Annotated in this window: 43 protein-coding genes and 2 tRNA genes (2 of these 45 running past the window's edge); 21 read left to right on the top strand and 24 right to left on the bottom strand. The window is 40.0% G+C overall.

Annotated features, from left to right (window positions below):
• Positions 1–33: the 5' end (the start) of a hypothetical protein gene (locus HXT39_RS01860; RefSeq protein WP_004108325.1), read on the bottom strand. 486 nt of this gene lie to the left of the window's left edge; only the first 33 of its 519 coding nucleotides appear in the window; the start codon lies at positions 31–33; its stop codon lies off the left edge, out of view.
• Between the two features lie 38 nt (positions 34–71).
• On the bottom strand, positions 72–1,349 hold the full coding sequence (locus tag HXT39_RS01855; protein ID WP_103013846.1) for a glutamate-5-semialdehyde dehydrogenase: 1,278 nt from the start codon (positions 1,347–1,349) through the stop codon (positions 72–74).
• Positions 1,350–1,550: 201 nt separating this feature from the next.
• On the opposite strand from HXT39_RS01855, the gene thrC reads away from it, so the two are divergent.
• Positions 1,551–3,077, top strand: a complete 1,527-nt coding sequence (thrC, locus tag HXT39_RS01850) for a threonine synthase (protein WP_102703179.1) — start codon at positions 1,551–1,553, stop codon at positions 3,075–3,077.
• A gap of 59 nt (positions 3,078–3,136) precedes the next feature.
• Here the strand turns inward: thrC and HXT39_RS01845 are convergent, their stop codons facing one another.
• The 6 genes from HXT39_RS01845 to HXT39_RS01820 all read right to left on the bottom strand — a co-directional run bounded on the left by HXT39_RS01845 (position 3,137) and on the right by HXT39_RS01820 (position 9,667).
• Positions 3,137–3,805 carry a regulatory protein RecX gene (locus tag HXT39_RS01845; protein WP_064621599.1) on the bottom strand — a complete coding sequence of 223 codons (669 nt, stop codon included), beginning with the start codon at positions 3,803–3,805 and terminating at the stop codon, positions 3,137–3,139.
• A 31-nt stretch (positions 3,806–3,836) separates the two neighbouring features.
• Positions 3,837–4,976 carry a recombinase RecA gene (recA, locus tag HXT39_RS01840; protein WP_103013845.1) on the bottom strand — a complete coding sequence of 380 codons (1,140 nt, stop codon included), beginning with the start codon at positions 4,974–4,976 and terminating at the stop codon, positions 3,837–3,839.
• A gap of 205 nt (positions 4,977–5,181) precedes the next feature.
• Positions 5,182–5,871 carry a CinA family protein gene (locus tag HXT39_RS01835; protein WP_199172878.1) on the bottom strand — a complete coding sequence of 230 codons (690 nt, stop codon included), beginning with the start codon at positions 5,869–5,871 and terminating at the stop codon, positions 5,182–5,184.
• A 111-nt stretch (positions 5,872–5,982) separates the two neighbouring features.
• Positions 5,983–6,663 (bottom strand): CDP-diacylglycerol--glycerol-3-phosphate 3-phosphatidyltransferase, encoded by a 681-nt coding sequence (pgsA, locus tag HXT39_RS01830; protein ID WP_076002943.1) that lies wholly within the window; start codon positions 6,661–6,663, stop codon positions 5,983–5,985.
• Between the two features lie 81 nt (positions 6,664–6,744).
• The gene (locus HXT39_RS01825) at positions 6,745–9,444 is read right to left on the bottom strand and encodes a DNA translocase FtsK (RefSeq protein WP_103013842.1); all 2,700 of its coding nucleotides are present in this window, start codon (positions 9,442–9,444) and stop codon (positions 6,745–6,747) included.
• Between the two features lie 147 nt (positions 9,445–9,591).
• Positions 9,592–9,667 (bottom strand) — tRNA-His (locus HXT39_RS01820).
• A gap of 140 nt (positions 9,668–9,807) precedes the next feature.
• On the opposite strand from HXT39_RS01820, the gene purT reads away from it, so the two are divergent.
• From purT to purD, 6 genes are all read left to right on the top strand, one after another.
• Complete coding sequence (gene purT / locus HXT39_RS01815) at positions 9,808–11,091, top strand: formate-dependent phosphoribosylglycinamide formyltransferase (protein WP_103013841.1); 1,284 nt, start codon at positions 9,808–9,810, stop codon at positions 11,089–11,091.
• Positions 11,092–11,266: 175 nt separating this feature from the next.
• The gene (gene purC / locus HXT39_RS01810; RefSeq protein WP_103013840.1) at positions 11,267–12,049 is read left to right on the top strand and encodes a phosphoribosylaminoimidazolesuccinocarboxamide synthase; all 783 of its coding nucleotides are present in this window, start codon (positions 11,267–11,269) and stop codon (positions 12,047–12,049) included.
• Between the two features lie 143 nt (positions 12,050–12,192).
• Positions 12,193–15,948 (top strand): phosphoribosylformylglycinamidine synthase, encoded by a 3,756-nt coding sequence (locus tag HXT39_RS01805; RefSeq protein WP_103013839.1) that lies wholly within the window; start codon positions 12,193–12,195, stop codon positions 15,946–15,948.
• Positions 15,949–16,031: 83 nt separating this feature from the next.
• Entirely contained in the window at positions 16,032–17,519 is a 1,488-nt protein-coding gene (purF, locus tag HXT39_RS01800; protein WP_004105975.1) for an amidophosphoribosyltransferase, read from the top strand.
• 96 nt (positions 17,520–17,615) lie between these two features.
• Positions 17,616–18,650 carry a phosphoribosylformylglycinamidine cyclo-ligase gene (gene purM / locus HXT39_RS01795; RefSeq protein WP_103013838.1) on the top strand — a complete coding sequence of 345 codons (1,035 nt, stop codon included), beginning with the start codon at positions 17,616–17,618 and terminating at the stop codon, positions 18,648–18,650.
• A 41-nt stretch (positions 18,651–18,691) separates the two neighbouring features.
• On the top strand, positions 18,692–19,963 hold the full coding sequence (gene purD, locus HXT39_RS01790) for a phosphoribosylamine--glycine ligase (RefSeq protein ID WP_103013837.1): 1,272 nt from the start codon (positions 18,692–18,694) through the stop codon (positions 19,961–19,963).
• A gap of 115 nt (positions 19,964–20,078) precedes the next feature.
• Here the strand turns inward: purD and HXT39_RS01785 are convergent, their stop codons facing one another.
• Positions 20,079–22,148 (bottom strand): LTA synthase family protein, encoded by a 2,070-nt coding sequence (locus HXT39_RS01785; protein ID WP_076002951.1) that lies wholly within the window; start codon positions 22,146–22,148, stop codon positions 20,079–20,081.
• 310 nt (positions 22,149–22,458) lie between these two features.
• Between HXT39_RS01785 and HXT39_RS01780 the strand changes: the two genes are divergently transcribed.
• From HXT39_RS01780 to HXT39_RS01760, 5 genes are all read left to right on the top strand, one after another.
• A complete protein-coding gene (locus HXT39_RS01780; RefSeq protein WP_012914357.1) occupies positions 22,459–23,838 on the top strand; it encodes an alpha/beta hydrolase in 1,380 nt (459 codons plus the stop codon).
• Position 23,839: 1 nt separating this feature from the next.
• On the top strand, positions 23,840–26,503 hold the full coding sequence (locus tag HXT39_RS01775) for a bifunctional lysylphosphatidylglycerol flippase/synthetase MprF (RefSeq protein WP_081378942.1): 2,664 nt from the start codon (positions 23,840–23,842) through the stop codon (positions 26,501–26,503).
• Positions 26,504–26,616: 113 nt separating this feature from the next.
• Positions 26,617–27,081: a 5-(carboxyamino)imidazole ribonucleotide mutase gene (purE, locus tag HXT39_RS01770; protein ID WP_217430584.1), complete on the top strand. Its 465-nt coding sequence runs from the start codon at positions 26,617–26,619 to the stop codon at positions 27,079–27,081.
• On the top strand, positions 27,065–28,237 hold the full coding sequence (gene purK / locus HXT39_RS01765; RefSeq protein WP_004108378.1) for a 5-(carboxyamino)imidazole ribonucleotide synthase: 1,173 nt from the start codon (positions 27,065–27,067) through the stop codon (positions 28,235–28,237). The genes purE and purK overlap by 17 nt, the downstream gene beginning before the upstream one ends.
• A gap of 20 nt (positions 28,238–28,257) precedes the next feature.
• Complete coding sequence (locus HXT39_RS01760) at positions 28,258–28,662, top strand: Fur family transcriptional regulator (protein ID WP_004106002.1); 405 nt, start codon at positions 28,258–28,260, stop codon at positions 28,660–28,662.
• A 328-nt stretch (positions 28,663–28,990) separates the two neighbouring features.
• Here HXT39_RS01760 and HXT39_RS01755 read toward each other — a convergent pair whose 3' ends face one another.
• The 3 genes from HXT39_RS01755 to HXT39_RS01745 all read right to left on the bottom strand — a co-directional run bounded on the left by HXT39_RS01755 (position 28,991) and on the right by HXT39_RS01745 (position 32,814).
• On the bottom strand, positions 28,991–30,925 hold the full coding sequence (locus HXT39_RS01755; protein ID WP_103013835.1) for an SIR2 family protein: 1,935 nt from the start codon (positions 30,923–30,925) through the stop codon (positions 28,991–28,993).
• Between the two features lie 543 nt (positions 30,926–31,468).
• Positions 31,469–31,541, bottom strand: a tRNA-Arg gene (locus tag HXT39_RS01750).
• 79 nt (positions 31,542–31,620) lie between these two features.
• Positions 31,621–32,814, bottom strand: coding sequence for an SLC13 family permease (locus HXT39_RS01745; RefSeq protein ID WP_064621705.1), 1,194 nt, complete (start codon positions 32,812–32,814; stop codon positions 31,621–31,623).
• A gap of 255 nt (positions 32,815–33,069) precedes the next feature.
• On the opposite strand from HXT39_RS01745, the gene HXT39_RS01740 reads away from it, so the two are divergent.
• On the top strand, positions 33,070–34,821 hold the full coding sequence (locus HXT39_RS01740; protein ID WP_076002955.1) for an acetolactate synthase large subunit: 1,752 nt from the start codon (positions 33,070–33,072) through the stop codon (positions 34,819–34,821).
• A 149-nt stretch (positions 34,822–34,970) separates the two neighbouring features.
• Here the strand turns inward: HXT39_RS01740 and HXT39_RS01735 are convergent, their stop codons facing one another.
• Positions 34,971–35,936, bottom strand: coding sequence for a nucleoside hydrolase (locus HXT39_RS01735; RefSeq protein WP_012914360.1), 966 nt, complete (start codon positions 35,934–35,936; stop codon positions 34,971–34,973).
• Between the two features lie 259 nt (positions 35,937–36,195).
• Here HXT39_RS01735 and HXT39_RS01730 point away from each other — a divergent pair, with 259 nt between their 5' ends.
• Genes HXT39_RS01730 through HXT39_RS01715 form a run of 4 tightly spaced genes read left to right on the top strand, consistent with a single transcriptional unit; the run spans position 36,196 to position 39,335 of the window.
• Positions 36,196–36,807, top strand: coding sequence for an ECF transporter S component (locus HXT39_RS01730; protein ID WP_012914361.1), 612 nt, complete (start codon positions 36,196–36,198; stop codon positions 36,805–36,807).
• A 54-nt stretch (positions 36,808–36,861) separates the two neighbouring features.
• Positions 36,862–37,668 (top strand): energy-coupling factor transporter transmembrane component T, encoded by an 807-nt coding sequence (locus HXT39_RS01725; protein WP_012914362.1) that lies wholly within the window; start codon positions 36,862–36,864, stop codon positions 37,666–37,668.
• Positions 37,652–38,506, top strand: coding sequence for an energy-coupling factor ABC transporter ATP-binding protein (locus tag HXT39_RS01720; protein ID WP_041160522.1), 855 nt, complete (start codon positions 37,652–37,654; stop codon positions 38,504–38,506). The genes HXT39_RS01725 and HXT39_RS01720 overlap by 17 nt, the downstream gene beginning before the upstream one ends.
• On the top strand, positions 38,490–39,335 hold the full coding sequence (locus tag HXT39_RS01715) for an energy-coupling factor ABC transporter ATP-binding protein (RefSeq protein WP_012914363.1): 846 nt from the start codon (positions 38,490–38,492) through the stop codon (positions 39,333–39,335). Before HXT39_RS01720 ends, HXT39_RS01715 begins: the two co-directional genes overlap by 17 nt.
• 46 nt (positions 39,336–39,381) lie before the next feature.
• Here HXT39_RS01715 and HXT39_RS01710 read toward each other — a convergent pair whose 3' ends face one another.
• The 10 genes from HXT39_RS01710 to HXT39_RS01665 all read right to left on the bottom strand — a co-directional run bounded on the left by HXT39_RS01710 (position 39,382) and on the right by HXT39_RS01665 (position 54,294).
• The gene (locus HXT39_RS01710; RefSeq protein ID WP_199172873.1) at positions 39,382–42,516 is read right to left on the bottom strand and encodes an alpha-mannosidase; all 3,135 of its coding nucleotides are present in this window, start codon (positions 42,514–42,516) and stop codon (positions 39,382–39,384) included.
• Between the two features lie 90 nt (positions 42,517–42,606).
• Complete coding sequence (gene dnaG / locus HXT39_RS01705) at positions 42,607–44,763, bottom strand: DNA primase (protein ID WP_369827455.1); 2,157 nt, start codon at positions 44,761–44,763, stop codon at positions 42,607–42,609.
• Complete coding sequence (locus HXT39_RS01700) at positions 44,757–46,040, bottom strand: deoxyguanosinetriphosphate triphosphohydrolase (RefSeq protein WP_102155718.1); 1,284 nt, start codon at positions 46,038–46,040, stop codon at positions 44,757–44,759. Before HXT39_RS01700 ends, dnaG begins: the two co-directional genes overlap by 7 nt.
• Positions 46,041–46,101: 61 nt before the next feature.
• On the bottom strand, positions 46,102–47,481 hold the full coding sequence (gene alr / locus HXT39_RS01695) for an alanine racemase (RefSeq protein ID WP_103013834.1): 1,380 nt from the start codon (positions 47,479–47,481) through the stop codon (positions 46,102–46,104).
• 85 nt (positions 47,482–47,566) lie between these two features.
• Positions 47,567–48,106: an N-acetyltransferase gene (locus HXT39_RS01690; RefSeq protein WP_103013833.1), complete on the bottom strand. Its 540-nt coding sequence runs from the start codon at positions 48,104–48,106 to the stop codon at positions 47,567–47,569.
• A 63-nt stretch (positions 48,107–48,169) separates the two neighbouring features.
• A complete protein-coding gene (locus HXT39_RS01685; RefSeq protein ID WP_004118906.1) occupies positions 48,170–48,664 on the bottom strand; it encodes an S-ribosylhomocysteine lyase in 495 nt (164 codons plus the stop codon).
• A gap of 117 nt (positions 48,665–48,781) precedes the next feature.
• Complete coding sequence (locus HXT39_RS01680; protein WP_103013832.1) at positions 48,782–50,479, bottom strand: ABC transporter ATP-binding protein; 1,698 nt, start codon at positions 50,477–50,479, stop codon at positions 48,782–48,784.
• Positions 50,476–51,360: an ABC transporter permease gene (locus tag HXT39_RS01675; RefSeq protein WP_103013831.1), complete on the bottom strand. Its 885-nt coding sequence runs from the start codon at positions 51,358–51,360 to the stop codon at positions 50,476–50,478. The genes HXT39_RS01680 and HXT39_RS01675 overlap by 4 nt, the downstream gene beginning before the upstream one ends.
• Positions 51,361–51,402: 42 nt before the next feature.
• Positions 51,403–52,368: an ABC transporter permease gene (locus HXT39_RS01670; protein ID WP_102703191.1), complete on the bottom strand. Its 966-nt coding sequence runs from the start codon at positions 52,366–52,368 to the stop codon at positions 51,403–51,405.
• A 234-nt stretch (positions 52,369–52,602) separates the two neighbouring features.
• The gene (locus HXT39_RS01665) at positions 52,603–54,294 is read right to left on the bottom strand and encodes an ABC transporter substrate-binding protein (RefSeq protein WP_103013830.1); all 1,692 of its coding nucleotides are present in this window, start codon (positions 54,292–54,294) and stop codon (positions 52,603–52,605) included.
• Positions 54,295–54,836: 542 nt separating this feature from the next.
• Here HXT39_RS01665 and pdxS point away from each other — a divergent pair.
• From pdxS to HXT39_RS01645, 4 genes are all read left to right on the top strand, one after another.
• Positions 54,837–55,670: a pyridoxal 5'-phosphate synthase lyase subunit PdxS gene (gene pdxS, locus HXT39_RS01660; RefSeq protein ID WP_233186350.1), complete on the top strand. Its 834-nt coding sequence runs from the start codon at positions 54,837–54,839 to the stop codon at positions 55,668–55,670.
• Positions 55,667–56,266: a pyridoxal 5'-phosphate synthase glutaminase subunit PdxT gene (gene pdxT, locus HXT39_RS01655; RefSeq protein ID WP_180963725.1), complete on the top strand. Its 600-nt coding sequence runs from the start codon at positions 55,667–55,669 to the stop codon at positions 56,264–56,266. The genes pdxS and pdxT overlap by 4 nt, the downstream gene beginning before the upstream one ends.
• 492 nt (positions 56,267–56,758) lie before the next feature.
• Positions 56,759–57,097: a type II toxin-antitoxin system RelB/DinJ family antitoxin gene (locus HXT39_RS01650; RefSeq protein WP_102703194.1), complete on the top strand. Its 339-nt coding sequence runs from the start codon at positions 56,759–56,761 to the stop codon at positions 57,095–57,097.
• 2 nt (positions 57,098–57,099) lie between these two features.
• Positions 57,100–57,378 (top strand): type II toxin-antitoxin system YafQ family toxin, encoded by a 279-nt coding sequence (locus HXT39_RS01645; RefSeq protein ID WP_004108415.1) that lies wholly within the window; start codon positions 57,100–57,102, stop codon positions 57,376–57,378.
• Positions 57,379–57,408: 30 nt separating this feature from the next.
• On the opposite strand, the gene HXT39_RS01640 is transcribed toward HXT39_RS01645, so the two are convergent.
• Positions 57,409–57,671: the 3' end of a DUF285 domain-containing protein gene (locus HXT39_RS01640; RefSeq protein WP_233186342.1), read on the bottom strand. Its footprint extends 2,821 nt past the window's final position; 263 of the gene's 3,084 nt are visible here — the last part of the coding sequence; the start codon falls outside the window, past its right edge; the stop codon is at positions 57,409–57,411.

The following is a 57,671-nucleotide window of genomic DNA, read 5'->3' as shown; positions in this document are numbered from 1 at the left end:
AGCTGTACTCAAATTCACGTCATTATTAGGCATACTCTTACCTTACCGCCACGTAACTATTAAAACCAGTACTACTCGCGTATCTGCCCATCTCCGTAGCCGATCCATTTGGTTGTTGTCATTTCAAGCAAACCCATAGGGCCTCTCGCATGCAATTTTTGCGTAGAAATACCAAGTTCTGCGCCGAAACCAAATTCGCCACCATCCGTAAAGCGCGTTGAAGCATTTACCATAACTACAGCGGAATCAACACTTGCAATAAAACTTTGAATAGTTGAATAATCTTCAGCAATAATGGTTTCAGTATGGCCAGTAGAATATTTCGCAATATGAGAAGCTGCATCAGTATAATCATCTACAACTTTCACACCCATATTCAGCGACAAATATTCTCGCTTCCAATCTTCCTCAGTGGCACACTCAAGCTGCAATCTTTGAATATTAGCGGATTGCAAAATATCGTAAGATTTATCGTCTGCATGTAAAATTACATTATGCTCAGCTAAAGCAGCAGCGATTTTTGGCAAAAATTCTTGCGCAACAGCTTTATGCACTAATAATTTTTCAGCAGTATTGCACACGCCCACTCGTTGCGTTTTTGCATTAATAATAATAGGTATAGCTTTTTTAATATCAGCGCTTTTATCTACATAAATATGTACGTTTCCAGCTCCAGTCTCAATAACAGGGACCGTAGATTCTTGAACAACTGCTGCAATAAGATTTGCGCTACCTCTAGGCACAAGCACATCAATATGACCGTGAGCATGCATCATTGACGTAGCTCCGTCTCTTCCTAAATCATCAACAGACTGAATCAAATCAGCACTAAAGTTAGAATTTTTAAGAACCGATTGTATAACTTCAATACTCGCCTGATTCGTATGGAGAGCCGCGCTTCCACCACGCAAAATCGCAGCATTTCCAGATTTAATACACAAAGCAGCTACATCAATAGTTACGTTTGGACGAGCTTCGTAAATCATTCCCATAACGCCCATTGGAACTCGAATTTGCGAAAGTTTAATGCCATTAGGAAGAGTGTATCCGCGAACAACCTCTCCTACAGGATCTTGCAATTGTGCAATTTTTCGCACGCTTTTTGCAGAAGCTTGGATTCGCTCTTCGTCAAATTTAAGCCTGTCGAGCTTTCCAGCATCCATTCCTTTAGCTTCAGCTTCTTTAAGATCTTTTTTGTTAGCCTCAGCAATATTTGAAGCTGAAGATTCTAAGGCATCTGCCATTTTTTCGAGAAGCGCATTTTTTGCGCGAGTGTCTGCATGAGCAAAATTACGCCACGCTTTGCGCGCACAATCCGCACGAGCATTCACTAAATCATCAACAGACAACGTTTCCCCCCTATAGATTATTTGCCTAATCGCCAATTAATTAATAGTAAAACAAAAGCATTTATACATATGAGATTAGCACACGCCCATTCGCCCAGCACTTCAGGTACCATAATTTGATATAAGTTGTGTAAATAATTTACATAAATAATCTATGTAAGTAAAAAATATTCTCTATAAACAGACGGTTACGGAGTTATTATGGCATCAGATACAACTATTTTCCATAGCACTCGTTCGCTTAAGCCAACATGCACTTCAAAAGAAGCAATACGTAAAGGAATTGCTGAAGATGGCGGATTATTTGTAGCCGATAGCCTTGGTAGCGAGCGTTACGATATTTCTAAATTGCAAGGCAAATCGTATCAAGAAATTGCGCAAGATATTTTACAACTGTTACTGCCAGATTATACTTCAGAAGAGCTTTCTTCTTGCATTAAACTGGCATACGGCAATCAATGGGCTAATAACGCTATTACTCCACTCCAGCAGCTTGGAAACACTCGCGATTTTGTGATGGAACTTTTCCATGGTCCTACATGCGCGTTTAAAGACGTTGCTTTGCAAATGTTGCCACAATTAATGTCTCGCACTAAAACTCAACACGAAAACGAATCTGATATTGAAAAAAGCGTTATGATTCTAACTGCAACTTCTGGAGATACAGGTAAAGCTGCTTTGGCTGGTTTTGCTGATGTTCCAGGCACTTCTATGGTTACTTTTTATCCAGAAGGAAAAGTTAGCCGCGTTCAAGAATTGCAAATGACTACGCAGGTGGGCGAAAATGTGAAAGTTTGCGCAGTTCGAGGCAATTTTGACGATGCTCAAACTGGCGTAAAACAGATTTTCACCAATAGTGAGCTTAATAAAAATATTGAAGAATCTGCGAATACTGAATTGTCTTCTGCTAATTCAATAAATGTTGGACGACTCGTGCCGCAAGTCGTGTACTATTTTGCGGCTTATAAGCAACTTGTTGAGCGTAAAGCAATAGCTCTTGGAGACGAAGTTGAGTTTTGCGTACCAACCGGCAATTTTGGCGATATTCTTGCTGGATATTACGCAAAAATGCTTGGTCTTCCTGTAAAACATCTTATTGTTGCAAGCAATAGCAATAATGTTTTGTTTGATTTTTTGGTAAGCGGCACTTATAACCGTCAGCGCTCATTCCATCACACTGTTGCTCCTTCTATGGATATTTTGGTTTCTTCTAATTTGGAACGAATGCTTTATTACATGTGCGATAAAGACACGCGTTTAATACAAATGCTTATGAACGATTTACAGCAGTGGGGCGCTTTTGAGATTCCAGAAAATGTGCTTGCAAAGATTCGCTCACTGTTTGGCTGCGGTTGGGCAAATGAAGATCAAATTCGCGAAGCTATTTATGACTGCTGGAACAAGTACAAGTATGTGATCGACCCACATACTGCTTGCGGATTCTTCGTTATGCAAAATATTCCACATGACGAAAGCACACCTAGAGTATTGCTAAGCACTGCAAGCCCATACAAATTCCCTCGCGTTGTTGCTGAAGCTTTGAATATTGAGCATGTGCAAGATATGAATGATTTCAAATGCATGGACGCTCTTAGTAAAGCTACAGGAACTAAAGCTCCAAGCATGCTTAGAAATCTTGAAAATAAAACTCCACGCTTTAATGATGTTATTAATGTTGAAGATATGCCTGAGTATGTTTTAGCTCAAGCGCATAATTTCGCAAAATAATCATAAAGTTTTAAGCGAAAGAGGCTGGTTTACTTGTATAATCCAGCCTCTTTTACTATTCATTCGTTATTACTTTCGAATAAAGCTGCATACACTTCGTTAATAACGTTTAAATCATGACCTTTTCTTGCAGCTGCTGCGAAAAATCTTCGTCTTCGAACTAAAGGCTCAAGATTTCTCGTGCGCGAAGCCGTTTTGCGACCGAGTTCCCACGCTGCTTCAGTGAATACTCCAGAGTTTTGAGCAGAAGCTACATTTTGTGAAATAGCAGCAGGATCAACATTTTTACGCTGCAATTCCATTCGAGTAGCTCTAGCACCAAGAAGCCTCACTGCGCAAGAGCGAATCACCATTTGAGCGTATTGATTGTCATCAAGAAGATGCAATTCAAGCAAGCGATGAATAACCGCGTCAACAGCAACTTCCGTGTAACCTTTTTCTTTAAGCCTTTTGCGCATGTTCATCACAGAGCGAGGAGCATAATCTAAAAGCCTTAAAGCAGCTTCCCTGCAATCATCTTCACTACTATTGCAAAGTTCGTCGCTTAAATCACTTACTTTAGCGTTTTTTACATACGGCATGTTTTTTGTATTATTTTTTGCGCTTAAAAGTACTGACTTATGCGATATTTTTTTGCGAGTATGTGTCACTACACTATTACTTTCGTCATTTTCTTCAGCACGCTCTACTGGATGATCGCGAAGAAAATTCTCTACACTAATAGGCATATTGCATTCGCTTTACACTGTAATCTTATTATTACTTCGATTCGGATGACTTTTGTGCAGAATTTTTAGCTACAGAATCATCATCGAATTGATCTAGTTCAGAATCTTCAGCGAATTGATCTTCAGGATGCATTAAACCTAACGAAGCTTTGACTTTTTCGCTAATTTCTTCAGTAATAGCTGGATTATCTTTCAAGAATTTACGGACGTTTTCACGACCTTGTCCAAGCTGCTCACCTTCATAAGTAAACCAAGAACCAGATTTCTTAATAACTTCAGCTTGCAGTCCCATATCGATAACAGAACCTTCAGTCGAGATACCTTCTCCGTAAAGAACATCAAACTCAGCAGTTTTGAAAGGCGGAGCCATTTTATTCTTGACAATCTTAACTTTAGTTCGGTTGCCAACAGCTTCTTCGCCCTCTTTAATAGTAGAAACTCTGCGAATATCCATACGCACAGACGCATAGAACTTCAAAGCTTTACCACCAGTGGTAGTTTCAGGATTACCAAAGAATACGCCAATTTTTTCACGAAGCTGATTAATAAAAATAGCAGTAGTGCCAGCTTGTGAAAGAGCACCAGTCATCTTACGCAACGCCTGACTCATTAAGCGAGCTTGTAAGCCCACATGACTATCTCCCATATCGCCATCGATTTCAGCTTTAGGAACTAATGCCGCTACAGAATCAACAACAATAACATCTAACGCACCAGAACGAATAAGCATATCAGCAATTTCCAATGCCTGCTCACCATTATCTGGCTGAGAAACAATAAGAGCATCCGTGTCTACTCCAAGCTTTCGCGCATAGACAGGATCCAACGCATGCTCAGCATCAATAAATGCCGCTACCCCACCATTTTTTTGAGCATTTGCAACAATATGCAAAGCAAGAGTTGTTTTACCAGAAGACTCAGGACCGTAGACTTCAACTATTCGCCCTCTAGGAACACCGCCAATCCCCAAAGCAGTGTCCAACGCTAATGAACCAGTAGAAATAACTTCTACATCTTGCATAGGTCTATCACCTAAGCGCATTGCAGAACCTTTTCCATATTGTCGTTCAACATTGGCTAAAGCAGTTTCTAACGCTGCTTGGCGACGTGGATCTGTTTTATCCGCATCAATAAGGCGATTAATACTGCCTTTACTTTTTGTTTGCGCCATGTATGCTACTCCTTTCGCATGCCGTTATGTATCGAACGACCTTAGTTCCATACTAGATTCAAGTACAAGCATTTTTGTGCAATGTGGATAAAACATTTAATCCAAGCACTTAAACACTTAACTCAGCTTAAATCATCTCGACAAACATAAGTATACTACATATGCGAACATTTGTTCGATAGCGCGTGTCTTGATTACAACCCAACTACTTACAATCTTCGACATAAGCAATCAAGTCATTAGCTATTCTCAACAACTGAAATACAGTAGATTCGCGAACTTCTTGACGACTGCCAGATAATCTCAATTCAAAAACAAAAGCAGCACTTGATGGCGCAATTTTAGTTACGCTTTGACTTTCAATTTGAGCAAAATCATAATCATAGACGTTACTCACACAGCCATTTTCAAGTTCTTTACGAGCTACATCTTTAACAGAATCCACAACATCACTAACTTGAGGCAAAAATATTCCAACATAAACTAAACCTGCTGGTTTATTACCATCAGAACCAGGACCTGCAACACCAGTTGTAGACAAGCCAATAATAGGAAAATTTGCACAACACTCACAATCTTCCTCATACGCCCATCCACTGCCACGATATATTTGAGCAGCTCCAATCGCCATTTGAAAAGCAACATCCTGGTAAACCGCGCCTTCAGATTGTAAAAGATTAGAATTTACGCCAAGAATTTTGGATTTAGCATGAATATCATAAGTGACAGCAGATCCACAAAAAACTCGTGACGCACCAGGAACAGAAACAAAAGCATCAGCCAAAAGCCCGCCAGTTAATGACTCTGCTGAAGCAATATGCATTCCTTTAATAAAACTTTTTTCCAATAGATTCGCAGCTAAAGAAACTGTATTAAAACCTGAAGAATTATTCATAATACGCTCGATATGATTGTAGCTTACGATTTTCCAAAACATAAACCCTTTAGGGATAATCTATGAAAAACCGTAAGCTACAAACAAGAAGTTTAACTCGTTATATTTTATTTACTTCACAGGAGACAAAGGCACTGCATTTTTTGCATCATCAACTTGAGATTCGCTATTTGAAGAACCCTCAAAGAAAGCACTATAGACATACAAAACTGCAGAATAGAAAGCAAAGCCCAAAGAAATACCAAGCAAGCCAAAAGCAACTGCATAGTAAGAAACCATCCAAGAAGGCAATGGATTAGCATGAAGAGTTGCAACAAGAGGTGCAATAATCATTGCAATACCAATCGACTGCGTAAGAGTCTTATATTTTCCTGCAGAGGATGCAGCAATTACCCTTCCACGAACATTAACAACATAAATTCGCACAAGAGTAATGGCAATTTCGCGAATCATGAACAAGATGGTTATCCACCAATAAATTTCGCCGAAAACAGAAGCAATAATAAGCGCAGCTAAAATAAGAATTTTATCCGCAATTGGATCAAGCAACTTACCTAATTCTGTAACCTTATGATATTTACGAGCCATCCACCCGTCAAGCTTATCCGTAGAAGCAGCTACAACAAACAGCACAAACGCAGCCCAACGCAACGAAACTGAATCAAAACCCCATATACCTGCTTTCAAATATAAAACAATAAAAACAAGCGAAAGCAAAATACGGATATAAGTCACAATATTCGGAGCATAATTCCAGCCAACAAAAAATGATGACTTAGCTTTTTTCTTCATACACATAACCTTCATTCTACTGCAAAGTAAAAACTTCTAGCACATCACACAACTTGGTACTGCACATAACAATACAATATCTTATAACGAATCTGACTCACCACGAATAAAAGCCAAAACTTTTGGCAAATCTTCCGGCTGAACCAAAACTTCGCGAGCTTTAGAACCTTCAGAAGGTCCCACTACTCCTCGAGATTCAAGCAAATCCATCAATCGACCTGCCTTTGCAAAGCCAACGCGCAACTTGCGCTGAAGCATTGAAGTAGAGCCAAATTGCGAGCTAACAACAAGCTCTGCAGCCTGAAGCAACTCATCCATATCGTCGCCAATATCGCTAGTTTTAAGCTTGCTTTGAGCTTGAGCATCAGCTTTTTGAGCCATTTGCTCAATATCTTCACGATACTTTGGCTTGCGCTGCGTGCGAACATACTCAACAGCCTTACGAATTTCAGATTCACTCACCCACGAACCCTGCACACGCTGAGGCTTAGCAGCACCCATTGGAAGGAACAAAGCGTCACCTTGACCAATCAAAGTTTCCGCACCAACAGTATCGAGAATAACCCTGGAATCCGTTGCAGATGAAGTAGCAAAAGCCAAGCGAGAAGGAATATTTGCTTTAATCAGGCCTGTTACAACATCAACAGACGGACGCTGAGTAGCGAGAACTAAATGCACACCTGCAGCTCGAGCAAGCTGAGTAATACGCTGAATAGAACTTTCCACATCGTTCTTAGCAACCATCATCAAATCAGCCATCTCATCTACAACCACAAGTAAATACGGGTATGGAGCAACTTTTCGCTCAGATCCAGCCGGAGCATGAACCTTTCCTTCACGAACAGCCTTGTTGAAATCTTTAACATGACGGAAACCAAAGAATTGCAAGTCATCGTAACGAGCATCCATCTCTTTAACAACCCATTCAAGAGCCTGCGCAGCCTTCTTAGGATCTGTAATAATCGGAGTAAGCAAATGCGGAATGCCAGCATAAGCAGAAAGCTCCACGCGCTTAGGATCGACCATAATCATGCGAACTTGTTCAGGAGTTGCTCTCATAATAATCGAAGTAAGCATTGAATTAATGAAACTCGACTTACCAGAGCCGGTAGCGCCCGCAACAAGCAAATGCGGCATTTTATCGAGAGCTGCAGTTACGAAATGACCTTCAACATCTTTTCCAACGCCTGTAAGCATAGGATTAGGGTCATTCATAGCTTTTTGCGAGCGCAGAACATCTCCCAAATGCACAATTTCGCGGTCGACGTTTGGAATTTCAATACCAATAGCAGACTTTCCTGGGATTGGCGACAAAATACGCACATCCGTACTAGCTACAGCGTATGCAATATTTTTTTGCAAATTCGTAACTTTTTCAACTTTTACACCAGGACCAAGCTCAACCTCGTACTGCGTAACAGATGGGCCTCTAAGGAATCCAATAACGTGAGCGTCAACGTCAAACTGTTCGAAAGTAGAAGTTAACGCGCGAATAACGTTATCGTTTGCTGGAGTTCTCGCAGCATGAGGCTTGCCATGAGCTAAAAGATTCAAATCAGGGAGCTTGTAAGGTTCAGAGGAAGAATCAAAAGAAGGCTCATTATTATTGCCAGCACCACTTTCACTGCCGGCAGCATTTTCATCATCTGAATCTTCCTGATCCCTGCGATATTGATCCATACGTTCAGCTGGAATACTTGACCACGGATCGCTTGCAGATAAAGAGGAATCACTCATAGGAGCTTTTGGCAATATTTCTTCAGGAACAGGCTTTGATGAAGATGAAACACTTCTAGGTGTAAGTTGACTCGAATTATTATCAGCATTTTCAAATTGAGAATTATTTGCAGCATTATTATCTGAAAAGCTGCTCACAGTTCTTGCTTTACGAGGTTCAACTCTTTCAAGATTATCTGCACTATTACCGTGAGAAGCAGCATGCGAAAATGCATCATCGCCGGCGTATTCGTCAAGCAATTCCCCATTATTATTGCTGTTTTTACGCTTAAAGAATGATTTAAACAGTTTCAATACAGAAGACATTTGAGAAGATCCGCTATTATTTTTAGACGATTCTTCATTGTGAGTTGGCACGCCATCTGCAAATTCCAAAGAATTGGTTTTGCTTTCAGAATTATCTTCTTCAGAGTTTCCTAAATCTTCAGAAGACTTTTTACTGTTATATTTAGCAAAAATAGTAACAACACTTTGAGCTATATCAGTTACATGAAGGTGAGCAATCATTAATATCGAAAAAATAGTAGCTACTACAAAAATAATAATTGCAAAAATACGAGAAAGACCCCACGATAGCGGAGATCCGAGCACAAATCCTAATAACCCACCTGACTTCTGTACAGTGTCTAAATTAAACGCTTTTCCGCGAGGTGCAGAAGAAATATCAAGAATTGAGCAAACAGACAACAATAGAATAATAAATCCGCTAATAACACGAGGATTACCAGAGCCAGCTCCACTGTTACGCATCAACCTAAAAGCAACAACGCTTAACCACACAGGCAGAACAACGCTCATAATTCCAAGCAAACTAGAAGACACAAAATGGAGACCTACTCCAATAAATCCACTAACTCTAAACCATTCTGATGCGCAGAACAAAATCGCAAGAACAAGCATAACGAAGCACAAACCATCCCTGCGATATGCCTCATCGTATTCTCCAACACCAAAAAACGAGCGCACTAACTTTCCTAAAGTTCTAGGCACAAACAGGAGAATTGTCTCCCACAATGGTTCACTAGGTGAAGCCTTACCAGCCATAAATACTCCTTCTGTGCATTACTTCATTGCGCACGCACAATTTAAGTCGGGAAACACCCTAACCATATCAGTTTACCCTATGTACTGTTTGGCTTGAAGGGTTACAAAACTAACAAAAAACGGCTGGTCAATTACCAGCCGTTTAAGTGGGGTGGCTAACGCGGCTTGAACGCGCGACCTTCTGAACCACAATCAGATGCTCTACCGACTGAGCTATAGCCACCATGCGCGTGAAAACATACATAATCACACAACAAAGGGATACTATACACGATTTTCTAGATTTCCGCCAGAGCAACACACTTCGGCGCGTCGTAGTAACAACATCAATTATTCGACAATGGCAAATGCAACAATGGGTGTATGAGTTTTTCTGAGCAAAATCAGCGCATTTTTGGCGTAACTGCAAATAGCAACAACACGACAGCACTTCTTCTTGGCTCAGGCGAGCTTGGTAAGGAAATTGCGATTGAGCTTATGCGATTAGGCGTGCTAGTATGCGCTGCCGATAGCTACAAAAACGCTCCTGCAATGCAAATAGCTCACGAATACCACGTGCTAGATATGTCGAATCCGCAAGAATTGCAAGAACTTATTTCCAATGTGAATCCTGACATTATTATTCCAGAAGTTGAAGCTATTGCTACTGAAGTTTTGAAAGATGCTGCTAAAAAGAATATTCAAGTCGTTCCTAGCTCAGATATTGCCGCGATTGCAATGGATCGCGAGCGCTTGCGTAGAATTGCGCACGAAGATTTAGGACTGCCTACTACACCGTATTGTTTCGCTTCATCTTATGAAGAGTTAGAGGATGGAGCTAAAAAAGTTGGCTATCCTTGTGTAGTTAAACCTGTTATGAGCTCTTCTGGTCATGGTCAGTCAATAGTTCGTAGTTCTGAAAATTTGCTCGCAGCTTGGAATGAAGCTCAGCATGGCAGGCGTGCAGCAGCTGAGCATGAAAATGAGTGTTCACGCGTTATTGTTGAAGCTTTAGCTCCGCTTGATTATGAGCTTACAGTACTTACAATAAGCTCTTGCGCAGGAATTACTACTTGTGAGCCGATCGCTCAGTGTCAGCAAGACGGAGACTATAGAGAATCTTGGCAGCCTGCAAATATTCCTGAATCGATCCGCACTAATGCGAAAGATATTGCAAAGCGTGCTGTAGAAAGTTTGACTGATATTGCGCAAGAAGCTGGCGAAACAGGTTGGGGCATTTATGGAGTCGAACTATTTGTATTAAAAGATGGCTCACTGTTATTTAACGAGCTTTCACCTCGCCCACACGATACTGGCATGGTAACTATGATTTCACAGCACTACAGTGAATTCGCATTACACGCATTGGCTATTTTGGGAGTCCCAATTACAGCTAACTATACTGAACTTTCTTTGAAAAATAATGAAGTTGCAGCAAGTCACGCCATTGTTATTAAAGCGGAAGGATCTGTTGGTTTTACGAATATTGCTCAAGCTTTGCAATCTGGCGAAAATCATCGATGCAACTTGCGTATTTTTGCTAAGCCTTCTGTGCATGGTCACAGACGAATGGCAGTTTCTTTAGCTACTGGATTAACGCAGGAAGAAGCTAGAGAAAATGCGACACGCATCGCCATGTTGCTAAAAACTACACAAACAAATGCTTAGATACATTGAAAATTAAGGCATAAGAGTTAAAAAAGATAATAATTTACGGTATGCACGAAGGGAAATTTTGTAGGTAACAATTGTTACGCTAATCGTGCTGGCAAAGGTCAGGTAAACCTACAAATATTGTTGGTTTGCGCCTACAACTGTGAATGCACATAAGAGAGGGCATATCATGGAAAAACTTGAGAAGTTGTACGAAGGCAAAGCCAAAAAACTGTATGCTACCGATGACACCAATGTGCTATGGGTTGAATACATGAACCAGGCAACAGCTGGTAACGGTCTGAAGAAAGCTCAGATTGCAGGTAAAGGCAGTTTAAATAACCGGATTACTTCGTTACTATTCCATTTACTTGAGGCGCGCGGCGTAAAAAGCCACTTCCTCGGACGAATTTCCGATACTGAACAACTTGTAAAGCGTATGCGCATGTTCCCACTGGAAATTATTATGCGAAATACTGCTGCAGGTTCTTTTGCAAAACGTTATAGCGTTAAAGAAGGAACACCTTTAAAGAAGCCATTGTTGGAGTTCTGCGTAAAGTCCGACGAGCTTGGCGATCCATTTATTAATCCAGAAGGCGTTGTAGCTCTTGGATTAGCAACAGATGAAGAAATGACGGAAGTCACTCGTCAAGCTCATGCTGTTAACAATGCTTTGTTGGATATTTTCTCCAAGATTGATGTTCAGCTTGTTGACTTCAAGATTGAAGAGGGCGTAGACGCGCAAGGTAATATTCTTCTCGCTGATGAAATAACTCCTGATACTTGCAGACTTTGGGATAAGCGCAATGCTGGTACGAATGAGGTAAGCCATTTGGACAAGGACTTGTTCAGACGCGATTTAGGCGACATCATTCCTGCTTATGAAGAGATTTACGATAGGCTTGCATCTTTAGCTCAAAGCGAAGGCTTGGATGTCTCTGTGCGCAAACCTGACGATTGCGTAGAACGATAATGATTGTTGTGGCTCGTACCTTTAGGGGGTGCGAGCCACATGCATTCTTAATGTGATTTTGAATAATTTAATATTTATAATTTAAAACCAATACAACAATAAACACTGCATTCATACCGCACATTCAACAAGGTAGGTTTCTCGTGGTATTTCGCGTATATGTGGAAAAACGCACTGGTTTTGACGTTCAAGCGCAACAGCTTTTACATGAGCTTAGGGAGATTCTTGGCATAAGCGCGATTACTTCCGCAAGAATTATTAACCGTTATGACGTTGAAGGTATCAGCAAAGATTTATTCGACAATGCTGTGCAAACAGTATTAAGCGAACCTCCAGTTGATAATACTTACGATTACTTGCCTATTGAAACCGACGAGCACGTATTTGCTGTAGAATTTTTGCCTGGTCAATTCGATCAGCGTGCGCAATCTGCTAGCGAATGCATTCAACTTATTAGTCAAGGCGAACGCCCAACAGTGCGCACTGCTAGAGTAATCGCTTTAAAAGGTGATCTTGACGAAAAAGCACTAAACGATATTAAACACTACGTTATTAATCCTGTTGAAGCGCGAGAAGCTTCACTTGATGAGGTAAAAAGTTTACAGCGAGAAGCAGTTGTACCATCTGATGTAGAAGTAATTAGCTCATTTAACGATTTAAACGAAGCTGGATTACAAGACTTTATTAATACTCGCGGTTTGGCAATGGATTTGGCTGACGCAAAGTTCTGCCAGAAGTATTTCCGTGAAGAACATAGAAATCCTACTATTACAGAAATTCGCGTTATTGATACGTACTGGTCCGACCACTGCCGTCACACGACTTTTGGCACCGAGCTTACAGATATTTCTATTGACGATAACACTGTTCAAGAAGCATTTAGCCGTTATCTTGATTTGCGAAAAGAACTAAATCGCGAAAATAAGCCTGTTTGCCTTATGGATATGGCAACTATTGGCGCAAAATACTTAAAGCATACCGGCGAGCTTAAAAATTTGGACGAGTCAGAAGAAATCAACGCTTGCACAGTAAAAGTTAAAGTGGACGTAAACGGTCACGACGAAGATTGGCTATTCCTGTTTAAAAACGAAACACATAATCATCCTACAGAGATTGAGCCTTTCGGTGGAGCTGCAACTTGCATTGGTGGCTGCATCCGTGATCCTCTTTCTGGACGCTCCTATGTGTATCAAGCAATGCGCGTAACTGGTGCTGCAGATCCACGCACGCCTATTAGCGAGACTTTAAACGGTAAGCTTCCGCAGCGAAAAATTGTAACTTCTGCTGCCGCAGGATACTCTTCTTACGGAAATCAGATTGGTTTAGCTACTGGCGAAGTACACGAGTTATACCACCCTGGTTATGTTGCAAAACGTATGGAGGTTGGTGCAGTTGTTGCCGCTACCCCAGCCGACCATGTGCGCAGAGAAACTCCAGCTCCTGGCGATGTGATTATTCTTCTTGGCGGACGCACTGGTAGAGATGGCATTGGCGGCGCAACTGGCGCTTCTAAAGCTCAAGATGTTGAAAGTATTGAAGAGTGCGGAGCTGAAGTTCAAAAAGGTAATGCTCCTATTGAGCGAAAACTGCAACGACTTTTCCGACGCAAGGATGCTTGTCAACTTATTAAGCGTTGCAACGATTTCGGCGCTGGCGGCATTTCTGTCGCAACTGGCGAAATTGCCGACGGCTTAACTATTAATCTCGACAAAGTTTCTAAAAAGTACGAAGGTCTCGACGGCACTGAGCTTGCTATTTCTGAATCTCAAGAGCGCATGGCTGTCGACGTTGCATCAAGTGATGCTGAAGAATTTTTGAAGTATGCTCGTGAAGAAAATCTTGAAGCAGAAATAATAGCGACTGTTACTGAAGAAGCACGAATGCGAATGACTTGGCGTGGAAAAACCATTGTTGACTTAAGCCGCGCATTCTTGGCTTCTAATGGCGCTGCAAAACAGCAGATATTGCATATTGAAAGTGGAGAATCTTACGAAACTCCATGGCAGAATCAGTCAGATTTGCCGTTAGAAAAGCGCATGCATAACTTAGTTTCGGATATTAATATTGCTTCAAATAAAGGCTTATCTGAACGATTTGATTCTACTATTGGCGCTGCTACTGTACTTATGCCTTTTGGCGGTCGTCGCCAGCTTACTCCTGCTCAAGCCATGGTTGCTAAATTCCCAGTATTTGGCGAAACAAACACAGCTTCCGCAATGGCTTGGGGCTTTAATCCGTATTTGATGGAAAAGAATCAGTTTACTGGAGCTTATGTTGCGGTTGTTGAATCATTGGCAAAGCTAGCAGCTAGCGGTTTCACTCGCGAACGTGCTTACTTGAGCTTGCAAGAATATTTTGGCAAGCCTCACGATATTCCAGAGCGTTGGGGAAAGCCAGCTGCAGCAGTTCTTGGTGCTTTAAGTGCACAGCTTGATTTTGGCGTTGGAGCTATTGGCGGCAAGGATTCCATGAGCGGCAGTTTTGAGAATCTGGATGTGCCACCAACTTTGATTTCGTTTGCTGTTTCTACTGGAGATGCACGTTTAACTGTTTCACCTGAATTTAAGGGTGTAAATCATAAAGTTATACGTATTGCTCCAAAATATAAATCCGACGGAATTACTCCAGAAAAAGAAAGCTTCCTGAAAGCACTAGAGATTGTAGAAAATATTACGAAAAACAAGCAAGCTCTTGCTATATCTACTCCTGGCTACGGTGCTAGCGCAGAAAGCTTATTCAAAATGACGCTTGGAAATCATATTGGTCTTAAATTATTCAACAATTTAAGCGACGATGATTTATTTAAGCCAGCATATGGAAACTTCTACGTTGAGCTTAAAGAAGACGCTGAAGTTCCGTCTTTAGCGAATACAAGCTTGGTTGACGTTGAGATTGTTGGCGAAACAACTGAAAATTACGCGATTACTTCATCGAATGGCGAAGAAATTGATTTAAGTGATTTGCAAAAAGTTTGGGAAAGCGAACTTTCCTCAATCTTCCCGTATAAAAAGCCTGGCGAGATTGTAGAAACTATTAATAACGAAACTAATGTTTCTACTACAAACCACATGCACACAGGAAAACTAAAGCCGCTTTCGCATCCTCACGTTATTATCCCAGTTTTCCCTGGAAATAATTGCGAATACGATACTCAAGCTGCTTTTGAAAAAGCTGGAGCAGACGCTCATACGCTTATTATTAATAATTTAAGCGCAAAAGATATTGCACAATCAGCTGAGAAATTGGTTGAAGAGATTAAAAAGAGTCAAATTGTAATGATTCCAGGAGGCTTCTCTGGAGGGGACGAGCCGGACGGTTCTGCAAAATTCATTACAGCATTCTTTAGGAATCCAGCAGTAACAGACGCAGTTCGTGACTTGCTTAATAATCGTGACGGTTTAATGCTTGGAATTTGCAACGGCTTCCAAGCGCTTATTAAGCTTGGTCTTGTGCCTTTTGGTGACATTATCCCAATAAATTCCGAATGCCCAACTCTTACCTACAACACTATTGGCAGACACCAAAGTAGGATTGTTCGCACTAGAATTGCTTCAAATCTTTCACCATGGTTAGCAAATACGCAAGTTGGAGACATGCATACTGTTGCAATTTCTCATGGAGAAGGTCGTTTTATTGCTACTAACGAAGTTATGGAAAAGCTTATTAACAACGGCCAAGTAGCTACGCAATACGTTGATAGCAATGGCGTTCCAAGCATGAGTTTGAATGTGAATCCAAACGGATCGATTATGTCCGTTGAAGGAATTACCAGCCCAGATGGTCGAGTTTTTGGAAAAATGGGACATTGCGAGCGCGCAGGTCGTGACTTGTATGTCAATATTCCTGATTTCCACGAGCAACCATTGTTTGAAGCTGGCGTTGAATATTTCACTGCATGAGCTTTAGTTTACAGTTGCAAGACTTGTATCAAAATAACTACAAAATTCGACGATTACAATCATCGATTATTAGGGGGGTATGAATGTCTGCAGAACTTGAAGATATTCACGAAGAATGCGGCGTATTTGGTGTGTGGGGTCATCAAGATGCAGCTAGGCTGACATATTTTGGACTTCATGCGCTACAGCATCGAGGACAAGAAGGTGCCGGCATTGTATCTAACGACAATGGCAAATTGCATGGGTATCGCGGATTGGGATTGCTAACTCAAGTATTTAGCAATGAACAAGTTATGGATCGTCTTACTGGAAACAGGGCTATCGGTCACGTGCGATATGCTACTGCAGGTTCTGGAAGCGTTGATAACATTCAGCCTTTCCTATTCCGTTTCCACGATGGAGACGTAGCTCTTGCTCATAACGGAAATTTGACAAATTGCACTAGCCTACGTAATTCCTTGGAAGATAAAGGCTCAATATTCCACTCAAATTCTGATACTGAAATATTGATGCATTTAATTCGCCACTCCAGTAAAGCAACTTTTATGGATCGCCTAAAAGAAGCTTTACAAACTGTTCATGGCGGTTTTGCTTACTTATTGCTTACTCAAGATGCACTAATCGGAGCGACTGATCCAAATGGTTTCCGCCCTCTTTCGCTTGGTCGTATGAAGAACGGCGCGTACGTGCTTGCTTCTGAAACTTGTGCGCTTGATATTGTGCGAGCAGAGTTTATTCGCGATATTGAGCCTGGCGAAATCATTGTTATTAATGACGATGGCTACACTATTGAGCAATATACAAAGCACGTGCAGCATGCAGTATGCTCAATGGAATTTATTTATTTCGCTCGCCCAGATTCTAATATTTACGGTATTAATGTTCATTCTGTACGAAAGCGCATGGGTGCACGTTTGGCTAAAGAATCTCCTGTTGAAGCAGATATGGTTATTGGAGTTCCTAATTCTTCACTTTCTGCTGCTGCAGGATACGCTGAAACAAGCGGAATTCCAAACGAAATGGGATTGATTAAAAACCAGTATGTTGCACGCACTTTTATTCAACCGACGCAAGAATTACGCGAGCAAGGCGTTCGTATGAAACTTTCTGCTGTTCGTGGTGTAGTTGCAGGAAAACGCGTTATCGTTATTGACGATTCGATTGTTCGCGGAACTACTTCTAAGCGCATTGTGCAATTGCTTCGAGAAGCTGGCGCTAAAGAAGTGCATATGCGTATTTCTTCCCCTCCGCTTAAATATCCTTGCTTCTACGGTATCGATATTCAAACTACGAAGGAACTTATTGCAGCAAAGCATTCAGTTGAAGAAATTCGCGAGTATATTGATGCTGATTCCTTAGCATTTTTGTCTTTAGATGGATTAGTCGAGTCGATTGGATTAAAAAAGCCTGCTCCTTATGGCGGTTTGTGCGTTGCTTACTTTAATGGCGACTACCCTACTGCACTAGACGATTATGGCGAAGAATTCTTGGCTTCCCTTACTCCTGAAGAACGCGAACATTTGCAAGAAGTAAGGAAGCACAGTAAATATTCACACGAAAATCTTATATAACTTAATAACTTGATTATTTATTAATTAAATTGTTCATTGCAATTTATAAATAAAACTTAAGAAAATACTTATAACATTGTTACGAAAGGAACCAATATGCCACACGCATATGAAGAAGCTGGCGTAAGCGTAGAAGCAGGATACGAAGTAGTACGTCGTATTAAATCTCATGTAAATCGCACAAAGCGCCCAGGCGTTGTAGGCGGCATTGGCGGATTTGGCGGCTTATTTGATTTGGCATCTCTTGGTTACAAAGAGCCAGTGCTGATTTCTGGCACGGATGGCGTTGGAACCAAGCTTGTGATTGCAAAAATGATGAATAAGCATAACACTATTGGCATTGATTGCGTTGCAATGTGCGTAAACGATATTGCAGCTCAAGGTGCCGAGCCGCTTTTCTTCCTCGATTATATTGCATGCGGAAAAAACAATCCTGAAATACTTGAGCAGGTAGTTTCAGGCGTTGCAGATGGTTGCGTGCAATCAGAGACAGGTTTAATTGGCGGCGAAACTGCTGAAATGCCTGGAATGTATGACGAAGACGAGTACGATCTTGCAGGTTTTGCAGTAGGCGTTGCAGAACGTTCGAATATTGTTGACGGCTCCACTATTACTGCCGGCGACGTGCTTATCGGACTTCCTTCTTCAGGAGTTCATTCAAATGGATTCTCTCTTGTTCGCAAAGCTTTGTTTGAAGAAGCAGGTTTTAGCGTTGACACCAAGCTAGATGAGCTTAATGGCAAAACACTTGGCGAAGTTCTTCTTGAACCTACTCGAATCTACGTAAAAGCTTTAAAGCCACTTTTTGCAGAACATCTTATTAAGGGAGTTGCTCATATTACAGGCGGCGGATTTATTGAAAATGTTCCACGCATGTACGCAGATGATTTGGCTGCAAAAATTGATACCACTAGCTGGAGCGTTCCACCTATTTTTGGAGTTATTGAAAAAGCTGGAAAAGTTGCTCACGCTGAAATGTTCAACGTTTTTAATATGGGTATTGGCATGGTTTTGGCAGTTGACGAAAACAAAGCAGACGAGGCAATGCGAATACTAAAAGAGCATAACGAAACCGCTTATATTATTGGCAAAATGGCTAAGCGCGAAAACGTTGCAGTCGAATTGTTGTAATCCACAAAACAGCAAAATTTTAAAGCAATAAAGGATCAAAAATGAAAGTTTTAGTAGTTGGTTCTGGCGCTCGCGAACATGCTATTGCACACGCGCTACTTAAAGGAGAAAGCGTTGAAGAAGTAACTGTTGCTCCTGGAAATCCTGGTATTGCAGCAGATGGCATTCAAACTGCAAACATAAGTCAATCAGATCATGACGCTCTTATTAAGTTCGTTAAAGACAATAATTACGATTTTGCGTTCATTGGTCCTGAAGTTCCCCTTATGAATGGCATTGTTGACGATTTTGAAGCGCATGGAATTGCCGCTTTTGGTCCAAACAAAGCCGCAGCTCAAATTGAAGGCTCTAAAGATTTCGCAAAAAAGCTTATGGCTCGTCACAACGTTCCAACTGCCTCCTACAAAACATTTGACGCTTTGGAGCCGGCACGCACATACGTTCTTGAGCATGGTGCTCCAATTGTTATTAAAGCGGATGGTTTGGCTGCTGGAAAAGGCGTTACTGTTGCTATGGATGAGCAAACAGCAGTTGATGCTTTGGATGATATCTTCGTAGATCATCGTTTTGGTCAAGCTGGAGCAAAAGTTGTTATTGAAGAATTTTTGCAAGGTCAAGAGTTTTCGCTTATGAGTTTTGTAAGCGGAACTGATTTTTGGGTTATGCCTATTTCTCAAGATCACAAGCGTGCTTATGACGGAGACAAAGGACCAAATACTGGAGGCATGGGAGCTTATAGCCCTGTGCCGCAAATTAGCGACGAAACAGTTCAGCGTGCTATCGACGAAATTGTGCGCCCAACTGTTGAAGGACTAGCTAAAGAGGGTACGCCTTTTACCGGCGTGCTTTATGCTGGCTTAATTGATACAGCAACAGGTCCTAAAGTTATTGAGTTTAATGCTCGCTTTGGAGACCCAGAAACAGAAGTTGTGCTTCCTCGCCTTACTTCAGATTTTGGTGAAGCTATATGGAATATTTTGCGACATAAAAGCCCAACTTTTACTTGGAAAAATAACGGTGTTACGCTCGGCGTAATTATTGCAAGCGAAGGCTACCCTGGCACTTTAGTTACTGGAACTCCTCTTCCTCAAATTCCTGTTGACGAAAATCAAGGTCAACACGTGTATTATGCAGGAGTAAAAAGCGATGAAGAAAGCGGCAAACTTCTTACTTCTTCAGGTAGAGTAGCTCTTGTGCAAGTGCATGGAGATGACGTAAAAGACGCTCAAAACAACGTCTACAGCATATTAAATAAGCTTAATCTTCCACACATGTTCTTTAGGCATGATATCGCATCTAAAGCCTTAAAATAGTTTGTTAATTGATATAGTTTTCATTAACAAATTGCAAATCAATAAGCCCCTCGCTATTTGAAACATACTATGTATCAAATACAAACGAGGGGCATTGTAATAATCAAACTAGCTTTTAGCGCGGTAATTTCAGAAAATCAGTATTACGCAAATAATGCTTTCCAGCAGTAATATCGTATTGTATTAAGCGATAGTCATGAAGAAGTTGACGCGACTTCTTATCCATCTTAGACAAAATCATAGGATTACCATCGTTATCCAAATAAATTGATTGTCCCTCAGGAATTCTATCCCAGCCTTGAATAGTATTTACAACAGGAGGCTCCATAGCGCTCACATGCTCATGTAAACAAGTTAAGAAAGCAAGATACGGAGAAACTTTAGCGTTCATATGTAAAGCAGCCTGAGAAATAAAGAAGTTAGGTGAAGAATACTTATTAGTACGATCTACATCTTTACTTGTATTAGAATGCTCTACATTTTTGTTTGAAGATTTTTTCTCACTACGCTCTTTACGCTCCAAAGCAACTTTATTTGACCAAATAAAATAATCAGTCAAATGCAAAGACAATGAATTCTTTTCATCTGAACTTGCAGTGCCGTAAATTCCTGGCAAATGGTCACCATAAAACATAACAGTAATAGGCTTATTTAGTTTATCTAAACTCTTCAAAAACGCTTGTGTTGCCTCATCAGTGTGCTGCACACCCTTAGCATACGTTTCAATAGAAGTTTTTTCATCATCACCAAGATCAGCGGCACCATCTTTAGAAGACGCTTCGAATTCATTATTCGCATACCAATCCCTATAAGGCATATGGTTTTGCATAGTAACAATTTGTACGAACCTAGGTTGCTTATGCTCTTTAATCTTTTCTAACGCACTCTTATATGCTGATGCGTCAGAAACATACGGTGATTTATCTATAACATCACGGTGAGCAATAACATCAGGTCCTTGCAATGCGTAGAACTTACTAAATCCAAACTTTTTGTAATTAGTAGCGCGCAAATACATGCTCGGCTCATACGGGTGGAAAGCTATAGATTTAATAGAATTACGAGAATCATCCCAATATTGATTAATAGTTGGAGACCATTGAGCATTAGGAACCAACTGCTGATACGGACTCGTCATTGAAGGATCAAAATTAGCCATGCTCAAACCAGTTAAAGACATGTACTCTAGATTTGCAGTACCGCCACCATAACCAGAAGAAAGCATCAAACCACTATCCGTATGCTTCTTTAAATTGCTAATAAATGGTATTGGATTCTTGTTCAACTTCAAACCAGGAACACGAGTAGGATCAGAGAACGATTCAGACAAGATAAGAATAAAAGTATTATCGTTCATATTTGTTGTACGAGAACGATTTATACGTTTAGCTTCATCGTTATAACGCTTGTATACAGCCTTCATAGTTTCTTCACTGTAATCAGCCGGCCTATCCATAATTTTAGGATTTACATTACGCAAAAATGCCACAATAGCACCATTGCGTTGAGCGTCATAAACAGAATCCCACATAGCAGGACTGTCACCAAGCATTTTAGAAAAAACATTAGCCGAAGAGTCAACTGTGCCAACGCCGCCAATATACCAGCTTAAATTCCCTATTAAAATCAACGCAATTGCAACACGAATACCAGCAGAATAACGCCAATCTTTAAATCGCACAATCTTTCCATGATTTGTATCAAATATGTGTAAGCAAACAGTTGTAACTAAAAGCAAAATAAAAACGCCTAAAGCAACACCAATGACCATAGGAGCATTATCTGGCAAAAATGAAGCGACATTACCAGTGTTACTTTTTAAAAAGTTTAAGTCCGCAGGAAGAATAGTTTCATAACGAACATTTACTTTCATATATTCAATAACAGCAATAAGCAATGAAACACTTAGAATTATTGCACTTGATATCCAAAATCGGTTACTAATCAAAAGAATTAAACCGTATATCATCGCAACAACGAGCGCACTAAGAACAATAACGAAATTAAGTTCTTTCCAGGTTTTAGTTATTAATCCCCAACGTCCACCAGACATTGCAGAAGTCATCTCAACTCTTCCAGCGCGCTGCACACCCATTTGCACAATAATTACCGACATGCCGTCAATAACAAAGAAAAGAAATGCATACAGCCAATACGGAACTTTCAAGCGCAAAAATGACTTCATACTATCCTCAATAAATCACACACGTACTAATTATTACTAATAATGTGCAAGTTTACTTATTGCTATCGTCATAAATTTTTAACAATGCATTGAAACAAGAAAAAATAGCAATTTTAATACTTAGGACTGATTACAATATATGTTTCGTTATTTATTATTTAAATAGAATAAATAATAAAAAATAAAACAAATATTGAGGAAAATTTCAGATACTAGCATTACATTACTAGGTTGGGCAATTACTGTGCGTACATGTCGCTTAGATTAGTAACTGGTACGCAAATTAGACTAGAAAGTATAGGAGTCAAACATGCTGCAATTGGCAAAAGTGAGTCTTTTGCAAGGATGGCTACCAGTAAGCCTTTTTAGCGTAAATGGTATTTCTTTAGTCTTGTTGCTTTTTATGAAAACAAAACGCGGCAAGAAAATGTTCCACTTACTAATACAACTTGCAATAGGTGTCATAACATTTTTTGTCGGTGGAATAATTGCTTGGCTTATTTCTGACGTGTTTCTTGTATTCGAAGTAAGTCTTGGATGGCTCGTTATTTTTTCTATTGCATGCGGCTTCGGGCTTATAGGTTTTGCAGCAACAGCATTTGTTTTCTTACACAAATGGAGAAAACTAGTTGCAGTAATAGCTATTATCTTGACGTTAGCAAGCACAGCTCTTCATGTAGACATGATTTATGGGGAATACACGACAATAGGTTCAATATTTGGAATGGGTGGTTTTCCAAAACTAGAAGTTAATAAGCAAAAATCCGCATCCTCTAGTATTAAACAATGGAGAGAGTTAGCAGCACAACAAAAACTGCCAAAACTGCCTAAAAAAGGTATTGTTCGTTCAGTTTATATCCCTAACACTGCTTCACATTTCAATGCCAGAATAGCAAACGTATACTTGCCACCTGCTGCACTTGTTAAAAAACCACCAAAACTGCCAGTTATGGTCATGTTTGCAGGACAACCTGGTAGCCCTAATCACTTTTTTGCAGCAAGCGATATTGCAAATACTTTAGACAATTACGCGAAAAATCACTACGGTCTTGCACCTATTGTTGTAGCCCCTGACCAAAATGGTGAATCTTCGCATAATTCTCTGTGTGCGGATACACATGTGTTCGGCAAAGCAGAAACATATTTAATTAATGATGTTCCTAAATGGATACGCAAACATTTGCCAGTAAGCAAAGATCCTAAAATGTGGCTTATGGGCGGCTTCTCACAAGGAGGCACTTGCTCAACGCAACTAGTTCCATCTCACCCTGATATATTTGGAAACATTTTTTCTGCCGGAGGGGAACTAGAACCAACATATAAGAATCGCCAAGAAACAATTAATCATTATTTCAATGGAAACACATCAGAATATGAGCGACATATACCTAGCGTGATAATGCGTAAAAATGCTCCTTTGAAACAAAATTATTACGCTATTGCGGGCTCATGGGATACTAAATCTCAAGCGAATCAGGCAACCATCGCACTAAGCGCACATCGCGCTGGAATGAATGTTATAACCATGCTTTCTCAAGGCAATGGTCATGATTGGCACACAGTAAAAGCTGGATTAAAAATAGCAATTGATCAATTCTGCAAAAAAACAGGTATTTCAAGCACTGCACCAAAACTTAATACCTACCAAAATGTACAAATTCTTATCAACCAGCAAGTGAATCGAGACTAATATGATGCTGTCTTTCTTTCATAAACGTTGTAAGAAAAATGATTCTGATTCTAAACATTCAGCAATTCGGCATACAAAAATATTGATGCACGATTTCATAACCTGGATGCAACATAAAGTTTTTGCATTAACGCTTACATGCATTTTTATTGTTATAAATTGCATACACTGGCTCGTATTAGCACTTATGCATTTTTATACTTATGGCACAAGCGCTACTCTTGCACAATTGTTTATGCGACATCATCATTCAAAAGGTCCAAGCCTATTCTTCGGGCACGGAAACGTCACAGAGCTGCTGATAAAAGTGTGCCATTCGCTTATTTTCGTAAATAATATGCCATCTCTTATGGTTAATTGTTTACTTGTTGCCGTACTTATTGGCGTTGCAGAAACTCGTATAAGTAGACTTAATATTATTTATATTGCAATATTTAGCACACTTGTTGGCATAATTGTAGGATTAACAATCATAGGTAATCTTTCAATCATTATTCGAAACATGCATTGGATTACCAAGATTCCTATTCGACTATCTCCATTCACACTGTTTATTGGCGCTTTTATGGCTTCTGCATCTTACGAATCTATTTTGTGGCGCAGAAGAACTTTAGTAATTGGATACGCTACTACTTCAGCAATGCTTCTTTATAGTGGAAATCCAGGCGATTATTGCACTATTATTGCAGCCCTTACAGGACACATCATCGGCAATATTATGAGCAAAACAAAAGGCGTTAAACGAAGTGTAAACTGGTGGGAAGGTACAGATTACGAAATTCGTAGGCTTTTTGCAGTAGCTCAGAGCATTATTGCATTAGGTCCAGTGTTGGCATTATCTTCACGCTCTCACGCAGGAATTCTTACTACTCTTGGTTTGTTTATGTCACCGCAACTAGGCTCTAAGACATGGCTTACGCGATGCATGACAAATTACAGCACAAATAATTGTTTTCTTCATTCAGGTCTACATCACGCTGCAATTGGCGAATTATGGATTCGCATTCTATTACCAAGCATCACACTGATGATTATTGCGTGGGGAATGTTACGAGGGCGTAGACTAGCTGCATTAACTTCTATATTTATAAACGCACTGACTGTGCTATATGCAGGAATGTATTTCACTGTTTTGCCTTTAATTGCCACAAAACAAAATATTTTGGAACATCAACATAATGCTGTTGCTGTTGCTTTTATGCTTACCGCTCTCCCACCATTATTGCTTACTATTTTGTTGATAATTAATTTAAAGCATTTTTCTGTTCATACGAGCAAACTACAGGCACGTTTGGGACTAATAGCAATTTTTATAGCATTGTATATAACTGGTGCTGGATATGTTGCTTTTGGTCTTATGATACCTGAAGAATTTACTCCATCTGCTGATATTTACCACTTATTGCGAGATTTACCAGGGCGCTGGATGCCTATGGGATTTGGAAACAGATCTAACGCAATGCTTCGCACTGAAACACCCCTATCTTCTTTACTAGCACAAAGCGTGGGCGTGATATTCTGGACAATATTGTTTATTGTCTGCTTTACGTGGTTCCGCAGCAGCATCTCTACAAGCGAAAACGATAGAAAAAAAGCAAGCTCATTAGTAGAACTTGGTGGAAACACAATGAGCTTTATGACGACTTGGGCGAATAACCATTATTGGTTCTCTCAAAGCGGGCAATCTGCAATTGCCTATAGACTAAATTACGGTATTGCGCTCACTCTTACAGAACCTTTTGGAGATGAAAAAGAGTATTCACAAGATATTCGAGGATTTATTAAATTCTGCGAACAAAATTCGTGGTCTCCAGCATTCTATGCTGTGCACGATAAAACGCGTCAAGAACTAGAAAAACTTGGATTTACTTCTATTAAAGTCGGAACAGACATGCTAGTAGACCCTAATACTTGGCAGACGCGAGGGAAAAAATGGCAAGATATTCGTACAGCTATAAACAAAGCAAAACGAGATGGAATTGCCGACGTACTTACAACTTATAACGAAGCCTCTTGGGACGTACGGCAACAAATTGTAGAAATTTCAGAAGAATGGGCAGAGTTAAAAGCTCTTCCAGAAATGAAATTTACTCTCGGAGGACTTGACGAACTTCAAGATAGCCGCGTCAAAATTTTATACGCTATTAATGAAGACGGCAGGGTACTTGGAGTAACAAGCTGGATGCCAACGTATAGAAATAATCGAATTATTGGTTGGACACTTGATTTTATGCGTCACCGCACAGATAGTCCTAATGGGATTATGGAATTATTAATTGCTAGAATGGCAGAACGTTTAAGAGATGAAGGATTAGAAAACCCAGACTGTTCTGTAGAATTTATGAGCCTTTCTGCAGCACCTCTAGCTGGCATAAACGAAGACATATTGAACGAAAATGGTCAAAAATCTTCTAACGTTATTAATCATGCGCTAGAAATGATGTCTGACATTTTGGAACCAGCTTATGGGTTCAAATCGCTATATTTCTTCAAGAAAAAATTCCAGCCATCCGCAAGTTCCGTATATGTTTGCTATATGGATTCTGCAAAATTAGCTCAGATTTCACTAGCTGTAACTCACGCCTATTTACCGGAAGCTAATCCTAAACAAATACTAGAAATGGTAAAATCGTTGCGACCAAAAAGCAATGAAGCGAACAAATAATTTGTTAAGTTTTAGATAAACTTCGGCGAGTTCTCCCTAGTGTTGCGTAAAGTAACAAGTGCACGTCAGGGAGGTTCATCGTGTCAGAAGTAAAGCCAACCGTCGCTGTCGTAATGGGATCCTCAAGTGATTGGGAAACCATGCGTCATGCTTGTGAAATTCTAGATAAATTCCAAGTTCCGTATATGAAACGAGTTATTTCCGCACATCGTACACCGGAATTAATGGCAGATTTTGCGCATAATGCTCGCTCAAACGGTTTCCACATTATTATTGCTGGAGCCGGTGGAGCCGCCCACTTGCCTGGCATGATTGCGGCACAAACCACGATTCCTGTTATTGGAGTGCCAGTACGCTCGCATGCGCTATCAGGCTGGGATTCATTGCTTTCAATAGTACAAATGCCAGGAGGTATTCCTGTTGCAACTACTGCAGTTGGAAACTCTGGTGCGACAAATGCTGGATTGCTTGCTGTAAGTATTCTAAGTACAACTGATAATCGTCTTGCTAAAGAACTAGCAGAATATCGCAATGAACTAAAAGAAAAAGTCGAGGAATCAAATGCCAACCTTATCTGAAGTAACTAATGGTGCTGTTGAACGTTTAATGCCAGGATCCACTATTGGAATTATTGGCGGCGGCCAGTTAGGGCGCATGATGGCTATTGCAGCTCGCCATATGGGTTTTCGTATTGGTGTTCTTGACCCTACGCTTGACTGCCCTGTGTTCCAAGTAGCAGATTTGCAGGTTGAAGCTAATTACGACGATCCTGAAGGCTTACGTGAGCTTGCTGAACGTTGCGATGTATTAACTTACGAATTTGAAAATGTTAACGCAGACGCACTTGATAAAGTTCGTCATTTAACCGCAATCCCACAAGGAACTGACCTGTTACGCGTAACTCAAGATCGCGTCAGTGAAAAAACGTTCATTAATAGTCATAAAATCGAAACAGCTCCGTGGCGTGAAGTAAATAATTTGGACGACTTAGATGCTGCTATTGACGAAATAGGCTTGCCAGCAATTCTTAAAACTCGTCGCGGCGGCTACGACGGTCATGGTCAAGATGTTTTGCGCACAGAAGAAGACGTTGCTAACATTCACCATCGCTCGGATCGCGGAGGAAAATTCCCTCCTTCAATTCTCGAGGGTTTCGTCGATTTTGCTTTTGAAGCATCAATCTTGGTTTCTGGAAATGGTAAGGATTTCGTAACTTATCCTCTAGTAAAAAACGTGCATCACAATAGTATTTTGCACATGACTTTAGCTCCTGCAGTAGTTGATCCTGAAGTTGAAAAAACAGCTCACGAATTAGCTTTGCGCTTAGCTAAAGGATTCGAACTAGCAGGAACATTAGGAATCGAGCTTTTCATCACTAAAGATAATCGCGTAGTAGTAAACGAACTTGCTCCTCGCCCTCACAATTCCGGGCATTATACGATTGAAGCTTGCGATATGGATCAATTTGAAGCACATATTCGCGGTATTGTTGGTTGGCCTTTAAAGAAGCCTAAGCTACTTTCCCCTGCTGTTATGGTAAATGTTCTTGGGCAACATGTGGCTCCTACACGTTCGCTGATTTTGGAACATCCAGAATGGCATATACATGATTATGGAAAAGCTGAAGTTCGTAAGAATCGCAAAATGGGTCATATTACTGTGCTATGCGATAATCCTGTTGACGCTGCTGCAGCATTAGATGCAACAGGCTGCTGGGACGACGAGCTAGACTAAAAACGACGAAAGGATGCGAAATGTCTAGTGAGCCTATGCGTAGACATACAAAACAAAAAGAAATAGTACTCTCCTACTTACGCGAGTCTCGTAATTTTGTTTCTGCACAAGATTTGCACCGAATACTCGCCAAAGACGGGGAGATTATTGGCTTAGCAACAGTGTATCGTCAACTTAATTCTTTAACTCAAAGCGGCGAAGTAGATACCGTGCGCTTTAATGGACAGCAATTATTCCGTATTTGCGATGAAAATACTCATCACCATCATTTAGTGTGCGAACGTTGCGGAAAAACCGTCGACATTGAGCCGCCTGACGACGAAGGATGGATTCATAAAGTAGCTGAATCTCACGGGTACACTGTGGTGGATCATACGCTAGAAGTATTTGGCTTATGCGAAAGCTGCCGCGAAGAAGATAAGTAACCTGTACGCGTCTTTAAGACACGTACAGGTTGGTTTCTGCGCTAGTAACGCTCAATGACGTTTTTTCGTTACTGACGCAGTCAGCGTACTGCACAAGTAACACTCAATACCGTTCTTTCGTTACTCCTGCAGATTACGTTCTGCGCGAATAACGTATTTTTACGTTCTTGTCGTTACTGGCGCAGATGAGTACTCTCACATCACCCTTTATTCCACATATTCATTTTTTAATTTTATTAATAAACAAATAATCCTCAATTTTATTGAAACTATGCTTTTGTAGCTTATTATATTCTGTTGCATTCAACTTAAATTTTGTATATGACTTTTACTTGCTATTTTTTAAAAATAAACCCTCTCGTTTTCCTATGTGCAAAAGCGTTTTCTTCAAACTTTTTGGAGTAATCTTTTTGATGGAATTAAATAGCAATTCTTTTTCTTCATCACTAATTGTCAAATCCGTACAATCATTTATAAGAGACTTCTTTTTAAAAATAGCTTTCACGATGTTCAAAGTATTATCATTTTTCTTAGCTTCTTCTAAAGATTTATTGACATCTTCATCCCTATAAATGATAGACAATGCACTCAAATCACTTCCTATAGTTCCAACGATTTTAACCATGTGCTCATACTCATCTTTATTGTATGGATATAATCTGCAGAGATACTTACAAGCTCCAATTATTGTTGCGTGATTACCTATAGCCTTAGCTCTTGCCAATAAACTTCTAAGTTTTCTTTTTGCACGTTTCTTTAAAAATGGAATTTTACAGTCTATTGCCAAAGACCTAAGTTCACATTCTTGTGCAATGACTTCGTTACTCTTATACAATTCTTCATCACGAATAAACATGCTATTCACAAGTGCAAAACGAATCCTAACTAAAAGCAATAAACCGTATTTTCTTCTTAATAACGGAACTTTTAAAGAAAGGCTCGATGGAACACGCATTTGCAACGAAGACACATATTCGATTTTTGAATCTGCTAAATATTGGCGCCTGTCTATAGATGACAATCCGTATTTCTTTGCTGTTTTCTTTAGTTCTTTCGCAAGTTGACGATATTTATCAAAATCCGCACTTTCTCTTGCAAGGGAAATCCTCGCTTTTAGCAATATAATTCTTTCTTTACTAGTTAATGAATTACAATCATCATCATCGTATTTTTCAGACAACTTTTCAATCATACATTTCAAATCTTTATTTTGCCCAGTTCTTTGCAAAAGCAACATCCAGAATATTTCTTTATTAAAAGATATATTTTTCGCATCAATGTTTGACTCAATTTCTTTTAAAAATTTTTCTTTTTCTTCTGTAGAAACTGAGCTGTCCTTAGTTAGTTCACGAATATGATCAACAATATCACTGCCGCCATCAAAAGTTGATAACACATTCATCAACTCATCTTTCATATTGGATGGATATCCTGTTATCTTGACTACATTATGCAATGATGAAGCATTTTCTTCTGTTAGCTTATCAATTTCAGATTCTTTAGGATTTCCAACCGTCCAGAAAAATTTTCTGTCCTCATAATGACTATTTCGCAAAATCGGAAAATAATCCACATCTCTTCCGCTATATCCCCAAATACACACGTCATGCGTCTTAATATTACTTTTTACATAATCTGCAAAATCGCTTTTTTTGGAAATACCTGGCATTGTTGTTGCAATATCATCTTTTGTTACTATATTCCCTGAATTTTCTCTTAAATTTCCATGCAATTTACAGATTACTACTTGTGATTCAAGTGATTCATCAGTTGGACAATCAACATAAACAAGATGGGGCAGTCTAAGCTTTTCGCAAGATGATTCGAACATTTTATCATAATTCATGGTAAAAATTGGAACCTTTGCAAAATATGAATAAGCTACTATGAAATAATGTATTATATTTGGTTGCGGTTCATAGTCCTTCGTGAAATGATCTTTTTTAAGACAATTCCACATTTCTAAAACACGGTCATCCCCTGTACATTCCAGTAGTACTGAATAAAATAGCTCTGGTTGAACTATTTTACAAATATAATCTTTACGAGACATTTCTTTTTGTGGGACACACCAACCACATTTATCAAATTCCATCAAGAATTTATCACAAGTATGTTGTAAGACATCATCAACTTTTGCAACCCCAGATTCAATGCTGATTCCTGATCCAGTAAAAAATAAACCTCTTTCTTTCATCAAACAATCAAGCAATTCTTCTTTATCTTTTTTATTACTATCTTCAAATACGATATCATTCACCATCACAATCTCCTTTGAGAAAATTTTGACAATAATCTAAATATTTTAATTTTTATGAAGAATACAAAATCTATAAAAACTTCAATGTTACATATCTAAAACGTGAATTATACTCACTACTTTATTTTTCGCAAAAGTTTATATATTTATATATGTATTACAACAATGTTTGGGCTGTGCCTTATAACACAGAATATCCAGAAGCTCAGCTTTACACACTTTTGGAGTTATAGCCCAAGCTCGGTTATAAACCAAAGGTGTGTAAAAAATCTTGTCTTAGACCTTGTAATGCAAGCGTTTTGCTGTAATCGAATCTGTTTTCTGCACATTCGCCGCTAGGAAAAATGTTTTCCAAATCTGCGAAAAGCGACAGAAACTTTACAGCGTTGTAAAGAAAAATGTCGGAAAATCCCCGGCAAATGTTCCACAAAATGTCCGATAAGGCAGACTAAGCTTGCGTTGAAAGCACACAGTGCTTTCAACCATAAGCAAGCTAGGCACTCTGAAAAATCTTGAAATGCACTATGCTATTTCAAGATTTCATCGTGCCCCCGACGCGACTCGAACGCGCAACCAACGGATTAGAAGGCCGTTGCTCTATCCTTTGAGCTACAGAGGCAAACAAATGGTTATTATACCAAAAAACTGTTATCAACGCGCCATAAAATTATAAATATCAAACGTTTATATAAAAATTGTTATTCAATAATCCACGCAAGTGACATCAACACTGCAAGAAAGAACACATTGACAATAGTATACGTGAGCAAATAACGCCCACGGTAATGCGAATACTGGTGCGTAATTCCCTTATAAGAAATAAGCGAAGCCATAGAAGCAATCAAAGTACCCATTCCACCAAGATTCGTGCCAATAATAAGAAGCTTCCACTGATCACAGAATCCAGAAAGCAGAATTGTCGTTGGTACATTACTAATAAATTGGCTTGAAGCAATAGAAACTTCCATCGGATGCGCACCAACCCACATTTGCGCAAGATCGCTAAATCCAGAAACTCGGCGCATATTGCCAATAAAAACAAAGAACATAATAAACGTGAGTGGCAAAGCCCAATCTAAAACACGGAATACGTGGCGGTCGCAAACAAGAAAAGCTGCAACCATAATAAGCACCATAATCCAGTCAGGAATCCATCCACTAACACCACACAAGCAAACGACAAACAGCAAACTATAAACAGCAACACGCCAGCGAGTAAAATTCATGCCGTAACCCATAACACGAATTTCATCAGGCTGCGGATGACCATGCGAAGGAGCCAACACGCTTTGTTCAATATCGTCACCGTGCAAACCTGCAAACTGGTCAACTGTGCGCGACTTAAAGAATACGAATGCAAACACGATCATCAACAGTGCTGCTGTAATCGTATAAGGAGCCATAATCTTCAAAAAATCTTGCGTAGACATATGAGTCAACGCCTTTAAATACAGATTGTGAGCATTGCCAATAGGAGTGAGCATACTTCCAACATTGGCACCAATGGTCATAAGCGTAATTACAAGAATTGACTGCTTTTCAGCATTCGCCATTACGAGCACAGATAGCGCAAAAGGCACAAAAGTAACCAAAGCAACGTCGTTCGTGATCCACATTGCTGAAAAGAATGTTAACGACATAAGCACGAGCACCAAGCCGCGCTCAGTGCGCACATGCCTTAGCAAACGCGCACCAATAGATCGAAACACACCAATGCGCTGGAACCCGCACACAACCATCATAAGACACACTAATTGCGAAATAGTGTTGACATGAATATAACTCAAATATTGCGGATCTGGAGGTACAAAAAAACAAGAAATAACCGCTAAAATTGCGGCAACAATAAGAATGGTTTCACACTTGACCAGATTCAACAGCCAGCGCTTCATCATTCCTCCGTAACGCAATAGACACAATGGTTCTATTGTACTAGAAACCCAGTCCTACAATCGGGTTAAATTCCCGACAAAATCGTTGCAATAACAATAAATTAGCAACTATTAATAGCGTGATTTAGCCTAAAGTAGCTAACACAAAATTCCGCCCTTTTTTATGACACGCGCATTGCAAAAATTGCGTTTAAAGACAAGATTGCGTATATCATATTAAAACAAAGAATTTGTTGTCTACACAAGAAGCGAATTATGGCAGAAATAAACAAAACAGAAGATCAGAAGCTTGAACAAAAACTTGCTCGTCAAAAGCATCTTCGTGAAAACCACAAGCGCAATACTGCAGATTTAGTTGTTGAATGCTTGGTAAACGAAGGCGTTGAAGTAGTATTCGGTATTCCAGGTGAGGAAAATATTCCGCTTCTTGAAGCAATTGAGCGCGATGGACGAATTCGTTTTGTGCTTACTCGCCACGAGCAGGGCGCTGGTTTTATGGCAGCAACATACGCTCATATTACTGGAAAACCGGGCGTATGCTTGGCAACTCTAGGTCCTGGCGCATTGAATTTAACGCTTCCTGTAGCTCAAGCAAACGCAAGCACTACACCGCTTGTAGCGATTTGCGCACAAGGTAATGTTTCTAGGCTTTATAAGGAATCTCACCAAATTATTGATTTGGTTGCGCTCTTCCAGCCAATTACGCAATGGTCTTCTATGATGCTTGCTCCAGAATCTGCGCCGGAAATGGTCAGAAAAGCTTTCTCTATTGCCGGTCGCAACCGTCCGGGAGCCACGTGCCTTGTTATTCCGGAAGATATTAGCGAAATGCCAGCACCTGACGACGCAAAGTCTCTTCCACTTCCTCATCCTCTGCATATTATGCCAGCGCCCGACACTATTGAAGAAGCTGCAAAAATTATTAGTCAAGCAAAGCAACCTATTATTTTGGCTGGAAACGGCGTTGCGCGCTCTCACGCTGAGGCTCAGCTTCTTGCGTTTGCTGAGCAGCTTAATGTGCCAGTTGCAACTACTTTCGAAGGAAAGGGCGTTTTCCCAGATAATCATCCGAATGCACTTGGCGTAGTCGGCTTCATGCATCGCGATTACGAGAACTTCGCGTTTGATACTGCTGATTTGATTATTGCTGTCGGCTTCTCAATTCAGCAGTTCGACCCGAAGAAAATCAACCCAAATATTGATAAAACTATTATTCACATCAATACTTTTGTGGAAGATACCGACGCGCACTACCCTACTGCGCTGAATATTATGGCGAATATTGGCCAAACGCTTAAAACTCTTACAGAAGTATTAAAGACACGCAACATCACTTTCGACGTAAGCCACCCACGTATTCGACAACTGCTTACGGAAGAATTACATTCTTGCGAAAACGACGAAAGCATGCCAATGAAACCGCAGCGCGTAGTTTACGATATTCGCCGCGCTGTTCCTGAAGGCACGAAGGTACTTGTAGATACAGGCGCTTTGAAAATGTGGATGGCACGCTTGTACCCAACTATGCACCCGAATACTTGCATAATCGACAACAGTCTTTCAACTATGGCTTGGACGCTTCCGGGAGCTGTTGGAGCTTCGTTTATTCGCGATAATTCCGGCAAAATTAACACGAAACCGGTTTTGGCTGTGATGGGCGACGGAAGCTTTATGATGAACGTGCAGGAAATTGAAACTGCAGTGCGCGTTGGCAGCCGAATGGTAGTTCTTGTTTGGGAAGATAACGCTTATGGCTTAATTAAGTGGAAGATGGAACTTCATGCAGGCGAGCACGAATACGTTGATTTCCATAATCCGGATGTGCCAAAACTAGCTGAAAGCTTTGGCGCGCGCGGTCATGCTGTTAAAAAGCCGGAGGATTTGTACAACATGCTGCGTGAAGCACTGGATCAGAAAAACGGTGTCGATGTGATTTCCTGCCCAGTTGATTACAGCGAGAATATGAAGCTTATTGAAAAACTCGGCGATATTGACTTTAGTAACTAAAATATATTTATACTGAAAAAATATACGCATTAATTTATACGCATTAAATATAAATACGACCGAGAAAGTTTGTGAACAACCATAAACAAACCCGGTCGTATTTAAATGTTATTTCAATATAGAAAGCATGTTGGTAAAAATAAATTTTGCTAATCTACAACATGCAAAGTACGATAAATGTAATTTTTATATTTTTCGGGATTAAGCCTACTACATATTTCAACATTCGGAGTTTTACCAGAGAAGAAATTAGCATCAACAAGAACTGAGCCATAACTTGGTCCAGGAGTTGCATCAACTTGGCAATAATATTTTGTGCACTCGCTTATACATTCAGGATATAACGCAGCGGCAACAGCAGATGGATCAGCCATATCTAGATAAGCATCCCCAAAACGGCTAACATTCATTTCCATTAATTCCCTATTACAATCAATGACAAACTTACCGAGTTCTCCACTTTTGCGAATATTAGCAATTTCTTGTGGATTCAGCATACATTCTCCCAAGCATGCGTCCCATCCAACAAACATAATATTTTTAAGACCAGAATCAACTAATATCTTTGCAGCTTCTGCATCTTGCCAAATATTAAATTCTGCTACAGGAGAAACATTTCCACGACCTAAACCAGCAGATCCCATAACGACTATGCGACCAACTTTTTTCATCGCTTCATAATCAACCTTAATAGCTAGAGCAATGTTAGTTAATGGTCCTAATGCAATAATATCTATTTCACCATCTTCACTGTTTCTCAAAGTTTCGATCATTTTCAAAACAGCATTACCATTACTTTCTTTCAAACGATGAGGAACTAGACCAATATCACCCATTCCATCTCTACCATGAGTTTCATGAGCATAAGCCAAATCGCGTAACAGCATGCTTCTGCTTCCTTTATATACAGGTGGCTCATATGAACCAGCATGCTCGATAGTAGTAAGCGTATTAATAGTCGCTTGTTCCATGCACACGTTTCCTGATACAGTGCAAAACATTAATATCTCATATCTAGGATCATTTAAAGCCATGGCGATTGCCATAGCATCATCCGAACCACAATCTGTATCTATTATTATTTTCTTTTTAGAATAAATTCCTTTATTTTCCATAAACTCTCAACATCCTATCAATTAATAGAAACTGTAGTTTCAGATGTAACTAACTTTAGCGTGCAGCTGAAGCAACACATACTGCAAGCATTATAAAACCAAATGTTATTTATATACGCAAGCGCGTATATGCCGTATATATGTCATATACTCGCGAAAATTTATCAAAAACACTAAATATTAATTTACAAACTTTATAAAGGTATCTTATAATCCATGAAAAGATTATATTTGTAGTAATAAAATAGGAGGTAGTTGCATGAAACAGATAATTAAATCATTCAAGGAAGAATTTACTACTGCTGCAGTTGTCACAATACCATTATGTGTTGCTATTAATTATATTTCTGGCACTATAGCTGGCGTACTAAAACTACCTATCTTCCTTGATACTATAGGCACTTTATTTGCATGCATGGTTTTTGGACCACTTGTAGGAATAATAACTGGAATGCTATCTTCAATAGTTTCATCAATCACTATGCCAACCATGCTTCCATTTATAGTGGTCAATATTGCTCTGGCCTTATGCGCTGGCATTCTAGCAAAACATAAAATGTTTTCAAATTATATGAAAATTTTTATTTCTTCAATAATCATGGCAATAGTATCCATTATTATTGCGGCACCGATAGTAGTAATAGTATTTAGCGGGTTTACTGGCGGAGGATCATCTATGATAGCGGGTTTAATAACTGCATCTGGAGTGAATATTTGGATTTCTGTATTCTCTGCTGAAGGATTCTTTACTTGGGCTGATAGAATATTAACAATCATTATATGTTTAAGCGTTATAAAATGCTTGCCCAATAAATTACTGCTTCTTTTCCCATTAGGTTCACTTTACTTAAAAAATTCAGATTCTGAATAGTAAAAATTAAATCGAGTCTACTATATACAGACAAAGATAAAAGTAATTATGCACATGCATTATATAGATACTATTAATCAAGTAAAAAATACAAATACGTTTGTAACGCTGTATCCTACAACAAAATTTATATTGACCATATATTTGATAATAGTAGACATTATATTAAATACTTTTTCATTCACATTATACTATTTACGACTTTTATTGTTCCCCTATTTTCTTGCTCTACTTATTCTGATGATTCTATGCGGAATAAAAAAGAATGGATATAAACTTGTAGCAAGTATAGCCATGTTCTCATTATTTGTTGCAATATTTCAAGTTGCTTTCTATAGACAAGGAAATGCAATATTAAATCTTAATTTTTTGCAAATTACAGATACAGCATTGTCTAATTCTATAACGCTTGGAATGAATACCTTAAACATATCAACTATAGTCATATGGTTTTTCCAAATAACTGATATAGAAGATATTACAATATCTTTAAGCAAACTTGGGATGAGCAATAAAATATGTTTCATAATACTTTCTACTTTCCAAACTATTGATTATTTACAAATGCAAATTAAAGCAATCATAATCTCGCAAAAAAGTCGTGGAATAAACTTTAATGGAAATTTAATACGTAGAATTGGCACATTTACTTCGATTTTGCTTCCAGCATTTATTACTTCACTAATAAACATAGAGCAGCGCATAATGATGCTTGATTCAAGAAATTTTTTTAGTTCAGAAAAAAAGACATATATTAAACAGGTTAATCATAATGGTCACGAAAAATTAGTACTAGCAATAGGAACAATTACACTAGTTTTTCTTATTCTAGGAAGAGTAATTTATGGTTATCTCATATAATATTTGCGATTTTTCATACACTTATCCACTTACTTCAAAACCAGCTTTAAGTAACATAACAATACAGATAGAATCAGGGAAAATATATGGAGTAATTGGAGCTAACGCTTCAGGTAAATCAAGTCTATGCTTATCTCTTAAGGGTTATATTCCTCATTTCTATAAGGGAGAATATTCTGGAAAAATACTATTAAACAACACGATTGATTTAGTAAAATCTGATGAAAGTGGCAGCATAGGCTTTGTATTTAGCGATCCTTTTTCACAGTTAAGTCATATTAAAAAAACCGTATTTGAAGAAATTGCATTCAGCTTAGAAAATCGCAACACCCCTACTCAACAAATAGAGAGTCGAGTTACACAAGTTATGCAATTACTTAACATAGAACAGCTTGCGCTTCAAAACCCACTAAGCCTATCTGGCGGGCAAATTCAACGCGTTGCAATCGCTTGCGTTATAGTGAATAATCCAGAAATACTAATTCTTGACGAACCTACTCTACAACTTGATCCAAAAGAAACTAAGAATATTTATAATTTTCTACAAAAATACAAAGATGAAGGACATACTGTAATAATTAGTGAACAAGATACAAATTTGTTAGCAGAATATGCAGATAATATTATTGTTCTTCAAAATGGTTTTATAACCCATTATGGGAATAAATATGATGTTTTTTATGATGAAACCTTCCCTTCTGACTGTATTGATATTCCAGAAGTCGTCAAAATTGTAAAAAAGTTACGTAATTTTGATATTCAAATAACGCCTAACATAACAGATATAAGCAAATTAATAGTTTTATTGAAGGAGAAATGCAATGAGCACCGCAATTAAATTGGACGATGTAAGTTTTCAATATCCTTCAAATGAAAAAATAAAAAATAAGAACAATAATAAACAAGAAAAATCATGCAAAATTCTAAAACACGTAAATGTAGAATTCGAAAGTGGTGAAGTATGCGCAATAATAGGTAGCAATGGAGCAGGGAAAAGCACTTTAGCCAGAATAATAGACAATTTATTACAGCCAACTTCTGGTGACATAACTATCGAAGGAAAACAATATAAAACATTAAAGCAACACGATATTACATCACTCGTTGGTTATATTTTTCAGAATCCAAATGATCAAATTTTTAACAGCACTGTGCATAAAGAGATTACATATGGGATAAAGAATATAAACAATGATCTTTACCGTCGCATTGTGAATCTTACTGGTTTAAACGATAAAGAAAATACAAACCCATTTAATTTGTCATTCTCTGAAAGAAAATTTATTAACATTGCATCTGCACTGCTAAGAGAACCACATATTATTATTATGGATGAAGTGACTGGCGGGTTGGATAAGCTACAAAAAATGCGACTTGTAAAAATACTTAATTATTTACATACGATAAATGTAACAGTATTATTTATTACCCATGACATGGAATTTGCATACAAAAATTGTCAAAATGCTCTCATACTTGATAATGGAAATGTGCTATACAAAGGGAGCATCGAATCTGCATTTCAGAATGTAGAAATAGTAAGACGCGCGCATATTGACCAACCAATCATAGTGCAGATAATGAATGCGCTCGAAATTAACTATATAAATACAGATAATCCTATATGTGCTTTAGCTAAATATATTGCAAATCGCAATAATCATTAATGTATGTGCAATCACAAGTATCAAAATATAAACAAAAATATCAATATTAAGATGCAATGTGAATGCGCAATGAGCATAGCTGAAAAGGATGTAATTCTATATTTAACACGTCATTATTCTTGTGCAAAGCTACAGGCATACCGTGCAACACGGGCATTTCCATAAGATCCACTTCTTCAATCGAAGCCGCACGCAAGATTTTATTGAGTTTTATTTGCCCACTTGCGCAGCCACCACATGGCTCGTAAATACGCAAAATTATATCTCCAGAACAATCGTCAGCTAGCTTAACCCAATCTAATGCAATTAGACCTGAGTTTCTATGAATCGTAAACAGCGGATCTACATCTGGAAGCTTATCAATAATTGGCGAATTCAAAAAATCAGCTATACTTAGCACTGAATCCATATTTGCATCAGCAATAAATGACCAAGTAAATTCATGCTTACCTTGATCCGTATTTGGATCTGGGTAAAGAGGCGCAGAAAGCAAAGATAATCTGAGCATAGTTCCACAAGATGAAACATAATCGCCAATAGGAGCAGCATCAGCGCCATAAGTAGACGAATTCGCAACTGCAACAGCATAAGAGGAATCTTCTATACGAACAAACCTATGCGTGCATGATTCAAATTTTGCGTCATCACTACGAGTATTTTTTACTATTGGACGTTCAACTAAACCATATTGACACTCATATTGCGCATTATTTGAACATATAGATGTTGGCATATCTACTTTCAAAAATTGCTCTTTAGCTTTCCAATCAACTTGTGCATGGAAATCAAGTCGTTTAACACATGGCTCTAAAATTATATTTGTTTTAATCTTTATATCTTTTTTACATGCCAAGATTTCAACAGACACACCGCCCGATAAAAGTTCTTTAACATCAGCAATTGAGGAATCATCAATCTTACGATTCCTCATAAATGCATCTCTATCAACATCCCACGCATCCCATTGATACGGCTCATCTTTTAGTATCTCGTATTGCGCCATGCGATAACCAGATGGAATTAGCTCGCGATTAAATTTAATATCTTTAACAGAAGATACTGTGCCATCGCGTTCAATAATCACACTTAAAACACTATTATTAAGAATTATTCCACCATCATTTTTGTGTTTTACAGTTGTTTTATTATTTTTACCGCTTTCATTGCATTGATATAAATTCCAAGCGACCTCATTTTTACCTGTATAAGTCAATAACTTTACATTTTCACGCATACTAATCGCGCTAATAGTGCCAGTCGCACTGTTAGCTTTTACAATCGCATGAGCAATATCTGAGATAATCTTACGTAAACAAGAAATATCTCTAGCATATTCTTCTCTAGCTTGCCTATGAACCCATGCAATAGCAGAGCCTGGAAGAATATCGTGGAACTGGTTCAGTAATAAAGTCTTCCAAATTCTAGTAAGCTCATTGCTATTAAAACGGTATTCTGGCGCATAAACTCGAGCTAAAACAACAAGATATTCAGCTACGCGCAACAATGATTCCTCCATGCGGCAATAGCGCTTCATATCTTGCTGAGAAGTAAGAGTTTTCCTATGCAACTCTAGATAAAGCTCACCTTTAAACACTGGTGTATTACCATTTGAATCGTCAACAATATCTTTTCGTATTTTTTCAAACAACTCATCAGGAGTGCCGAAATCAACTCTAGGAGCACCCTCTAAATTACAATCACGCCTAATACGAGCAGTCATTTCGCGAGTAGGTCCGCCACCGCCATCGCCAAAACCGTATAACAATATTGCGTGATCAGATAAATCTTTATCCAAAAAATTGCGTTGAGAATAAACTAACTCATGCATGCTCACAGCTGAAGCATAAGTATTAGATGGAGGAAAATGAGCTAAAATCCTAGAACCGTCTATTCCTTCCCAAAGGAATGAATGATGCGGGAATTTAGTGGTATCGTTCCAAGAAATCTTTTGAGTTAAAAACCAATCAAATCCAGCGCGGCGAGCAAGTTGAGGCAATGCTCCAGTATAGCCAAAACTGTCTGGGAGCCAAATGCCATGAGGTTCAACACCAAGATGCTCCTTAAAATAGCGCTTACCAAAAGTCATTTGGCGAATTAAAGATTCACCGCATGGCATCATTACATCGGACTCAACCCACATACCACCGACAGGTATAAAACGTCCTTCCTTAATCCTATTTTTCATACGCTCAAACAAATCGGGATGCTCGTTTTCTAGCCACTCGTATTGTTGAGCAGAACTCATAGCATAAGTAAAATCAGGATCCTCATCCATAAGAGCTAAAACGTTAGATATTGTGCGTGCAACCTTTCTATGAGTCTCGCGCACAGGCCATTGCCAAGCAGAATCAATATGAGCATGCCCGACAGCCGTATGCTTTATAGAGCTTGCTGCAGCAGGGCAACTTAATACATTAAACAACTCTTTACGAGCATTTTGAACAGTAGAAAAATCATGCTCATCATATGCGTTTAAGGAGAGCTGTAAAGCTTTAGCTAATTTCCAATAACGCGGATTATCATCATTTAATTCGCGCATCAAAGAACTTACAGTCTCAAGATCTATATAATAATCAAAAATATTACGATTAAAAACGGTAACGTCAACATACTTCAACATATATTGGCATTCGGTTTTTCCAGTAGCACAATCTCCTAAATCAGTAGGAGAAAATGGAGCAGATCCTTCAACAAATGGATTGTCTGCAGCTTCTAAATATAAAGTAAAATTACCATTTTCATCAATACTAACAGAACGATTATTATGTTCATCAATCAATGGAACCCAATGATTACAAGGGTTTACAGCTTTGATAACTCTTCCATCGAGATTATATACTAATCCTTCAGCTTGAAAACCAGGAAAAAGATTGCTAATCCAACCTAAATCAACATTTAGCTCAACTTTGTGCCCTTTTACCTTTGAAAAATCAATCGACCCTGTAACTTCAAACCATGTTGTACCCCAAGTTGTTCCCCAAACACCTGGAACATTAAATGAGCTAAACACAATATCGTTTCTTTTTAGCTTAGAAAAGAATTCGTTAGAAGAAATAGGTTCTCCAGCAATCTCATATGCTCGAATTTTACAGTGCGATAAAACAATATTTATATACGGATATAGGCGTTGTTGCATAACTCTTGTACAGCGATTCAACTGCTGCTCAGGTAATAAAAACATTGTTTCTACACTTCTTTCTTACATAGCTACACATTTATATATAAATCGCGTATCTCGGTATATAAAGACAAAACAAGTAATTGATACATCTTATAGAATTTGCGATTGTAAGTTTTTGCGAGCAGCTTCCATTGAAGTAATTTTTCCTAGAAGCTCAAGCTTTTCCTGACCATCCTTGAGTTTCGCCATACGCGCTCTAGCAGCACCGATCCTACGCATATAGCCAATATCAAGAAGGCGAATAAGCAGCTCGTTTGCATACTTACTTTCTGCACTCGTAGCTTTTCGCAAAAAATCTGAAGGAGATCCGTTTGTAACTTGCTGATTCTGTCGATTGCCGGTATCTTCCAATGTATCCGCAGGAGAAGGAAGCGGCAACGGCATTACAGAAAGTTCTGTAATAACGGATTCAAGCAAAGGACCTGCAGCTTTTGTCATCATGTGCAGCCACAATCCTTGCGAAACATTGCCAACTGGCAATCCACCTGCAGCTACAAATGCCTGAAACAGCGTACGAAATACTGGTGTAATAAAATTATTCAAAGTCAATTGCGCAAATAATTTTTCATCAAAAGCAAGCGGAACTTGCAAAAGTAACGCCATAAATTGTTGTTCGCACATAAATACAGCATCATCCACACGATAATAATGCTGATTTTTAGCAGAACTTTTAATAATTCCCATGCGAGAAGCTTTAAAACCTGCATTACGATCGTCATGAATTTGCTGACCAAAAGGCGGAATAACGTTATGCTTTTGCGCATAAGCATCGTCGTCACGCACTTTCAAACGTCTACGCGCAGACTCAACTTCATTGCGCATAACAGCTAAATCAACGCCAATTGAGCGCACGGCTTTGCGCATATACAAGTCAAGCAGCGAACGGTCTCGAATTTGCGCAATAAGAGGAGCGACAGCCTTTATAGCGCCCATTTGACCAGTAGTGTACGAAGTCTCAAAACGATTAATTACTGTGTCAATAACGAAATCGTATAGCGGACTTGCATGTGCAACAAGCGAACGCACAGCGTCGTCACCGCGCTGAATACGCAAATCGCAAGGATCGAGATTATTGTCTGCTACAGCAACAAAAGTTTGCGTCAAAAACGCAGAATCCAAACCAAAAGCGTGTAGCGCAGCCTTTTGACCTGCAGCATCACCGTCGAAAGTAAAAACGATGCGCGAACTTACAGACTGTCCATCTACCTTCAGCGGACCAACAAGCTGAATTGCACCCAAAGAATCGTCTGCAATAAGGCGGCGCACAATTTTTGCATGCTCAACGCCAAACGCAGTTCCGCAAGTTGCAACTGCAGTATCAATACCAGCTAAATGGCATGCCATAACGTCCGTGTAGCCTTCGACAATTACAACTTGACGCTTTTTTACAATATTTGCTTTAGCTAAGTCAATTCCGTACAAAACTTGCGTTTTTCGATACAGTGCAGTATCGGGAGTGTTAATATATTTTGCGCTAATGGAGTCGTCGTCATAAAGCTTTCTTGCACCAAAGCCAAGAGTTCGACCAGTCGAGTCGCGAATAGGCCAAGTTAAGCGACCGCGGAAATAGTCATATATTCCGCGCTGACCGAGTCTAGCGAGACCAGCATCAAGAAGTTCTTGACGCGTAAAACCTTTATTTGCCAAATATCTAACTAAATTATCCCAGCCTTTAGGCGCGTAACCACAAGAAAAACGCGCACTTTGTTGCGGAGTAAAGTTTCGCCCTGCAAGTAATTCGCGCGCAGGAGCTGCCTCTTTAGTGCCGAGATTTGAAACGAAAAACTTTTGCGCTTCTTCATTTGCTTCTAAAAGCCTGGCTCGTTTAGAACCGCGCGCTTGAGAATCATTATTTTGCTCCTGCTTATAATGCATCTCAATGTGATAACGATCTGCTAAAAACTCGACCGCTTCACGAAAATCAATATTCTCTTTTTGCTCAACGTACTTAAATACATCGCCGCCAGCGCCGCAACCGAAACAGTGCCATACTCCCAAGCTTGGTCGCACACTAAAACTTGGCGTTTTTTCATCGTGGAATGGGCAAAGACCTACAAAAGTGCCAGTTCCGGAAGGCTTAAGCGTCACTGTTGCAGACACAATGTCATACAAATCTGCCGCAGCGCGCACGCGCTCAATGTCTTCTTTCACAATCATTCCAACCATGCTATCTAGCTTATCGCAAATCTGCGGCGAGTGGTAAATTTCTTCGCCAGTGCTGGAAACTCCTAGTGGATTCGTTAGCACAAAGCCGCGTGAAGAGTTGTAGCAGAACCGTCTGTAAGACTTGCTACTTGGTCGATTGCAACACGAAGACGCTCATCATCGTTAGTGCACTCGTTCCAATCTCCCACGAATACTTCCTCCATTGCATCGTGCGAGCGCGGCGACTTGCTCATAAATACTTCTACTAAATCTGTCAAAATTTTCTGTTCGCGCTTATAAACTTCACGCTCTCGAGGGGCGATTATAAAGTGCACAGCTAAGCTTTTCAGCATCACAATTTCGTAGGAAGTATTTTCCGGAATCACAAGGTTTGCTCGGTAGCGAACAAGCGGACCGTTGCCATAACGCTCACGCGTAGCGTGCTCAACAGAGCTTGCAAAACGACCAATAAGAGCACTAGTAATATTTTTCAACTGCGCTAGCGCTCGACGAGAACCGTCGAAAGAATTAGGAAACATGTGAAGCGAGCGCAAACGTTTCAAAGCATCCAAAAGTTTATCTACATCCCAACGCTCACCATACCATGCGTGGGTTTCTTCAATAACTTCATCTACAACTTTTGAATCTGCAACTAAAGCCGGATTAAAAGCGCCGGTTACAATCGCATCCTCAATATCATGCACACTGTAAGCAATGTCGTCTGAAAGATCCATTATTTGACATTCCATTGGTTTTGCTTCGCATGGAGCACCAATTTTCAGCCATTCAAACACATCTCGATCATCCGGATATACGCAGAATTTCAAATCACGCTCGCCTTTATCGTGTGCTTTTGCTTCTTCTAATCCCCACGGATACTTCACTGCAGCATCTAATGCTGCGCGCGTAAGATTTACTCCTGCACTACTGCCGTTTTCACGAAAAACTTTCGGTTCCAAGCGCGTAAGTAAGCGAAGAGTTTGTGCGTTTCCTTCAAATCCACCAATATTTTTCGCTAATTCTGCGAGCGCGCGTTCCCCGTTATGGCCAAATGGTGGGTGCCCTAAGTCGTGCGATAAACAAGCGCAATCAACAACATCCGGATCGCATCCAAGCATTGCTGCAATTTGCCTACCAATTTGCGCAACTTCCAAAGTATGTGTCAAGCGAGTGCGAGCAAAATCATCCGAGCCTGCAACTAAAACCTGGCTTTTTGCACCCAATCGACGAAGAGCAGACGAGTGTATGATTCGCGCGCGATCTCGTTCAAAAGGCGTTCTCACACGAGTGTGATGAGGCTCACTCGCCCAGCGCTCAGTATCATGCAAATCGTATTCGCCAACGATCTCATTATCCGATGCAATTACTTCGTCGCACATACAGCACCTCTTTTATTTGCAATTAAGGCTATTTTAACCTTCTAAAACAAGCAGCAACAAACTATATAAGACTTTTTGCGTCCAGTTTTGCAATATCGCTAGAAGATAGCACTTCATAAGCGTTGCGGTAAAGCCGCGGCACGCGAGGCCCAATTCCAGTCATGATTTCGTAGCTGATTGTTCCTGCAGCTTCTGCCCAATCGTCTGCAGTAGGCTCAGCAAATTCCACGCCTCTTCCAGGTCCAAAAAGCGTTACAGTATCGCCTTCTCGAACGCCTAACTCTGAAGCATCTCCTTTTAAATCGACTATGAACTGATCCATACAAACTCGCCCAGAAACGTTCAAAATTCGCGCACCTTTATTGGTTTCTACTCTAACTGGTCCGCCCGGCTTATCAATATGACGAGCACCTTGCATATCAAATCCAGAGGCAGAACGCAAAATTCCGTCAGCGTAGCCAAGCGGCACGATAGCAGTACTCGTATTATTTGGAGTTAAATACGTACGCCCGTAGGAAATTCCATGCCCTTCTTCTACAGCTTTTACAGTGCCAAGTTGCGCTTGAAGCGTCATAGCTGGTTGCAATCCATAAGTTTGCGAATCCCCCATTGCAGGATCCGGCTCGTATCCGTACAAACCAATTCCTGGACGAACAAGTTCAAAATGAATTTCAGGACGATTAAGCGTTGCAGCAGTATTCGCTAAATGGCGGATTTTAGGTGCTAAACCAGCTTCACTCATGCGATTTGTAAACTCGTGGAATTGTTGGATTTGCCGGTCGGTTGCATCTACAAATTCTGGAACGTCCGGCGAATCTGCCACAGCTAAGTGACTCCATTGACCAATAACCTCAATTACACCTTCGCTCGCATACTGCTTTAACTTTGCTAAAGCGGCACTAAAACCTTCTGGCGTAAAACCGTTTCGTCCAAAACCAGTATCGACTTTTACGTGCACGCGAGCAGACTTTGCTAAATTACGTGCAGCAAAAGCTACAGCATCAAGAGAGTCAATAGAGCCTACAGAAATATCGATATCTGCTGTAATCAAATCTGCAAATCTCGTAGTTGGAGCACTAGTAAGCCAAGTGAGAATATGACAACGGCTAGAATCAATACCAGCTGCACGCAAACGTAACGCCTCGTACGGTTGAGCTGTGCCAAGCCAAGTAGCACCTCCAGCTAAAGCCGCGAGCGCACTAGGAATAAGCCCGTGACCGTATCCATCTGCTTTTACGACTCCCATAACTTCCGGCGCATTCTGACCAGGCTGCAAATCTTGCAAAACGCGCGCAACCAAAGTGCGCATATTGTCTCGAAGCGCCTTCAAATCAACAATTACCTGCCCGGGGTATACGCTTAACGCGCGAGCATAGTTTGCTTCTAACATTGCCGCATTACTTGCACTATTACTTACCGCATTACTTAAATCTGTACTCATAACTCACCTAACCGATTTAGTATGCTTTTAATGCTACATGCTCTTTTGCATACTCTCTATAAGCTTTTTAAGAACACATGCGCATTCATATGACATGATTAAGCGTTTGCAACCATTGGTATGCAATACGTACTGCACTGTGTGCGCGATCTGGAATAACAACCAACCCACAACGACTAAACCCTGCACGCGTAATTACTTTTTGCATAATTACGTTATCTGGATGCGTGTCAATGCGTACATTATTATAGTTTTGCTGCACCCAATGCAAGCACGCTGTTGCCATTTTTGGTTTTATTCCCGAAGATGCTAAGCGGTGAATTGTTACATAGGGGGAAATATCATCAAGCCACGCACCGTCAATACTGGCATACACTTCATCAACACCTTCGCATAATGCGAATTGCGCTAGAATACGCTCGTTACATGATTCTGGGTCCTCGTCAACAATCAAATAGAAACGTTTTAAACGAATATCCTCAATAACACTTGAAACAAGTGGAAAACTATTCCCCCACTGATGAGGATTGCCTGTAACACGCATAAATTTGCGAGCATTTTCATAAATATGCTCAATATTTCGCAAGTCACCAAGAGTTGCTTTTCTTAATGTTATATCTTCCATACCAACCTCTAAAAGAAACCAAATAAAACTACGCAAAATTACGCAAAACTAGCTAATTATTACTTACACAAGTTTGCGCTCAAAAGGATCCGAGCTAATTCCCTTCGCTAGAATATCTTTACACCATTGACTAGCACCAAATAAACTGTGGTCTCTATAGTTGCCGCAAGATTCAATAGTTGTTGCAGGAACATCATCCCAGGTGGCATTAAACGCAATAAACTCAAGAGATTCCTTTAAAGCGCGCGCCACATCTTCTGTGCTATGTTCACCCCAAGTTAGCAGATGAAAACCAGTTCTGCAACCAAAAGGCGAGCAATCAATATAGCCATCAATACGCTCGCGAAGTAACACTGCAATCATATGCTCAATTGTGTGCAAAGCTGCAGTAGGAATCGCTTCCTCATTAGGCTGCGTTAAACGAATATCATAGTTGGAAATAACATCCCCATTAGGACCTTTTTGCGTATTGATATAGCGCACATAAGGTGCTTTTACTTTAGTATGATCTAGTTCAAAACTTTCTGGTCTAGGTCTAGACGCATCCTGCTTATTCATAAGTATTCCCTTCACTTAACTACACAATAAACAACGTACTCTTTAACGTACTGAGTACTTCTATAGTAGACGGTAGTCGCCTAATTAGTTGAAAGATTTATTAGTTGAAAGATTTATTTACATGATTGCCGCGTTTACAAGAGCACGAGTGTAGTCATTTTGTGGATTATTGAGCACATCATTTACACTGCCACATTCCACAACTTTTCCTTCATTAAGAACAATAACTCGCGTTGCTAAATGCCGAATCATACCCAAATCATGACTTACAAATATGCATGACATGTTTTTGCGCTCAGAGCGAATGGATGCAAAAGCGTCTAAAATGCGAGTTCTTTCAGCAACATCAATTGCACTCATAGGCTCATCAGCAAGCAAAACTCGAGGATTATTGATTAATGCGCGAGCAATACAAACACATTGCGCTTGACCACCAGAAAGCTCGTGAGGGTGACGTTCTAAAAAATCTTCAGGTTTTAAGCCTACTAATTTCAGCATTTCACAAACACGCTGTTCAATAGTTGCATCGTCTAATTTAAGCGATTTTCGCCATATTCTAAGAGGCTCAGCAACACTTTTTTGAACTGTCCAGTGTGGATCCAATGCAGCAAACGGATGCTGAAATACAAGCGACGATTCGCGTCTCATAAGCGTACAAGCATTTTTATTTACTTCTAATAAATTTGCATTATTTACGATTTCACCGCAATAAGTAACGTTACCTTCGCAAAGAGTTTCAAGCCCCAACATAGCGCGTATAAGAGTTGTTTTGCCGGAACCAGATCCACCAATAATCGCCAAAGATTCGCCAATATTAAGATGTAAATCTACACCGCTTAACACTTCAGCACGAGTTTTTGCGCGACCTAAAGTAACGTGAATATTTTTTGCATTTATAAGCGAATTTTCTTCACTGTTGCCAATATGGGAATTAAATTTCTTAAAATCAGCGTTTTCAGAATCAACGTTTGCAGAACCAGTATTTGCAAAATCAGTATTTGCAGAACCCACTTTTGCAGAATCTAAATTTTTAGAACCCAAATTTTGCGCTCTAAAAGTCAACTTTTTAGCAGCACTCACTAATTGTTTAGTAGAAGAAATACGCGGATTATCAAGCAAATTCTTAACATTTTCACTATCGACCACACGCCCAGAATCGAGCACATAGCAACGATTAGCAGCATGCGAAAGCACAGAAAAATCGTGCGTTACAAAAAGCATTGAAGCGCCCATATCATCTACAAGTGAAGCAAGCATTCGCACAACCTCACTTTGTGTAACCGAGTCAAGCGCAGTAGTAGGCTCATCAGCCAAAATCAAACGCGGAGAGGTAATCAAAGCTGTAGCAATACCAACTCGCTGCTGTTGACCTCCAGAAAGCTCAAACGTGCGTTGAGATGCGAGATTTTTCGACAACCCTACTTTTTCAAGCATCATGCATACTCGATTGTGAATATCGTCATCGTCTAGATTGTAATGTATTCGCAAAGGCAAAGAAATTTGTTTTTCAACGCTTAGCATTGGATTAAGTGCTCTATTAGCTTGCTGAAATACTACACCAACGTATTTTCCACGAATAGAAGCTAAATTTTCATCTTTTGCTTTCACTGTTTGAAGATTGCCAAGCATACAAGAGCCTGAAATTTCAGCATTTGACGGCAATAATCCAGTTATAGCTCGAATTAGCATAGATTTGCCAGAGCCAGAAGAACCAACTAAGCCAACACGCTCACCGTCAGAAATCTCAATTGATACGTTGTCAAGAATTAGTTTTCCGCCAAGTTTTAGCGTGAGATTTTGAATATTTAAGCTCATTTTTCCCCTACTTTATTCGTACTTTTTGATGAAGGATCTAAAACTTTGCGCAATACGTCACCAAAAAGATTAAGAGCAACAACAACTACAGTCACAATCAAACCTGGCCAGACAACCGATAAAGGATTTACGTGAATTAACAAAACAGAAGTAGCCAACACGCGCCCCCAGCTAGGAACTCCAGCAGGAACTCCAATACCCAAGTATGTTAAGCCACTTTCAGCCAAAATAACAGTTCCTGCAGAAAGAGAAAGCTCAACAAATGCAACAGGAATAATATTTGGTAAAACATGATGAATAAGAACATATTTACGCGATGAACCTTGCAAAACAGCTGAAGTCACATAATCAGATTGCAACGCAAGCTGCGCACTCGGCCGTACAATACGTGCTAAATTCAAGCCATAGCCAGTTCCACAAGCAATAACAATCACAACAACACTAGCTCCAAACGGAACTGCAAGCATAAGCGCAATTAAAACAGTTGGAATAGAAATCAATGCGTCAACAGACATAATGCTTATTGTGCGAACAATTTGTGAACTAGAAATCATAAAGCTCAAAACAATAAACCCAACACAAGCAGCAACTAGAACAGTAGAAAAAACGAGAATCAGCTCAATTCTTGAACCTGCCATAAGCCAACTAAGCATATCCGAACCAGTGCCGTCCGTGCCAAGCCAATGCGAAAAAGACGGCTTCTGCCATACTTTAAAACCGTTAGTTTCTAAAAGTGAGTATGGAGTCCATAAAAGCGAAAGCAAAGCAACGAAAAACCATATTGCAAACGTTAAACACACAAATTTACCGAAAGTAGCATTCCATACGCGCTTACATAAAGTAGATTTTACTTTGATACTTTTTTTAGACATATTGCACATAAAAACTCACCTTATTCGCATGTTAGATTCAACAATAGGAAATTAATTCAAACTATCTTTAGATAACCTAGGATCAAGTAGTCGGTGCGTAATGTCAACTACAAAGCCGATTAGTAAGAACAGCGCAGCAAGCATAAAAAGCTCACCTTGCACTGCAATTAGATCGCGCAAACCAACATCTCGAACCATTCCCGTACCAATACCAGGTAAGGAAAACAGGTTTTCAATAACCATCACACCCATAACCATATGAGCGAAAGTTAAACCAATAACAGATACGAGTTGAGGAAAAGCAAGCCGCAAACCAACACGCCACACAACTTGTTTGCGAGTCATTCCGCAAGCCATAGCTTGAGAAGCTACTTCACTTTTAACAATATTTTCAACAGTTGCAGCAGTGTAACGCATAAAACTAGAGCCAACAATAAGTCCGACTGTAAGAGCCGGAATAAGAAGAGACGCAAAAGCTTCAGGAAATTCGCTCCAGCCATCTGTAGGAAAACCTTGAGTTGGCAGCAAGCTGAACACGCCAATACCGCGTCCTAATAGCAAAATAAGTAGCATGCAACCCCATAATGCTGGAACAGAGCCTGCTGTAATAGCCAAAAAGCGCATAATTGCCTGTGGAAGTTTGCCTTCATGAGTAATTTGCAAACATCCAAGTGAAATACCAACTACTAAAGCAATAAACAGACCCAAAAGAATCAGCGGAAAAGTAATAGAAGCACGCATCGCAATAGTTGAACTTACAGAACGACCAGTCAACATAGACACACCAAAGTCACCGCGGAAAACACCACAAATCCAGTCAACATACTGCGTAAAAAGTGGTTTATTAATACCAAGTTCTGCTCTAAGCTCCTCTACTTTTCCGCGAGGAGCGTTTAAGCCGGCCATAACTTGCGCAACATCGCCTGGAAGTACACGTAACGATATGAAAATAACTACAGAAATGCCAAGTAAAGCAAGAAGAAACAGCAATACTCTGTAGCAAATCATACGAAACATAAAATGCCTCCTTTCTTAGTGAGTTTTCGCATTGAAGGATTCTGAAATTCCAATAATTTTAGACTCAGTCAAAGCACTAGTGCAGTTTCATTTCTGCGTTAGTGTCTTATTTTGCCCATTTTGGGACACTCACACAGATTACATACTGCGCGAGTGTCTCTGATTAGTGGTTTTCGGACACGCGCGCAGTTTCATTTCTACATTAGAAACTAGATGGCGACTAGCAAATAAAAATCAACTAAGTCGCAGGTTGTATAGCGGTAAAATCTCTTGATTCATGTCAAAAGGCATTCCTTCAAGATTCTTCACTTTCGCAGTTACAACGCGATAGTTAAACAGCCAATCAGCAGGAGCATCCTCGCTAATAATTCGCGCAGCTTGAGCAAGCAATTTATTTGACTCTTTAGGATTCGCACAGAGCATAGCTTTAGCATACAAATCCTGGACCTGCTTATTGTCGTAACCGTAGTAATACGTAGGATCCGCCCACTGCCCAAAATCGTGACTCTCATTGTGATCAACCATCGACAAATCATACTGCTTATTCTTATAAACATCTTGAAGCCAAGTAGTAAACTCAACAATATTAACTTTCAAATTGATTCCAATAGGCTTCAATTGCGAGCGCAGCTGATCGCCAATTTGCGTGCCGTAAATATTCGGATAAGTAAGCGTCAAATCCATAGGATGCGATTCGTCAAATCCGACTTCCTTCATTAACTCCTTAGCGCGCTGCAAATCATGCGGATACAGCTTAATTAAATCCTCATAACCAGGGTCAAGAGAAGGAATTGGACCGCCAAGAGCTAAATCCGTTCCGCCACGAGATGCAATAATTTGCTTGTGATCAATCGCGTAACGAATAGCTTTGCGCACGCGCTTATCTTTAGTACGTTCGCCTTTCATATTCATCGCTAGAACAAATTTATCTGTGCCATTACCTGCACTTACATCGTAACGCTTGGAATCATCTTTAAAAGGCTTAGCAAGTTGACCAGAAATAGGAGCCAACGCTTGCACAGAACCGGAAGAAAGTGCGTCAACTGCTGCGTTATCGTCAACAAAATAGCGAATTACTATCTTATTAGTTTGCGCACGATGAATGCCTTTATAACGCGGATTCGCTTTTAAAACAACGCGATCATTTGGCACAAATTTGTCAATTAAATACGGTCCAGAACCGACTGCTTGAGTTTTTGCATCATACTTTGCGTTTTTATCAAAAACTAAACCTGAACGACTGCAAAGTGCCCACAAAAGCTTAGCATTTGGCTCTTTAAGAGTGATTTCAAACGTGTAATCATCTTTTGCTTTAGCAGACTCAACTTTTCCAACCATGTTAGAGCCGCGATATTTTTTAGCAATAAGCTCGTTAAACGACCATTCTGCATCATGCGCAGTAAGCTTATTGCCGTTAGAAAATACAGCACCCTTACGCATGTGGAATGTGTAACGCAAACCATCTTTACTTACTTCCCAGCTTTGAGCTAACGAAGGAACTACCTGATTAGTAGCATTGCGAGCAACTAAGCCTTCATACACATTGCCAATAAGCAACTGGTCAAGCGATGAACCTGATTGGTTACGGATATCAAGATTCGTAGGAGCTAGCTTTAGACCTATAGATATAGTTTTGTTCGAAATTTCCGATACTGAGTTTGATTTATTTGGTTTATTAGATGTAGTAAGAGTTGCAAAAATTGCACTAAACACTACTACCAAAACAATAGCTAAGCCAAATAGCCATATCTTGCCCATTTTGCGTTTCGAGCCTGAATAAGCATATTTTTCAGCTTCATTCAGCGAAGAGTCAGTGCTCGCAGCGAAAGAAGTGCTTTTGTTAGCTTCATCGTTAGTTTTACCGGAGAATTTTTCAGTCGCGCCGTTTTCTTCGTGCACGCTTTCCTCAGGTTTGCTGTTAGACATACCATAAACCTTTCTTAATGGCATATAAACATTATTTATTTGTTATTATTTATTTTTTATTTATTCTTTATTTATTTTTGTCTTATAGCTCGCCGCTTTATTGGAAATGCACATTTGCAAACATAACTATTTGCATACCACATAAACCCAAATACAAGTCGACTGCATTACTAATCGTAGTCGATTGACAAGCCAGTCTCACCTATGGCGCGTCCAAAAAATCAAATCATATTTTGTATATTTTTGTAATATTTTTATACCAATACATATGAGATATATCCTACGAATGTGGTTAAATTCCAACAGAACGTAAACTTGCAAACGTACGCAATAATCGACATAAGATTACAGCGTAGAAGCGCGCAAATTCACGAAATATTAAGATGCATACACGTATCTCATATGTTAAAGCTCATATGTTAAAGCTAAAGCGAGGAATGATGGCTGAGAACTTGAATACTACGGTAACTGTGAACGAATCCTCGGATCCGCAAAACAAAAGCGGCGAAGACCGTACAGCATTGAACCGTCAACTGGCACAAATGCTTAAGGGTGGCGTGATTATGGACGTCACCACCCCAGAGCAGGCGCTAATTGCTGAAGATTCTGGCGCATGCGCAGTTATGGCTTTGGAGCGTATTCCTGCCGATATTCGTGCAGCAGGCGGCGTTTCTCGTATGAGCGACCCGGCTATGATTCACGGCATTCAAGAGGCTGTGTCTATTCCTGTTATGGCAAAATGCCGTATCGGTCACTTTGTTGAAGCACAAGTACTTGAGGCTATCGAGATCGACTACATCGACGAAAGCGAAGTGCTTTCTCCAGCCGACGACGTGTATCACATCAATAAGCGCGATTTTGCTGTGCCTTTCGTTTGCGGTGCTAAGGATTTGGGCGAAGCTTTGCGCCGAATTAACGAAGGTGCTTCCATGATTCGCACTAAGGGCGAGCCTGGAACTGGAGACGTGATTCAGGCTGTGCGTCACATGCGCATGATGAATTCCGCAATTCGTAAGCTTACAAGCATGCGCGAGGATGAGCTTTTTGAGGAAGCTAAGAATTTGCGCGTGCCTTTCGAACTCGTAAAGTATGTTGCACAAAACGGAAAGCTCCCTGTTGTTAACTTCGCAGCCGGCGGCGTTGCTACCCCAGCCGACGCTGCTTTAATGATGCAGCTTGGTGCCGAAGGCGTATTCGTTGGCTCCGGTATCTTTAAGTCTGGAGACCCAGCAAAGCGTGCTGCAGCAATCGTTAAAGCTGTAACTAATTACAAGGATGCCAAGATGATTGCTAAGCTTTCTGAAAACTTGGGCGAAGCTATGGTTGGCATTAACGAGCAGGAAATCAAGCTTTTAATGGCTGAGCGAGGCGAGTGATTTTGTCAAACTCACCTACCAATACTGATAACTCCGCTCATACTGTAGCAGTTTTAGCTGTTCAAGGTGCTTTTCTTGAACATCGCTTAATGCTTGAAAAATTAGGCGCACACGTTATTGAACTCCGTCAAGCGCGCGACTTGGAGCAGTCTTTTGACCGCTTAGTACTTCCGGGCGGCGAAAGCACTGTGCAAGCTAAGCTTCTTCGTGAGCAAAATATGCTCGAACCTTTGCGTGAGCGCATTGCAGGAGGAATGCCTGTTCTTGGCACTTGCGCAGGTTTGATTTTGCTTGCGAAAAACATGGAAGGTGACGAAGTAAACGGTTTTGGCACTTTAGACGTAACAGTTAAGCGCAATGCTTACGGACGTCAGCTCGGAAGCTTCCATTGCGAGGCTGAGTTTGGTGAGCTAGGCAATGTGCCGATGACGTTTATTCGCGCACCTTACATTGCAGAAGTAGGCTCTAATGCCAAAGCTCTTGCAACTGTAGATGGTCATGTTGTCGCCGCGTGCCAAGGAAAGCAAATCGGCACATCCTTCCACCCGGAGCTTGACGACGATACGCGAATCCACCAGCTTTTCCTGGATTTGTAATCTGATTCGTAAGCGCACCGATACAAAAAGCCTTCGCAGTAGCAATATCTGCGGAGGCTTTTTGATTACAGACACTCGCGCAGTGCTCAATCTGCACCAGTGCCCGAAGACCGGTAAAATCAGACACTAACGCAGAACGCATACTGCGCTAGTAACTAAAAATTGGCATTATACGTTACTCACGCAGAACGCAATCTGCAATAGCAACAAAGTTTTTAACGCGGACGTCAAAAACTTTGAATTTTATGTAATTTACATAGTAAACGTATACATGCGGTAAACGTAATGCAATCGTAATACAAAGTAAAACGTTTATATAATATTGTAAAACAGTGCAACACATTGTAGAATGTAATAAAAGTTGATAGCTGAATATCACAAAAAGCTAGAAAAGCTAGAAAAACAAATCAAAATTAAACAAAATTAACGAGTCAAGAAAACTAACGCGCTTATAGAAGCAAAAATTATAAGTATAAAATCAAGGAGCATATTATGGCAATCAGCGCAACTACAACAGCAACAGCAACCCCAGCAGCAACAAAAACCGCAGCGAAAACCGCAAGCATCAACGTGCGCGTCACCAAGGATGTTAAAGCGCAGGCAGAAGAATTATTCGCCAGCTTCGGCATAACTCTTAGCGAAGCAATAAACATGTTCTTACACAAATCACTTATGGTAGAAGGACTCCCATTCGACTTAAAACAGCCAAAATACAATAAAGAAACAATCGCCGCGTTTAAGGAAGCAAATGATATTCTATCCGGAAAAGTTCCAGCAAAACGCTATAACTCAGTATCCGAGATGATGGACGACGTTTTTAAGGAAGATTAATTATGCTTACTTTGACATACACTTCACAGTTTAAAAAAGACATGAAGAGAATCAGAAAGCGCGGATACGATACACATCTTGTTAATATACTACTTGAGAAGTTGCGCAACGAAGAGATTCTTGACGAAACGTACCAAGATCATCCTCTTAAAGGAAAATATTTAGGCTTCCGTGAATGCCATGTAAAATCAGACTGGCTATTGATTTACATAATTAAGGAAAACGAGCTTGTTCTAACAGCATCTCGCACGGGAACGCACTCCGATGTATTCAATGAGTAAGCGCACTCCGACCTGCTTGAGCGCTGCGATTTAGCGCTGTTTAGTGTGCTTGCCGAAGGTGGAATCGTCACTTCGGAACCGAGCAAAGAAGCCGGTTGCTGCACTTACAGCAGGTTTAAGCATAGAACCACTTACAACAGAATGCGCGAAGCAGTGCTTAAAGCCAGACGCAATATCGAGCGCGCCGCCGCCAAAAGCCTTCGCAAACCCAGTCAAAGCAGTGCCAGAGAGCACAGACGCAACCCATCCATGACGACCAAATGCCCCAGCAACTGCGAACATTGAGAACAGTC

It is taken from the genome of Gardnerella sp. DNF01159, from assembly GCF_049244215.1.
Lineage (GTDB): Bacteria > Actinomycetota > Actinomycetes > Actinomycetales > Bifidobacteriaceae > Bifidobacterium > Bifidobacterium swidsinskii.
Note: the sequence above shows the minus strand (reverse complement) of the source record. Positions and strands in the feature narration are given on the sequence as shown.

Coding starts and splice junctions, on each gene's coding strand:
- HXT39_RS01645 (WP_004108415.1), top strand. CDS start 57,100: ATGCTTACTTTGACATACACTTCACAGTTTAAAAAAGACATGAAGAGA.
- purM (WP_103013838.1), top strand. CDS start 17,616: ATGCCACACGCATATGAAGAAGCTGGCGTAAGCGTAGAAGCAGGATAC.
- HXT39_RS01730 (WP_012914361.1), top strand. CDS start 36,196: ATGAAACAGATAATTAAATCATTCAAGGAAGAATTTACTACTGCTGCA.
- HXT39_RS01690 (WP_103013833.1), bottom strand. CDS start 48,106: ATGGAAGATATAACATTAAGAAAAGCAACTCTTGGTGACTTGCGAAAT.
- HXT39_RS01835 (WP_199172878.1), bottom strand. CDS start 5,871: ATGAATAATTCTTCAGGTTTTAATACAGTTTCTTTAGCTGCGAATCTA.
- purT (WP_103013841.1), top strand. CDS start 9,808: ATGAGTTTTTCTGAGCAAAATCAGCGCATTTTTGGCGTAACTGCAAAT.
- HXT39_RS01665 (WP_103013830.1), bottom strand. CDS start 54,294: ATGTCTAACAGCAAACCTGAGGAAAGCGTGCACGAAGAAAACGGCGCG.
- HXT39_RS01685 (WP_004118906.1), bottom strand. CDS start 48,664: ATGAATAAGCAGGATGCGTCTAGACCTAGACCAGAAAGTTTTGAACTA.
- HXT39_RS01680 (WP_103013832.1), bottom strand. CDS start 50,479: ATGAGCTTAAATATTCAAAATCTCACGCTAAAACTTGGCGGAAAACTA.
- HXT39_RS01825 (WP_103013842.1), bottom strand. CDS start 9,444: ATGGCTGGTAAGGCTTCACCTAGTGAACCATTGTGGGAGACAATTCTC.
- HXT39_RS01745 (WP_064621705.1), bottom strand. CDS start 32,814: ATGAAGCGCTGGCTGTTGAATCTGGTCAAGTGTGAAACCATTCTTATT.
- HXT39_RS01670 (WP_102703191.1), bottom strand. CDS start 52,368: ATGTTTCGTATGATTTGCTACAGAGTATTGCTGTTTCTTCTTGCTTTA.
- HXT39_RS01755 (WP_103013835.1), bottom strand. CDS start 30,925: ATGGTGAATGATATCGTATTTGAAGATAGTAATAAAAAAGATAAAGAA.
- purD (WP_103013837.1), top strand. CDS start 18,692: ATGAAAGTTTTAGTAGTTGGTTCTGGCGCTCGCGAACATGCTATTGCA.
- HXT39_RS01720 (WP_041160522.1), top strand. CDS start 37,652: ATGGTTATCTCATATAATATTTGCGATTTTTCATACACTTATCCACTT.
- pdxS (WP_233186350.1), top strand. CDS start 54,837: ATGCTTAAGGGTGGCGTGATTATGGACGTCACCACCCCAGAGCAGGCG.
- HXT39_RS01700 (WP_102155718.1), bottom strand. CDS start 46,040: ATGTGCGACGAAGTAATTGCATCGGATAATGAGATCGTTGGCGAATAC.
- HXT39_RS01740 (WP_076002955.1), top strand. CDS start 33,070: ATGGCAGAAATAAACAAAACAGAAGATCAGAAGCTTGAACAAAAACTT.
- HXT39_RS01710 (WP_199172873.1), bottom strand. CDS start 42,516: ATGTTTTTATTACCTGAGCAGCAGTTGAATCGCTGTACAAGAGTTATG.
- HXT39_RS01775 (WP_081378942.1), top strand. CDS start 23,840: ATGATGCTGTCTTTCTTTCATAAACGTTGTAAGAAAAATGATTCTGAT.
- HXT39_RS01715 (WP_012914363.1), top strand. CDS start 38,490: ATGAGCACCGCAATTAAATTGGACGATGTAAGTTTTCAATATCCTTCA.
- HXT39_RS01780 (WP_012914357.1), top strand. CDS start 22,459: ATGCTGCAATTGGCAAAAGTGAGTCTTTTGCAAGGATGGCTACCAGTA.
- purC (WP_103013840.1), top strand. CDS start 11,267: ATGGAAAAACTTGAGAAGTTGTACGAAGGCAAAGCCAAAAAACTGTAT.
- HXT39_RS01845 (WP_064621599.1), bottom strand. CDS start 3,805: ATGCCTATTAGTGTAGAGAATTTTCTTCGCGATCATCCAGTAGAGCGT.
- purK (WP_004108378.1), top strand. CDS start 27,065: ATGCCAACCTTATCTGAAGTAACTAATGGTGCTGTTGAACGTTTAATG.
- HXT39_RS01650 (WP_102703194.1), top strand. CDS start 56,759: ATGGCAATCAGCGCAACTACAACAGCAACAGCAACCCCAGCAGCAACA.
- HXT39_RS01760 (WP_004106002.1), top strand. CDS start 28,258: ATGTCTAGTGAGCCTATGCGTAGACATACAAAACAAAAAGAAATAGTA.
- alr (WP_103013834.1), bottom strand. CDS start 47,481: ATGAGTACAGATTTAAGTAATGCGGTAAGTAATAGTGCAAGTAATGCG.
- thrC (WP_102703179.1), top strand. CDS start 1,551: ATGGCATCAGATACAACTATTTTCCATAGCACTCGTTCGCTTAAGCCA.
- pgsA (WP_076002943.1), bottom strand. CDS start 6,663: ATGAAGAAAAAAGCTAAGTCATCATTTTTTGTTGGCTGGAATTATGCT.
- HXT39_RS01725 (WP_012914362.1), top strand. CDS start 36,862: ATGCATTATATAGATACTATTAATCAAGTAAAAAATACAAATACGTTT.
- purE (WP_217430584.1), top strand. CDS start 26,617: ATGGGATCCTCAAGTGATTGGGAAACCATGCGTCATGCTTGTGAAATT.
- purF (WP_004105975.1), top strand. CDS start 16,032: ATGTCTGCAGAACTTGAAGATATTCACGAAGAATGCGGCGTATTTGGT.
- recA (WP_103013845.1), bottom strand. CDS start 4,976: ATGGCGCAAACAAAAAGTAAAGGCAGTATTAATCGCCTTATTGATGCG.
- HXT39_RS01785 (WP_076002951.1), bottom strand. CDS start 22,148: ATGAAGTCATTTTTGCGCTTGAAAGTTCCGTATTGGCTGTATGCATTT.
- HXT39_RS01675 (WP_103013831.1), bottom strand. CDS start 51,360: ATGTGCAATATGTCTAAAAAAAGTATCAAAGTAAAATCTACTTTATGT.
- HXT39_RS01735 (WP_012914360.1), bottom strand. CDS start 35,936: ATGGAAAATAAAGGAATTTATTCTAAAAAGAAAATAATAATAGATACA.